56 protein-coding genes (2 of these 56 cut by a window edge) are annotated in these 57,671 nt (G+C 53.9%); 11 read left to right on the top strand and 45 right to left on the bottom strand.

From position 1 onward, the window contains the following. The 7 genes from menC to ACLJRE_RS17380 all read right to left on the bottom strand — a co-directional run. Positions 1-113, bottom strand: partial view of an o-succinylbenzoate synthase gene (gene menC, locus ACLJRE_RS17410; protein WP_001255563.1) — the 5' end (the start) only. It extends 850 nt beyond the left edge of the window; the window shows 113 of its 963 coding nt (coding positions 1-113); it begins with the start codon at positions 111-113; its stop codon lies off the left edge, out of view. Then, on the bottom strand, positions 113-970 hold the full coding sequence (menB, locus tag ACLJRE_RS17405) for a 1,4-dihydroxy-2-naphthoyl-CoA synthase (protein ID WP_000640013.1): 858 nt from the start codon (positions 968-970) through the stop codon (positions 113-115). Before menB ends, menC begins: the two co-directional genes overlap by 1 nt. Positions 971-984: 14 nt before the next feature. Further along, complete coding sequence (gene menH, locus ACLJRE_RS17400; protein WP_000979145.1) at positions 985-1,743, bottom strand: 2-succinyl-6-hydroxy-2,4-cyclohexadiene-1-carboxylate synthase; 759 nt, start codon at positions 1,741-1,743, stop codon at positions 985-987. Continuing rightward, positions 1,740-3,410 (bottom strand): 2-succinyl-5-enolpyruvyl-6-hydroxy-3-cyclohexene-1-carboxylic-acid synthase, encoded by a 1,671-nt coding sequence (menD, locus tag ACLJRE_RS17395; RefSeq protein WP_001656745.1) that lies wholly within the window; start codon positions 3,408-3,410, stop codon positions 1,740-1,742. Before menD ends, menH begins: the two co-directional genes overlap by 4 nt. Positions 3,411-3,495: 85 nt before the next feature. Continuing rightward, positions 3,496-4,791, bottom strand: coding sequence for an isochorismate synthase MenF (menF, locus tag ACLJRE_RS17390; protein WP_023136803.1), 1,296 nt, complete (start codon positions 4,789-4,791; stop codon positions 3,496-3,498). 101 nt (positions 4,792-4,892) lie between these two features. After that, entirely contained in the window at positions 4,893-5,198 is a 306-nt protein-coding gene (gene elaB, locus ACLJRE_RS17385; RefSeq protein ID WP_001522308.1) for a stress response protein ElaB, read from the bottom strand. A 54-nt stretch (positions 5,199-5,252) separates the two neighbouring features. After that, entirely contained in the window at positions 5,253-5,714 is a 462-nt protein-coding gene (locus ACLJRE_RS17380) for a GNAT family N-acetyltransferase (RefSeq protein WP_000568159.1), read from the bottom strand. Positions 5,715-5,774: 60 nt separating this feature from the next. Between ACLJRE_RS17380 and rbn the strand changes: the two genes are divergently transcribed. Next, positions 5,775-6,692, top strand: coding sequence for a ribonuclease BN (gene rbn, locus ACLJRE_RS17375; protein ID WP_053296625.1), 918 nt, complete (start codon positions 5,775-5,777; stop codon positions 6,690-6,692). A 65-nt stretch (positions 6,693-6,757) separates the two neighbouring features. Further along, complete coding sequence (locus ACLJRE_RS17370; protein ID WP_000368564.1) at positions 6,758-7,762, top strand: chemotaxis protein; 1,005 nt, start codon at positions 6,758-6,760, stop codon at positions 7,760-7,762. 140 nt (positions 7,763-7,902) lie between these two features. Here the strand turns inward: ACLJRE_RS17370 and nuoN are convergent, their stop codons facing one another. From nuoN to lrhA, 15 genes are all read right to left on the bottom strand, one after another. Next, positions 7,903-9,360, bottom strand: a complete 1,458-nt coding sequence (nuoN, locus tag ACLJRE_RS17365) for an NADH-quinone oxidoreductase subunit NuoN (protein ID WP_000156669.1) — start codon at positions 9,358-9,360, stop codon at positions 7,903-7,905. Positions 9,361-9,366: 6 nt separating this feature from the next. After that, on the bottom strand, positions 9,367-10,896 hold the full coding sequence (nuoM, locus tag ACLJRE_RS17360; RefSeq protein ID WP_000926430.1) for an NADH-quinone oxidoreductase subunit M: 1,530 nt from the start codon (positions 10,894-10,896) through the stop codon (positions 9,367-9,369). A 76-nt stretch (positions 10,897-10,972) separates the two neighbouring features. Further along, positions 10,973-12,814 (bottom strand): NADH-quinone oxidoreductase subunit L, encoded by a 1,842-nt coding sequence (nuoL, locus tag ACLJRE_RS17355; RefSeq protein ID WP_001056581.1) that lies wholly within the window; start codon positions 12,812-12,814, stop codon positions 10,973-10,975. Then, positions 12,811-13,113: an NADH-quinone oxidoreductase subunit NuoK gene (gene nuoK / locus ACLJRE_RS17350; protein ID WP_000612687.1), complete on the bottom strand. Its 303-nt coding sequence runs from the start codon at positions 13,111-13,113 to the stop codon at positions 12,811-12,813. Before nuoK ends, nuoL begins: the two co-directional genes overlap by 4 nt. Next, the gene (gene nuoJ / locus ACLJRE_RS17345) at positions 13,110-13,664 is read right to left on the bottom strand and encodes an NADH-quinone oxidoreductase subunit J (RefSeq protein WP_000393523.1); all 555 of its coding nucleotides are present in this window, start codon (positions 13,662-13,664) and stop codon (positions 13,110-13,112) included. The genes nuoK and nuoJ overlap by 4 nt, the downstream gene beginning before the upstream one ends. A gap of 10 nt (positions 13,665-13,674) precedes the next feature. Then, entirely contained in the window at positions 13,675-14,217 is a 543-nt protein-coding gene (gene nuoI, locus ACLJRE_RS17340; RefSeq protein ID WP_000172747.1) for an NADH-quinone oxidoreductase subunit NuoI, read from the bottom strand. A 14-nt stretch (positions 14,218-14,231) separates the two neighbouring features. Beyond that, positions 14,232-15,209, bottom strand: coding sequence for an NADH-quinone oxidoreductase subunit NuoH (nuoH, locus tag ACLJRE_RS17335; RefSeq protein WP_000118515.1), 978 nt, complete (start codon positions 15,207-15,209; stop codon positions 14,232-14,234). Beyond that, entirely contained in the window at positions 15,206-17,932 is a 2,727-nt protein-coding gene (gene nuoG, locus ACLJRE_RS17330) for an NADH-quinone oxidoreductase subunit NuoG (protein WP_001528469.1), read from the bottom strand. The genes nuoH and nuoG overlap by 4 nt, the downstream gene beginning before the upstream one ends. Positions 17,933-17,962: 30 nt before the next feature. After that, positions 17,963-19,300, bottom strand: a complete 1,338-nt coding sequence (gene nuoF, locus ACLJRE_RS17325) for an NADH-quinone oxidoreductase subunit NuoF (RefSeq protein WP_000800048.1) — start codon at positions 19,298-19,300, stop codon at positions 17,963-17,965. After that, positions 19,297-19,797 (bottom strand): NADH-quinone oxidoreductase subunit NuoE, encoded by a 501-nt coding sequence (gene nuoE, locus ACLJRE_RS17320; protein ID WP_000545038.1) that lies wholly within the window; start codon positions 19,795-19,797, stop codon positions 19,297-19,299. The genes nuoF and nuoE overlap by 4 nt, the downstream gene beginning before the upstream one ends. A gap of 2 nt (positions 19,798-19,799) precedes the next feature. Further along, complete coding sequence (gene nuoC, locus ACLJRE_RS17315) at positions 19,800-21,602, bottom strand: NADH-quinone oxidoreductase subunit C/D (protein ID WP_000247855.1); 1,803 nt, start codon at positions 21,600-21,602, stop codon at positions 19,800-19,802. 86 nt (positions 21,603-21,688) lie between these two features. Then, a complete protein-coding gene (gene nuoB / locus ACLJRE_RS17310; RefSeq protein WP_000386728.1) occupies positions 21,689-22,351 on the bottom strand; it encodes an NADH-quinone oxidoreductase subunit NuoB in 663 nt (220 codons plus the stop codon). Positions 22,352-22,366: 15 nt separating this feature from the next. Further along, positions 22,367-22,810: an NADH-quinone oxidoreductase subunit NuoA gene (gene nuoA / locus ACLJRE_RS17305; protein WP_000062993.1), complete on the bottom strand. Its 444-nt coding sequence runs from the start codon at positions 22,808-22,810 to the stop codon at positions 22,367-22,369. Positions 22,811-23,204: 394 nt separating this feature from the next. After that, a complete protein-coding gene (locus tag ACLJRE_RS17300; RefSeq protein ID WP_001121022.1) occupies positions 23,205-23,357 on the bottom strand; it encodes a hypothetical protein in 153 nt (50 codons plus the stop codon). Between the two features lie 79 nt (positions 23,358-23,436). Next, a complete protein-coding gene (gene lrhA / locus ACLJRE_RS17295; protein ID WP_000606288.1) occupies positions 23,437-24,375 on the bottom strand; it encodes a transcriptional regulator LrhA in 939 nt (312 codons plus the stop codon). 932 nt (positions 24,376-25,307) lie between these two features. Here lrhA and alaA point away from each other — a divergent pair. Continuing rightward, positions 25,308-26,522, top strand: a complete 1,215-nt coding sequence (alaA, locus tag ACLJRE_RS17290; protein ID WP_000074540.1) for an alanine transaminase AlaA — start codon at positions 25,308-25,310, stop codon at positions 26,520-26,522. Positions 26,523-26,615: 93 nt separating this feature from the next. After that, on the top strand, positions 26,616-27,215 hold the full coding sequence (gene yfbR, locus ACLJRE_RS17285; RefSeq protein ID WP_000813882.1) for a 5'-deoxynucleotidase: 600 nt from the start codon (positions 26,616-26,618) through the stop codon (positions 27,213-27,215). A gap of 91 nt (positions 27,216-27,306) precedes the next feature. On the opposite strand, the gene ACLJRE_RS17280 is transcribed toward yfbR, so the two are convergent. The 4 genes from ACLJRE_RS17280 to yfbV all read right to left on the bottom strand — a co-directional run bounded on the left by ACLJRE_RS17280 (position 27,307) and on the right by yfbV (position 30,912). After that, positions 27,307-29,133: an SLC13 family permease gene (locus tag ACLJRE_RS17280; RefSeq protein WP_001012861.1), complete on the bottom strand. Its 1,827-nt coding sequence runs from the start codon at positions 29,131-29,133 to the stop codon at positions 27,307-27,309. Between the two features lie 76 nt (positions 29,134-29,209). Continuing rightward, positions 29,210-29,887, bottom strand: a complete 678-nt coding sequence (locus tag ACLJRE_RS17275) for a sugar phosphatase (protein ID WP_001555201.1) — start codon at positions 29,885-29,887, stop codon at positions 29,210-29,212. Beyond that, positions 29,880-30,374, bottom strand: a complete 495-nt coding sequence (locus ACLJRE_RS17270) for a YfbU family protein (protein WP_000426135.1) — start codon at positions 30,372-30,374, stop codon at positions 29,880-29,882. Before ACLJRE_RS17270 ends, ACLJRE_RS17275 begins: the two co-directional genes overlap by 8 nt. Before the next feature lie 82 nt (positions 30,375-30,456). Then, positions 30,457-30,912 (bottom strand): terminus macrodomain insulation protein YfbV, encoded by a 456-nt coding sequence (gene yfbV, locus ACLJRE_RS17265; RefSeq protein WP_000106617.1) that lies wholly within the window; start codon positions 30,910-30,912, stop codon positions 30,457-30,459. A gap of 339 nt (positions 30,913-31,251) precedes the next feature. Between yfbV and ackA the strand changes: the two genes are divergently transcribed. The 3 genes from ackA (at position 31,252) to yfcC (ending at position 36,413) form a co-directional block, all read left to right on the top strand. Beyond that, positions 31,252-32,454 carry an acetate kinase gene (gene ackA / locus ACLJRE_RS17260; protein ID WP_000095689.1) on the top strand — a complete coding sequence of 401 codons (1,203 nt, stop codon included), beginning with the start codon at positions 31,252-31,254 and terminating at the stop codon, positions 32,452-32,454. A gap of 76 nt (positions 32,455-32,530) precedes the next feature. Further along, entirely contained in the window at positions 32,531-34,675 is a 2,145-nt protein-coding gene (gene pta / locus ACLJRE_RS17255) for a phosphate acetyltransferase (RefSeq protein WP_000086690.1), read from the top strand. A 217-nt stretch (positions 34,676-34,892) separates the two neighbouring features. Further along, entirely contained in the window at positions 34,893-36,413 is a 1,521-nt protein-coding gene (gene yfcC / locus ACLJRE_RS17250) for a putative basic amino acid antiporter YfcC (protein WP_000117932.1), read from the top strand. A 48-nt stretch (positions 36,414-36,461) separates the two neighbouring features. Here the strand turns inward: yfcC and ACLJRE_RS17245 are convergent, their stop codons facing one another. The 5 genes from ACLJRE_RS17245 to ACLJRE_RS17225 all read right to left on the bottom strand — a co-directional run bounded on the left by ACLJRE_RS17245 (position 36,462) and on the right by ACLJRE_RS17225 (position 40,443). Beyond that, positions 36,462-37,415, bottom strand: a complete 954-nt coding sequence (locus ACLJRE_RS17245; protein WP_000593025.1) for a transketolase family protein — start codon at positions 37,413-37,415, stop codon at positions 36,462-36,464. After that, positions 37,408-38,238: a transketolase gene (locus ACLJRE_RS17240; protein WP_001103271.1), complete on the bottom strand. Its 831-nt coding sequence runs from the start codon at positions 38,236-38,238 to the stop codon at positions 37,408-37,410. The genes ACLJRE_RS17245 and ACLJRE_RS17240 overlap by 8 nt, the downstream gene beginning before the upstream one ends. Beyond that, positions 38,235-39,626, bottom strand: coding sequence for a PTS ascorbate transporter subunit IIC (locus ACLJRE_RS17235; RefSeq protein WP_001522266.1), 1,392 nt, complete (start codon positions 39,624-39,626; stop codon positions 38,235-38,237). The genes ACLJRE_RS17240 and ACLJRE_RS17235 overlap by 4 nt, the downstream gene beginning before the upstream one ends. Before the next feature lie 20 nt (positions 39,627-39,646). After that, positions 39,647-39,919, bottom strand: a complete 273-nt coding sequence (locus ACLJRE_RS17230; RefSeq protein ID WP_000699818.1) for a PTS sugar transporter subunit IIB — start codon at positions 39,917-39,919, stop codon at positions 39,647-39,649. Between the two features lie 80 nt (positions 39,920-39,999). Beyond that, positions 40,000-40,443: a PTS sugar transporter subunit IIA gene (locus ACLJRE_RS17225; protein ID WP_000901810.1), complete on the bottom strand. Its 444-nt coding sequence runs from the start codon at positions 40,441-40,443 to the stop codon at positions 40,000-40,002. 252 nt (positions 40,444-40,695) lie between these two features. On the opposite strand from ACLJRE_RS17225, the gene ACLJRE_RS17220 reads away from it, so the two are divergent. Further along, on the top strand, positions 40,696-41,715 hold the full coding sequence (locus tag ACLJRE_RS17220; protein WP_000026949.1) for a LacI family DNA-binding transcriptional regulator: 1,020 nt from the start codon (positions 40,696-40,698) through the stop codon (positions 41,713-41,715). A gap of 5 nt (positions 41,716-41,720) precedes the next feature. Here the strand turns inward: ACLJRE_RS17220 and yfcD are convergent, their stop codons facing one another. The 3 genes from yfcD to yfcF are packed head-to-tail and all read right to left on the bottom strand — an operon-like array spanning position 41,721 to position 43,583. Continuing rightward, on the bottom strand, positions 41,721-42,275 hold the full coding sequence (gene yfcD / locus ACLJRE_RS17215; RefSeq protein WP_031610635.1) for an NUDIX hydrolase YfcD: 555 nt from the start codon (positions 42,273-42,275) through the stop codon (positions 41,721-41,723). A gap of 56 nt (positions 42,276-42,331) precedes the next feature. Continuing rightward, positions 42,332-42,883 (bottom strand): phosphodiesterase, encoded by a 552-nt coding sequence (gene yfcE, locus ACLJRE_RS17210; RefSeq protein ID WP_000772458.1) that lies wholly within the window; start codon positions 42,881-42,883, stop codon positions 42,332-42,334. A 55-nt stretch (positions 42,884-42,938) separates the two neighbouring features. Further along, positions 42,939-43,583 carry a glutathione transferase gene (gene yfcF, locus ACLJRE_RS17205; RefSeq protein WP_000043010.1) on the bottom strand — a complete coding sequence of 215 codons (645 nt, stop codon included), beginning with the start codon at positions 43,581-43,583 and terminating at the stop codon, positions 42,939-42,941. A 142-nt stretch (positions 43,584-43,725) separates the two neighbouring features. Between yfcF and yfcG the strand changes: the two genes are divergently transcribed. Then, positions 43,726-44,373, top strand: coding sequence for a GSH-dependent disulfide bond oxidoreductase (yfcG, locus tag ACLJRE_RS17200; RefSeq protein ID WP_000566563.1), 648 nt, complete (start codon positions 43,726-43,728; stop codon positions 44,371-44,373). 125 nt (positions 44,374-44,498) lie between these two features. Next, positions 44,499-45,392 (top strand): TIGR01777 family oxidoreductase, encoded by an 894-nt coding sequence (locus ACLJRE_RS17195; RefSeq protein WP_001166272.1) that lies wholly within the window; start codon positions 44,499-44,501, stop codon positions 45,390-45,392. Between the two features lie 51 nt (positions 45,393-45,443). On the opposite strand, the gene hisP is transcribed toward ACLJRE_RS17195, so the two are convergent. From hisP to ACLJRE_RS17145, 10 genes are all read right to left on the bottom strand, one after another. After that, positions 45,444-46,217 (bottom strand): histidine ABC transporter ATP-binding protein HisP, encoded by a 774-nt coding sequence (gene hisP, locus ACLJRE_RS17190; protein ID WP_023212349.1) that lies wholly within the window; start codon positions 46,215-46,217, stop codon positions 45,444-45,446. 13 nt (positions 46,218-46,230) lie between these two features. Next, entirely contained in the window at positions 46,231-46,938 is a 708-nt protein-coding gene (hisM, locus tag ACLJRE_RS17185) for a histidine ABC transporter permease HisM (RefSeq protein ID WP_000569757.1), read from the bottom strand. Then, on the bottom strand, positions 46,935-47,621 hold the full coding sequence (locus ACLJRE_RS17180; RefSeq protein ID WP_000965498.1) for a histidine ABC transporter permease HisQ: 687 nt from the start codon (positions 47,619-47,621) through the stop codon (positions 46,935-46,937). The genes hisM and ACLJRE_RS17180 overlap by 4 nt, the downstream gene beginning before the upstream one ends. A 182-nt stretch (positions 47,622-47,803) precedes the next feature. Further along, positions 47,804-48,586 carry a histidine ABC transporter substrate-binding protein HisJ gene (gene hisJ / locus ACLJRE_RS17175; protein WP_000731868.1) on the bottom strand — a complete coding sequence of 261 codons (783 nt, stop codon included), beginning with the start codon at positions 48,584-48,586 and terminating at the stop codon, positions 47,804-47,806. Positions 48,587-48,823: 237 nt separating this feature from the next. Next, positions 48,824-49,606 (bottom strand): lysine/arginine/ornithine ABC transporter substrate-binding protein ArgT, encoded by a 783-nt coding sequence (gene argT / locus ACLJRE_RS17170; RefSeq protein ID WP_000754418.1) that lies wholly within the window; start codon positions 49,604-49,606, stop codon positions 48,824-48,826. Positions 49,607-49,894: 288 nt separating this feature from the next. Beyond that, a complete protein-coding gene (locus ACLJRE_RS17165) occupies positions 49,895-50,464 on the bottom strand; it encodes a UbiX family flavin prenyltransferase (protein ID WP_000825682.1) in 570 nt (189 codons plus the stop codon). Between the two features lie 26 nt (positions 50,465-50,490). Beyond that, complete coding sequence (locus ACLJRE_RS17160) at positions 50,491-51,897, bottom strand: amino acid permease (protein ID WP_000380353.1); 1,407 nt, start codon at positions 51,895-51,897, stop codon at positions 50,491-50,493. Between the two features lie 63 nt (positions 51,898-51,960). Beyond that, complete coding sequence (locus ACLJRE_RS17155; protein WP_015406425.1) at positions 51,961-53,064, bottom strand: alanine/ornithine racemase family PLP-dependent enzyme; 1,104 nt, start codon at positions 53,062-53,064, stop codon at positions 51,961-51,963. A gap of 1 nt (position 53,065) precedes the next feature. Beyond that, positions 53,066-54,487, bottom strand: a complete 1,422-nt coding sequence (locus ACLJRE_RS17150; protein WP_000072512.1) for an APC family permease — start codon at positions 54,485-54,487, stop codon at positions 53,066-53,068. A 90-nt stretch (positions 54,488-54,577) separates the two neighbouring features. Next, positions 54,578-55,975 (bottom strand): diaminopimelate decarboxylase family protein, encoded by a 1,398-nt coding sequence (locus ACLJRE_RS17145; protein WP_000132306.1) that lies wholly within the window; start codon positions 55,973-55,975, stop codon positions 54,578-54,580. Positions 55,976-56,185: 210 nt separating this feature from the next. Between ACLJRE_RS17145 and ACLJRE_RS17140 the strand changes: the two genes are divergently transcribed. Continuing rightward, positions 56,186-57,613, top strand: coding sequence for a sigma-54 interaction domain-containing protein (locus tag ACLJRE_RS17140; protein ID WP_000168925.1), 1,428 nt, complete (start codon positions 56,186-56,188; stop codon positions 57,611-57,613). Between the two features lie 35 nt (positions 57,614-57,648). Here ACLJRE_RS17140 and purF read toward each other — a convergent pair whose 3' ends face one another. Further along, positions 57,649-57,671: the end of an amidophosphoribosyltransferase gene (gene purF, locus ACLJRE_RS17135; RefSeq protein WP_000334205.1), read on the bottom strand. It continues 1,495 nt past the right edge of the window; the window shows 23 of its 1,518 coding nt (coding positions 1,496-1,518); its start codon lies beyond the right edge, outside the window; the stop codon is at positions 57,649-57,651.

The following is a 57,671-nucleotide window of genomic DNA, read 5'->3' as shown; positions in this document are numbered from 1 at the left end:
TCGCCGTCACGCAGACAAACATACAGCCCGTCGCGAGTTTTTAACCGCCTGTCGCGCAGAACCACCCCCGCGTCCATGGGGATCTGCCAGCGGTATACCTGCGCGCTACGCATTATGGGTTCCGTTTGAATTTGCTGAAGTCAGGCTGACGCTTCTGGTTAAAGGCGTTACGGCCTTCCTGCCCTTCTTCGGTCATGTAGAACAGCATGGTAGCGTTGCCCGCCAGCTCCTGTAGACCCGCCTGACCGTCACAATCGGCATTCAGCGCCGCTTTCAGGCAACGCAGCGCCATCGGACTGTTTTGCAACATTTCGCGGCACCAGCGCACGGTTTCTTTTTCCAGATCCGCCAGCGGAACGACAGTGTTAACCAGCCCCATGTCCAGCGCCTGTTGCGCATCGTACTGGCGGCACAGGAACCAGATTTCACGCGCTTTCTTCTGACCAACGATACGCGCCATATACGAAGCGCCCCAGCCGCCGTCAAAGGAGCCAACTTTCGGACCGGTCTGGCCGAAGATGGCGTTTTCCGCCGCGATGGTCAGGTCACACATCATATGCAGCACATGTCCACCGCCGATGGAATATCCCGCGACCATCGCGACAACCGGTTTTGGACAGGTGCGAATCTGGCGCTGGAAATCCAGCACGTTCAGGTGATGCACGCCGGAGTCATCCTGATAACCGCCGTAATCGCCGCGCACCTTCTGGTCGCCGCCCGCGCAAAACGCTTTATCGCCTTCGCCGGTCAGAATAATCACGCCCACGTTGTCGTCGTAACGGGCATCCGCCAGCGCCTGAATCATCTCTTTGACGGTCAACGGACGAAATGCATTGCGCACCTGCGGACGATTAATGGTGATTTTTGCAATACCGTCGGTGGATTTTTCATAACGAATGTCGGTGTAACCCTCCGAGCAGTCGTGCCATTCTACCGGTGCGTAAAGCATTGTTTCATCAGGATAGATCATAGTGTGTCCTTTAGTCAGAGACGCAGAATCTGAGCCAGACTGTCTACCACGCCAGCGGGGTTTTCCCGATGCGCGTTGTGTCCGGCGTTACGAATAACATGGCATGTCGCCGCCACTTCCTGCGCCAGGGCGCGGAATTTGCTGTCGCGTTCGCCACATAAATAATAAAACGGAAATGCCAGCGCGTTGAGCGCCTCGCGTAAATCCGGCTGGGCGGCAAGCGATGTCGCCTCCAGCATCGCAGCCAGCGTTTCGCCGTTATTCTGGCTACGCAGCGCCGTCAGCGCCTGCCTTTGCTGCGCCGTCAGCGAGGCGAACACCGGCTGCTGATACCAGTCGTGAAAAACCTCAGTCAGGGGTTCACGACGAAAACGCTCTGCCCAGCGCCCGTCGGACAACCGTCTTTCAGCGCGCGCCTGTTCATTTTGCAGCCCCGGATGACCGCCTTCGACCACCAGGCCGCACAGGCCTGGTATTCCCTGGCAGGCTGCCATCATCGCCACCCGGCCGCCAAGAGAGTATCCCACCAACCAAAACTTTAGTATGTTGTAACTAATTAACGTAGCGCGCAGTAATCTGATGACATCGGCAAAGCCGCCGACCGGAATAGCCGTAGATCCGCCATGTCCCGGTAAGTCAATATAAAGCCGCGAACAGCCGTGAAACTGTTCACCAACCGACTGCCATTCGCGGCAATCGCCAGAAAAACCGTGCAGGAAAACCAGCGAGGGCGCCCCAGGCTGTCCGGGCATGTGCTGCGCGTGCAACATCATAGATGGCTTACCTGAGCCAAAAGTTGCTGCAACGTCTGCGCGCCATTCGTATCGTTTACCACCAGCTCAATCACCGTTGTCGCCGGGGTTCGCCACGCGCCAGCCAGCACAGACTCCAGTTCTTCCCAGTTTTCCGGGCGATGATAGCGCAGGTTAAACATGGCGGCCGCATGGTCAAAATGGACGTTTTGCGGCATCAAATAAAAGCGCTCACGTTTGCTTTGCGGCGTCGGCAGCAGGGAAAAGATCTGCCCGCCGTTATTGTTGACCACAATCAACACAAACGGCGCGGATACCTGACGTAGTAACGCCAGCGCGTTAAGATCGTACAGCGCGGATAAATCGCCGACGATAGCCAGCGTCGATTTGGCGCTGGCGCGCTGCACGCCCGCCGCTGTGGAAAGCAGGCCGTCAATGCCGCTCGCCCCGCGATTGCTGTATACCGGATAGCCAGCCGGCAACTGCGACAGCGCGTCGATCAGACGCACCACCAGACTATTGCCCACGAACAATTGCCCCTGCTCCGGCAGATAGTCACGGATACGGTGCGCCAGCTGCGCTTCGCCAAAGGTGTCTCGCTGCGCGACCACCCGTTGCCACGCCAGTTCCGCCAGACGCGGGATCTCTACACACCACGGTTTACGTTTTTCCGCCGGATGCATCTCCAGCCAGTCGGCGATTTTCGCTACCAGTCTGCGTCCACGATGGTGCGCCGGGTCCAGACGACCTTCAATATTGTCGATTACCCAGTACTCTTCCGGCTCGCAGGTTGCCTGCCATTGCAGTAAGCGTTTTCCGGTAAGGCTACTGCCAAGCTGGACGACAATCTGCGCCTGCTGCAGTTCGGTCACCGCTTTGGCGTTGCCGAGCCACAGGTCGGCGCACGGCAGCGGCTGCCCGGTTTGCGACAATACGTCGCCAATTAATGGCCATCCCAGAGTTTGCGCCCACTGCGCCACTTTTTTGCCTTCTTCCGCGCTCATACGCCCGGCGACGACGACGCCGCGTTTTTGTCGCCAGAAGAACCAGTCGCACTGTTTGTCGCTTTCCAGTCGACGCGCTTCGCGCAGCCAGGGTTTTTCATCCTGCCACCAGTCGCCGAGACGCTGCTGCCAGACCAGACCGGTATCATTCATATCGCCATACAGCGGTTCGGCAAAAGGACAGTTAATGTGCAGCGCGCCCGCATGAAGCATGGCGAGCGCATTGTCGATGGTCGACACCAGCCAGCGCGCCGGAATATCCTGCGTGGGACGCGGCAACGACAGAGTTTGGGAGGGGTGCGAGGCAAACATCCCCGCCTGACGGATCGCCTGGTTGGCGCCGCAGTCAATCAGCTCCGGCGGGCGATCGGCGGTAAGTAAAATGAGCTTCTCGCCCGTCAGACCCGCCTCAATCAACGCCGGATAGAGGTTCGCCACGGCAGTACCTGAAGTGACAATAACGGCAACCGGCTGTTGGCTGACTTTCGCCAGCCCTAACGCCAGATGACCAAGCCCACGCTCATCAAAGTGCGTATGGTGGATAAAAGCAGGATTCTCTGCCGCCGCCAACGTGAGCGGCGTGGAACGGGAACCAGGGGCGATACAAACATGCCTGACGCCATGACGGGTTAAGGCTTCCAGGATGACCGCCGCCCAGCGCCGGTTAAATGCACTTACTGACATGAGTTTGTCCGGTATCAATCATTGGGACTAAGTATAAAGAGCTGCAAAAATGGATTATTGATATGGGTCGGGAATATGTGACTCATTACACATCCATCTGCAATAAGGTACGTAACCCGGCCGCTTTATTATCTATTTCCTGCCATTCCTGTTCCGGATCGGAGCCGCGGACGATTCCCGCGCCGGCATACAATCGCACCACATTGGCCGTCACTTTGGCTGAACGTAACGTCACGCAAAACTCACTTTGCCGCGTGGAGAGATAGCCTGCCGACCCGGCATACCATTCACGTTCGAACGGCTCATGTTGTTCTATAAAACAACGCGCGGGTTCACGAGGGATCCCCGCGACCGCTGCGGTAGGCTGTAACTGGTGCAGGCAGAGCGTGTCGTCCGCCTGATTAAGCGCCGTCCAGATACAGCGGCGCAAATGCTGTACCTTGCGCAGTCTGAGCACCTGCGGCGGCAGCACATCCAGCGAGTGGGTGCAGTTTTGCAGTCGCTGGCAGATGTCTTCGACAACCAGCATATTTTCTCGCTGGTTTTTATCGTCTTTCATTAACCATTCGCCAAGCTGCCAGGCTTTATGGTTATCCGGATGGTTCGCCACCGTCCCGGCCAGCGCTTCGGTACGTAGCGCCGTTTCACGCCGCCGCCAGAGCCGCTCCGGCGATGATCCCAGAAAGGCGGTATCGGCGGAAAAGGCCATAAAAAAGTGGTAGCAGTTGAGATTTAAACGACGACTGGACGCCATCATCGCGGCGGCATTGACCGGACGGGAGAATTGTAAGTCGGTGGCCCGCGCCAGCACAACTTTATCAAACGCCTCTTGCGCAATGGTGTGGGTGGCCTGCTGAATCAGCTTCACCCAACCGTCTTTGTCCGGCCAGTGCTGTTCGCTCGTGAGCGAAAGGCGCAGCGCCGGAACAGGCTTAATACCGACCAGAGAAGCGAGAAACGCTTTCGCCTGGCGCGCATCATCGCGTAGCGAAACGTCACTGTGCAGATGTAAGCGTAAGGTCGCCGTACCACCGCTACGTCGCCACTCCAGCCGCGGCAGCAATAAGTAGCCCTCTTTCGGCTCGAACGCATTCAGCCCCCAAATACGCAGGTCAGGCTGCGCGTGCTGACGTAAAAACTGTTGCGCCAGATCGAGCGATGAAAAGACGGTGATTGCCCCGAGAACGGCAGCTTCTTCGTCGCCATTGCGCTGTTGCCAGTAGAATTGCGGAAAGGATGACTGGCTGGCCAGCCAGCTCAATGCATCGAAGGCATCGTTTAAAGGGAAAGGCGCATCGAAAACGCAAAGCCCTGGCGTCGCCGGTATCTCTTGCGATAGCTGACGCGTCAGATTTTCCAGCGCAGTAGTAATAGAATGCACGCGGACCCTCCCTGTTAAAAACCCCACATTATACGGGGTACTGCCCTAAAAAAGCAGTACCTCATTTAGGGAGGGTTGCAATTCTGTTCAGTGGGAGGGATTTAGCGCCGCGCCAGCAGCAGTCCAAGTACCAGTCCTACCGCCGCGCCTACGCCAATACCCTGCCAGGGTTTTTCATGAACGTAGTCATCCGCTTTATAAACGGCCTGCTTTGCCCGGTAATAATAGCTATCCGACGCGTGGCTTACGCGGTTTTTCACCTCTTCCAGCGCTTGTTCCGCGCGGGCTTTCAGCTCAATGTATTTTTGATCGGCGGGATCGCCTGAGGAACGTAAAACCTCTTCCAGCGTTTCGCTGAGCAAAGTCAGATCATCATCAACACGTGATTCACCAAATTGATATGACATTCTCATTCTCCGTTGTGTTAACACCTGCTCCTAACTATAGTCAACGGTTTCGGTTTATGCCTGATGAACCTCCCGCGCCATTCCCCGGTGCGGAATGCCATCTTCGTCATAAACATCGGTGACCGGAATAAAACCAAACCGCGCATAAAAAGGTTGCAGATGCGCCTGCGCCCCCAGATATAGCGGCTTATCCGGCCAGTGCCGCCCACAAGATTCCAGCGTTTTCGCCATTAATTGCTGGCCCAGTTTCGCCCCTCGCCAGGCATCGCTGACGATCACCCGGCCAATGACAACCGGGTCTGATTCGTTATCGCTTTTCAGAATCCTCGCATACGCCACCAGCTCATCCTGACGCCAGCCCAGAATATGCCGATTGTCGCCGACTAAATCATCGCCATCCACATCCAGGTAAGGACAGCGCTGTTCTACCACAAAGACCGCGCAGCGCAATTTGAGTAACGCGTAAAGTTGAGGAACGGTAAGTTCGCTATGGTGGAGATCCTGCCAGTCAATCATGATGCGCTCCTGTGTTGTGGTAATCTTGGGTTAAACGATAACCAAACGTGTATGGACAAGATGGAATTAATTTTTTTAGGTACGTCCGCAGGCGTTCCCACGCGCTCACGCAATGTAACGGCAATTTTATTACATCTGCAACATCCAACGCAGCCGGGAGTATGGCTTTTTGATTGCGGCGAAGGGACACAGCATCAAATGCTTGATACCGCGTTTCATCCCGGTAAGCTTGAGCGCATTTTTATCAGCCATCTTCACGGAGATCATCTGTTTGGCCTGCCGGGTCTGCTATGCAGCCGGTCGATGGCGGGGAATCCTCATCCGCTAACCGTATACGGGCCTCAAGGCGTGCGTGAGTTTATTGCAACCACACTGCGCCTTAGCGGTTCATGGACCGATTTTCCGTTGCAAATTGAAGAAATTAGCGCAGGCGATATTCTTGACGACGGTCTGCGAAAAGTGACCGCGTTCAGGCTGGAGCATCCACTGGAGTGCTACGGATATCGCGTTGTTGAACATGACAAGCCTGGCGCGCTGAATGCCAGGGCGTTAAAAGCCGCAGGCGTTACGCCCGGCCCGCTGTTTCAGGCGTTGAAGGCAGGAAAAACCGTCATGCTTGCCGATGGAAGGCAGATCAATGGCGCCGACTACCTTGCTCCCGCCGTGGCCGGGAAATCAGTGGCGATTTTCGGCGATACCGCGCCCTGCGAGGCCGCCCTCGCGCTGGCGCAAGGCGTGGATGTGATGGTACATGAAACCACGCTGGATGCGTCAATGGAGGAGAAAGCCAACGCTCGCGGACACAGCTCCACCCGTCAAACCGCGACGCTGGCGCGGGAAGCTGACGTCGGTCGGCTGATCATGACCCATATTAGCTCACGCTATGACGATAAAGGCTGTCAGCGCTTACTGGCGGAATGCCGCGCTATTTTCCCGGCGACGGAACTGGCTTACGATTTTTCTGTTTTCCCGGTTTAGCGCTCCATTTTTTGTCCTCATTGCCGATAACACTAAAAAAGGCAGGCTTTCATAATGAGGTGAGGATGGACAATTTTCAGAAAGATATTGATGACAGGGCGAATTTAACCCTGTCAAACCGTTTTGAGCTGCTGTTATTCCGTCTTGGTACATCGCTGCATGAACAGAAGTCAGAGCTGTTCGGCATCAATGTATTTAAGCTGCGCGAAATCGTACCGATGCCCGCCTTTACGCGCCCGGCAGGCATGAAAGCGCCGCTATTGGGCATGGTCAATATTCGGGATCAGGTCATTCCGGTGATTGATTTGCCAGCGGTAGCGGGCTGCAAGCCGGAAACCGGGCTGAACATTTTGCTGATCACCGAATATGCGCGCAGCGTACAGGCATTTGCCGTCGAGTCGGTGGAAAATATTATGCGTCTTGACTGGCAGCAGGTGCATACCGCCGAGAAAGCCGTCAACGGTCGCTACATCACCAGTATTGCCTGCCTGGATGACAACAAAGAAACCAACAACCTGGCGCTGGTGCTCGACGTTGAGCAGATCCTTTATGATATTGTCCCCTCCAGCCACGATCTGCGCGCCACCAATCTGAAGACCAATAAATTTTATATTACCCCAGGCGCGGTAGCCATTGTGGCGGAAGACTCCAAAGTCGCCCGCGCGATGCTGGAAAAAGGGCTGAACGCAATGGGAATTCCGCATCAGATGCATGTGACCGGCAAGGATGCATGGGAGAGAATCCAGCAACTGGCGCAGGAAGCGGAGGCCGAAGGTAAGCCAATTAGCGAGAAAATCGCGCTGGTCCTGACAGATCTTGAGATGCCGGAGATGGATGGCTTTACGTTAACGCGTAAAATTAAAACCGATGAACGGCTGAAAAAGATCCCGGTCGTTATTCACTCTTCCCTTTCCGGCAGCGCCAACGAAGATCATGTGCGTAAGGTGAAGGCCGACGGCTACGTCGCCAAATTTGAAATCAATGAACTCTCTTCAGTGATACAGGAAGTGATGGAGCGCGCGGCGCAAAACGTCAGCGGCCCGTTGGTAAGCCGGCAGTTGCTAAGTTAAATTCCGGTCGCTGAGACCTTACCTGCCGGATGGCGGCGCAAGCGCCTTATCCGGCCTACAATCCATAGTTATTTCAACGCATTACATCAGATAATAAAAAACCCGCTTCGTGAAGCGGGTTTTTCGTTTTTACTTATTGCTTACATCAACGGCGTCGCTAACTGCACAAGGCTAATCAGCGGCTGCGGCCAGACGCCCAGTACCAACACCAGCAACGCGGAGATCAGCACCACGATCCCGCCTGCGCTGTACTGCCAGTTTGTCGGCGCGTCGCGTCCCGGTTGCTGCGGCGCGTGCAGGTAGAGACTCACCGCAACGCGCAGGTAGTAGTACAAACCAATCGCGGAACCCACCACCACGGCGGCGACCAGCCACCACAGACTGGCCTGAACGCCGACCGCCAGCACGTAGAATTTGCCGATAAAGCCCAGCGTCATCGGGATACCTGCCAGCGACAGCATCATCACCGTCATCACTGCGGCAAGAACCGGACGGTGCCAGAACAGACCACGGTAAGAGTACAGAGAATCCGCATCCGGGCCGCGGAACGGGCTGGACATCAGGCTGACCACGCCAAACGCGCCGAGGCTGCTGAACAGATAACCGGCCAGGTAAACGCCAACCGCTTCCATCGACATCTCGCCGCTCTGCAGGGCAATCAGCGCCACCAGCAGATAGCCGAGGTGAGAGATAGAAGAGTAACCGAGCAGACGTTTGATGTTGGTCTGGCTCAGCGCCATCAGGTTACCGAAGATGATAGAGGCAAAGGCGATAATGCCCAGCACCACGCGTACCGCTTCGCTGTCGCCTACCGGCGCATAGAGGAACAGACGCATCACCACGCCGAAGATAGCGATTTTGCTCGCCGTCGCCAGGAAGGTGGAAACCGGCGCAGGCGCCCCCTGGTATACGTCTGGCGTCCACAGGTGGAACGGCACCAGAGAGAGTTTAAAGCCCAGACCGACAATCATCAGGCCAAAGCCCGCCAGCAGCAACGGCTCGTGCAGCATACCATCGCCGAGGCTCTTACCGAGCGCTTCGAAAGACAGGTTGCCGGACTGCGCATAGACCAGCGCCATCCCGAACAGCAGGAAAGACGAGGCGGCGGCGGAGAGGATGGTGTATTTGATACTGGCTTCCAGCGAGCGCTTCTGGCGGAAAGCATAACCAATCAGGCCGAACAGCGGCAGCGAGATCAGTTCAATACCAAGGAACAGCGCCGCCAGATGGTTAGCGTTCGCCAGTAGAATTCCCCCCAGGCTGGCGATTAACACCAGCAGGTAGAACTCTTCCTGGTTATCGTTATAGCCTTCCAGCCACGGGTAGGCAAAGGTACAGGTGGCGAGGCTCGCCAGCAGCACCAGCCCGGTGTAGAGCATCGCAAAGCCGTCAACGCGCATCAGCGGCGTGACGTCCATTGCCCCGGCCTGGCCGACAAACCAAAGCGAAACCAGAGCAGCGTTAAGCCCAATGACCGACAACGTGGCATTGAGGAAGTGATTGCGTCGCCACGCAATGGAGAGCATCACAACCACCACCGTCAAGCCGACGATCAGCAGCGGTAGCAGCGCAATCAGGTGTTGTGGAGTTATTGTCATGGCGATTTACGGCCTTGTAGTAGTAACGGAATTAACAAACCACTGCTGGATGTTGCTCATCGCAGAATGCGAGGTATCCAGAATCGGCTGCGGATAGAAGCCAAGCAGTACCAGAAGCACCACCAGCAACAGAATGATAAACAGCTCGCGCAGCGACATCCCTGGCAGTTCCTGGCTGGCAATCTGGCTCTTCGCTTTACCGAAGTAAGCGCGATGCAGCATCGCCAGCGAGTATACAGAGGCGAATACCAACCCAAAGGTGGAGATCACGGTAATCACCGGCACCACCTGGTAGCTGCCGAACAGAATCATAAATTCGCCGACAAAGTTACCGGTGCCCGGCATACCGAGCGTCGCCACCGCAAAGAACATGGACAGCGCAGGCAACCACTTCATCTTGCCCCACAGGCCGCCCATCATACGCATGTCACGCGTATGCAGACGTTCGTACAACTGGCCACACAGAATGAACAGACCGGCTGCGGACAAACCGTGCGCAATCATCTGAATCACCGCGCCCTGGTACGCCAGTTGGCTACCGGTGTAGATAGCGATCAGCACGAAGCCCATATGCGAAACGGAGGTATAGGCAATCAGGCGCTTGATGTCGTATTGGGTAAAGGCCATCCACGCGCCGTAGAAAATGCCGATAACGCCCAGCCACATGGCGATCGGCGCAAACTCCGCCGACGCGTTCGGGAACAATGGCAGGGAGAAACGCAGCAGACCGTAAGCGGCGGTTTTCAGCAAGATACCGGCCAGGTCGACGGAACCGGCGGTCGGCGCCTGGGAGTGCGCATCTGGCAGCCAGCCATGCAGCGGCACCACCGGCATTTTCACCGCGAAGGCGATGAAGAAGCCCAGCATCAGCAGATATTCCACACCGTGGGACATCGGCGTGTTCAGCAGCTCTTCATAGTTGAAGGTCCACACGCCGGTCGCGTTGTAGTGCACAAAGACCAGCGCCAGGATGGCAATCAACATCACCAGACCACTCGCCTGGGTATAAATGAAGAACTTGGTTGCCGCCGTGATACGCGTTTTCCCGTCAGAAGCTTTATGCCCCCACAGCGCTATCAGGAAGTACATCGGCACCAGCATCATTTCCCAGAAGAAGAAGAACAGGAACATGTCGATGGCCAGGAACACGCCGATAACGCCGCCTAAGATCCACATCAGGTTCAGGTGGAAGAAGCCCTGATATTTTTCGATTTCTCGCCAGGAGCAAAGCACCGCCAGAACGCCGAGCAGGCCGGTCAGCACCACCATTAGCAGCGACAGTCCGTCGAGCGCCAGATGGATAGAGATGCCAAAACGCGGGATCCACGGCAGGACAAATTCAGATTGCCACTGTGGAATACCGGCGGATTGCGTCAGTGAGTAGCCGCCCTGCAACCACAATTGCAGACCGAGCGCCAGCGTCAGCCCCATGGTAATCAGCGCTATCCAGCGCGGCACCTTCACGCCAAAGCGTTCGGTCTGCCAGCACAGAAAGCCGCCGATAAAGGGAATCAATATTAGCCAGGGTAGTAACATGGCGATTTTTATTCCTTTTTAAGGCCTCTGACAGAGGCCTGATTTTCAACGAATTTGGATAAAATTCACTTTACGATCAACGCAGTGCCATCAGCAGCGCCAGCACCACAACCGCGCCGATGCTCATGGATGCCACATACCAGCGCAAATAACCGTTCTCGCTCAGTACCAGGCCTTTGCCTGCAAAACGGGAAAGGATAGCCGGAATGTTCATCAACGCATTAAGCGGGTCGCGCTTCAGCAGCCAGGCGATACCGAGGAATGGCTTGACGAATACTTTGTCGTACAGCCAGTCAAAGCCCCAGGCGTTATACCACCAGGTCCCCAGCAGACGGCCCGGCGCGCTGTTGGCGATCGACGTCACCAGCGTGCGTTTACCCAGCCACAGCCATGCGGCAATCAGGATGCCGGCAATCGCCACTACGCCAGAGGTAATTTCCAGCGTCATGACGCGACCATGCGCCAGTTCAGTTGTCTGCGGCAGCACCCCCTGCAATGGCGGCACAATCAGCGCGCCAACAAAGGTAGACAGAATCATCAGGACAATCAGCGGCAGATGGTGGGTAATCCCCTTCCCTGCATGAGCGTGAATTTGTTCTTTACCGTGGAAGACGATGAAAATCATCCGGAAGGTGTACAGGGAGGTCATGAACGCGCCGACCAGGCCCGCCACCATCAGATTGATATGACCGTTCGCCATCGCGCCAGCCAGGATCTCATCCTTACTGAAGAAGCCCGCAGTGACCAGCGGCAGCGCCGACAGCGCCGCGCCCCCCACCAGGAAGCAGGCATACACCAGTGGAATCGACTTACGCAGACCGCCCATCTTAAAGATGTTCTGTTCGTGATGGCAGGCCAGAATGACCGAGCCGGACGCCAGGAACAGCAGCGCTTTAAAGAAGGCGTGCGTCATCAGGTGGAAAATCGCCGCATCCCACGCCTGTACGCCGAGCGCCAGGAACATGTAGCCAATCTGGCTCATGGTGGAATAGGCCAGCACGCGTTTGATGTCGGTCTGCACCAGCGCGGCGAAACCCGCCATGACCAACGTAATCGCCCCGATAATGCCCACCAGATGCAGAATCTCCGGGGTCATCAGGAACAAACCATGGGTACGAGCGATCAGGTAGACACCGGCGGTCACCATGGTAGCGGCGTGGATCAGCGCGGAGACCGGCGTCGGGCCGGCCATCGCGTCGGCAAGCCAGGTCTGCAACGGAAGCTGCGCAGATTTACCGACCGCGCCGCCCAGCAGCATCAGCGTCGCCCACATCAGCATGTTGTTGCCGTCAGCAAAGTGCGCTGGCGCCAGCTCGACCATTTCGCGGAAGTTCAGCGTGCCCAGTTCGTTGTAGAGGATGAACAGCGCGAAGGCGAGGAATACGTCACCGACACGGGTCACCACGAAGGCTTTCATTGCCGCTGCGCCATTCTTCGGATCGCTGTAATAGAAGCCGATCAACAGATAAGAGCACAGGCCCACGCCTTCCCAGCCGAGGTACATCAACAGCAGGTTATCGGACAGCACCAGAACAACCATGCTGGCGATAAACAGGTTGGTATAAGCGAAGAAGCGGGAGTAACCCTCTTCTCCACGCATGTACCAGGACGCGAACATGTGGATCAGGAAGCCGACGCCGGTGACCACAGAGAGCATGGTCAGCGACAGGCCGTCCAGCACCAGGTTAAAACCGATGTTGAAGTTACCGACCGACATCCACGTCCACAGCGGCTGGCTGAACGCCTGTTTGCCGTTGGCGAAGAAATCCATCCCGACAAACGCTGTCACCAACGCCGCCAGACCAACGGAGCCCACGCCAATGGTCGCGGAGAGATTTTCCGACCAGCGTCCGCGAGAGAACGCCAGCAGTACAAAGCCAATCAATGGCAGAATAATGGTTAAGGCAAGCATGTTCATCCACGCATCTCACTTACTGAATCGATGTTCAGGTTCTGGCGACGGCGATGGAGTTGCAGCAACAGCGCAAGTCCAATACTCGCTTCCGCAGCCGCAAGGCTGATGGCGAGAATGTACATCACCTGACCATCGGTCTGGCCCCAGTAGCTCCCGGCGACCACAAAAGCCAGCGCGGAGGCGTTAATCATGATTTCCAGCCCAATCAGCATAAACAGCAGATTGCGGCGGATAACCAGACCGGTTAAACCCAGGACGAATAAAATCGCAGCGAGGATCAGTCCATGTGTTAAGGGGATCATGCGCGCTCCTCCGTTTTTCTTTTCACGCGGTCATCGGCGCGGTTGCTTAGCACTTCGCCCGCACGCTCTTCACGACCGACGTGGAACGCCACCACCAGGCCTGCCAGCAGCAGCATAGATGCCAGTTCGACCGCCAGAACATAAGGCCCGAACAGCGTAATGCCCACCGCTTTCGCGCTAATCGGCGTGCCGTCGATGCCCTGGTCGTTAACGCCCAGAATGGCGTACACAATGACCGCCAGCATAATGGCCGACAAAACCGCCGGACCAATCCACACCTGCGGCTTCAGCCACTGGCGTTCCTGTTCAATTTCGCTGCCGCCGAGGTTGAGCATCATCACCACGAACACAAACAGCACCATGATGGCGCCTGCGTAGACGATAATTTCCAGCGCACCGGCAAAATAAGCGCCCAGCGAAAAGAACACCCCGGAAATCGCCAGTAGCGATATCACCAGATACAACAGCGCGTGTACCGGATTGGTATGGGTGATCACTCGCAGGGTCGCGAGGATGGCTATCAGGCCACAGATATAAAAAGCGAATTCCATTGCCCTCTCCTTACGGTAACAGGCTCTTGACGTCGATAGGCTTGGCTTCGTTCTCTGCTTCGCCTTTATCTTTGCCGTCGATTGCCATACCCGCCATCCGGTAGAAGTTATATTCCGGGTATTTGCCCGGACCGGAAATCAGCAGATCCTCTTTTTCGTACACCAGATCCTGACGTTTGTATTCGCCCAGTTCGAAGTCCGGGGTCAACTGAATCGCCGTGGTCGGGCACGCTTCTTCGCACAGGCCGCAGAAGATGCAGCGTGAGAAGTTAATGCGGAAAAATTCCGGATACCAGCGGCCATCTTTGGTCTCCGCTTTTTGCAGAGAGATACAGCCTACCGGACAGGCTACCGCACACAGGTTACAGGCAACGCAGCGCTCTTCACCGTCCGGGTCGCGCGTGAGCACGATACGGCCACGGTAACGGGGCGGTAAATAGACCGGCTCTTCCGGATACATCCGCGTTTCGCGTTTGGCGAACGCATGCAGGCCGATCATCCAGATACTACGTACCTGAGTGCCGAAACCTACTAATAATTCTTTTAAGGTCATGGTCTTTGTGTCCCTTATTGCGCCTGCCACAGAATGACAGCCGCCGTTACCAGCAAGTTGATGAGCGTCAGCGGCAGGCAAACTTTCCAGCCGAAGGACATTACCTGGTCATAACGCGGACGCGGTAACGACGCACGAATCAAAATGAACATCATCATGAAGAACGCGGTTTTCAGCGCGAACCAGACGAATGGCGGTAAGAACGGGCCATGCCAGCCACCGAAGAACAACGTTACCATCAGCGCGGAAACGGTGACGATGCCGATGTACTCCCCCACAAAGAACAGACCGAATTTCATACCGGAATATTCGATGTGGTAACCGTCCGCCAGTTCCTGCTCGGCTTCCGGCTGGTCAAACGGGTGACGGTGACAGACCGCTACGCCCGCGATGGCGAAAGTAACAAACCCAAAGAATTGCGGAATCACGTTCCACAGATGCGCCTGGTTATTGACGATATCGGTCATATTAAATGAACCGGCCTGCGCCACCACGCCCATCAGGGAAAGACCAAGAAACACTTCGTAGCTCACCGTCTGGGCAGACGCACGCATCGCGCCCAGCAGCGAGTATTTGTTGTTGCTCGACCAACCGGCGAACAGCACCGCGTAAACCGCCAGACCGGCCATCATCAGGAAGAACAGAATCCCGATGTTTAAATCGGCCACCACCCAATTAGGGCTAACCGGCACAATGGCGAAGGAGAGCAGCAGCGAAGTAAACGCGATCATCGGCGCCAGGGTAAAGATGACGCGATCCGAGAATTTCGGGATCCAGTCTTCTTTAAAGAACATCTTGATCATGTCCGCGACCAGCTGGAGCGAGCCGCCCCAGCCAACGCGGTTTGGTCCATAACGGTTCTGGAACAGACCCAGCAGACGACGTTCGCCAAAGCTCATGAAGGCCCCGCAGGTGACGACCACCAGCAGAATCACCACCGCTTTGAGAATGCTCAGCAGGATCTCAATCAGATCCGGTGTAATCCAACTCATTGTTGCGCCTCCCGCAGATCCTCAAGACGCGCGCCAGCCAGAACCGGCGCGATGCCAGGCATACCCATCGGCAGCCCTACCTGCCCTGCCGCTAACCCTTCAGAGATTTCAACCGGCAGCGTCACCGTATTGCCATCGTAGCTAAAGGAGACGCGCGTCCCGGCATTGACACCCAACTTCGCGGCATCCGCCGGGTTAAGTTTGATATACGGCTGCGGCATACGGCTCTGGAAGACCGGAGAACGCTGAGACAATTCGTCGCTGCCAAACAGGTGGTAATACGGCGCAATACGCCACTGACCGTCCTGCGCCTGGAAGCTTGCCGGCACGGTAGTGAAATAATCCAGACCGCCCTCAGTCGCTTCAATCAAACGCACGCCCGGATCGCCGTGACGCAGTTTGCCGCCCACTTCATCCTGGAATTTGTTCCACGCCTGCGGGGAGTTCCAGCCCGGTGCCCAGGCGAACGGAATTTCAGATCGCGGGGCAGTCGGTTGGTTATTCCCTTCCATTGAGAAGGCGAACATGGTGTCTTTATCCTGCGGCTGACGTGGTTCATGCACGCTGATATTGGCGCGCATCGCCGTACGGCCACTGTAACGATGCGGTTCGCGCGCCAGCTTCTGCCCACGAATGCGGAAGGTCGCATCCGGCGCGGCGTCTTTAATGCCGGCAAATTGCGGCATGGCGGCAATGACCGCGTCGATCACATGGTCAAGCTGTGTCCAGTCCACTTCGCGGTTTTCGACGGTGCTGTGCAGCGAATGCAGCCAGCGCCAGCTTTCCAGCATAATCGTCTTGTTATCGTAGTAGGCCGGGTCATAAACCTGGAAGAAGCGCTGCGCGCGGCCTTCGTTGTTGATGACCGTACCATCGCTTTCGGCGAAGCTTGCCGCGGAAAGCACCAGATGCGCGTTTTCCATAATCGCCGTGCGCTGATGGTCAACCACCATCACCAGCGGCGCTTTGGCGAGCGCAGCGTTCACGCGCGTAGCGCTTGCATGACGGTGGAGATCGTTTTCCAGCACCACCACCGCGTCCGCACTGCCGGTTTCCAGCTCGCCCAACGCATCATCAAGCGAACCGCCGCCCATCATACCCAGCCCCATGCTGTTCACGGAACGAGCAATCATAGTAATACCGACGTCGGCGCCACGGCCTTTCAGCGCTTTCGCCACGTTGGCGGCCGCCTGAATCACCTCACTGCTACCGGCGTTAGTGCCGGAGATAATCAGCGGTTTTTTCGCGCCGGCCAACGCCTGCACAATGACATCAATTTTGTTTTGTAAGTCGCTGTCGATACCGTCAACCGCAGGCGCTGTATTGTCCAGCGCATGAGCAATCGCAAAGCCCAGGCGCGCCTGATCTTCCACCGGCGCGCGATAGGTCCAGGCGGCGATATCATCCAGACGGGTGCCGTCCACGTTGGTCACGAACAGCGGATGTTTGGCACGCTGGCCGATGTTAAGGATGGCCGCAATCTGCCAGTCGGCTACTTTCTGCGCCGCCGCCATTTCACGCGCTTTACCTTTCACCGCCTGGCGTACCGCCAGCGCAACGCGCGCGCCGGTCTGGGTAACGTCTTCGCCCAATACCAGTACCGCGTCATAAGATTCGATTTCCCGCAGCGCCGGGGTGTAAATTCCGCCTTCACGCAACACTTTCAGCGCCAGTTGCAGACGTTCCTGCTCGCCGCGCGCGATACCGGTGTAGAAGTTTTCCGCACCAACCAGCTCACGCAGCGCAAAGTTGCTCTCAATGCTGGCGCGTGGCGAACCGATACCGATCACTTTCTTCGACTGGCGCAGAATATCCGCCGCGCCCTGCATCGCCTGCTCGGCGTTGAGAGTAATAAAGTCATCGCCACGGCGCTGAACCGGCTGACGCGGACGGTCTTTCAGGTTCACATAGCCATAGCCGAAACGACCGCGGTCGCAGAGGAAGTAGTGGTTAACGGTACCGTTGTAACGGTTTTCGATACGGCGTAATTCGCCATAGCGCTCGCCCGGGCTGATGTTACAGCCGATGGAACACTGCTGGCAGATGCTCGGCGCAAACTGCATGTCCCATTTACGGTTGTAACGCTCGGAGTGCGTTTTATCGGTGAAGACGCCGGTCGGGCAAATCTCGACCAGGTTACCGGAGAATTCGCTTTCCAGCGTACCGTCTTCCGGACGCCCGAAGTAGACGTTGTCATGCGCGCCATAGACGCCCAGATCGGTGCCGTCGGCATAATCTTTGTAGTAACGCACACAACGGTAGCAGGCGATGCAGCGGTTCATTTCGTGAGAGATGAACGGCCCCAGATCCTGGTTGCGGTGGGTACGTTTGGTGAAACGGTAGCGACGGAAACTGTGACCCGTCATCACGGTCATATCCTGAAGATGGCAGTTACCGCCCTCTTCACAAACCGGACAGTCGTGCGGGTGGTTAGTCATCAGCCACTCCACCACGCTTTCACGGAACTGTTTCGCTTCTTCGTCGTCAATAGAGATAAAGGTACCGTCGGTGGCTGGCGTCATACAGGACATCACCAGGCGACCACGCGTATCTTCCGCGTTTTGGTATTGCTTCACCGCACACTGGCGGCAAGCACCGACGCTTCCCAGCGCCGGGTGCCAGCAAAAATACGGAATATCAAGGCCCAGGGACAGACATGCCTGTAGCAGGTTGTCCGCGCCGTTGACCTCGTATTCTTTGCCGTCTACATGAATCGTAGCCATTAGCATGCTTCCAAATTAAAAATCGTTAACTCACCAGCGCTCTTTGAGCAGGTTCGGCTGAATACCATTGATTAAATGGGTATTGCTGAACGGCTGCTTGATGCCAGCTTCGAATTCTTCGCGGAAATACTTAATTGCGCTTTGCAGTGGCTCAACCGCGCCCGGCGCATGCGCGCAGAAGGTTTTACCCGGTCCGAGGAAACGACACAGTTGCTCAAGTGTCTCGATATCCCCCGGCTGGCCTTCGCCACGCTCCAGCGCGCGTAGAATTTTCACGCTCCACGGCAACCCGTCGCGGCATGGCGTACACCAGCCGCAGGATTCGCGGGCAAAGAACTCTTCCAGGTTACGCACCAGCGATACCATGCCGATTTCGTGGTCTACCGCCATCGCCAGCGCGGTGCCCAGACGGCTGCCTGCTTTACCGATGCTTTCGAACTCCATCGGCAGGTCAAGATGCGCCTCGGTCAGGAAGTCGGTTCCCGCCCCGCCCGGTTGCCAGGCTTTGAATTTCAGGCCATCGCGCATACCGCCCGCGTAGTCTTCGAGGATCTCGCGCGCGGTGGTGCCGAACGGTAATTCCCACAGGCCCGGATTCTTCACGCGGCCTGAGAAGCCCATCAGCTTGGTACCCGCATCTTTGCTTTTCGAAATGTTCTGGTACCACTCCACGCCGTTGGCGAGGATTGCCGGGACGTTGCACAACGTTTCGACGTTATTCACACAGGTCGGTTTGCCCCATACGCCGGAGGTCGCAGGGAAGGGCGGCTTGGAGCGTGGGTTCGCGCGGCGGCCTTCGAGGGAGTTAATCAGCGCCGTTTCTTCACCACAGATGTAACGCCCTGCCCCGGTGTGGACAAACAGTTCAAAGTCGAACCCGGTGCCCATGATATTTTTGCCAAGCAGCCCGGCCTCGGTTGCTTCAGCAATCGCACGGCGCAGATGTACAGCCGCTTCGATATATTCGCCGCGCAGGAAGATGTAACCACGATACGCTTTCAGCGCGAACGCGGAGATCAGCATACCTTCCACCAGCAGGTGCGGCAGCTGTTCCATCAGCAGACGGTCTTTATAGGTGCCCGGCTCCATTTCATCGGCGTTACACAGCAGGTAACGGATGTTCATGGATTCATCTTTCGGCATCAGGCTCCACTTCAGACCGGTGGAAAAGCCCGCGCCGCCGCGCCCTTTCAGACCGGCGTCTTTTACCTGGCTGACGATTTCATCCGGAGACAGGCCGGTCAGCGCCTTACGCGCGCCTTCGTAGCCGTTTTTGCTACGATATTCATCCAGCCAGACCGGCTGTTTGTCATCGCGCAGACGCCAGGTCAGCGGGTGGGTTTCGGGAGTACGGATAACGTTTTTCATTTATACCGCTCCAGTAGTTCAGGAATGGCTTCCGGGGTCAGATGGCTGTGAGTATCCTCATCAATCATCATGTTCGGCCCTTTATCGCAATTCCCCAGGCAGCAGGTCGGCAGCAGCGTAAAGCGACCATCAAAGGTCGTCTGCCCCGGTTTGATGTTGAGATTTTTTTCCAGCGCGGCCTGAATCCCCTGATAGCCGGTGATATGGCACACCACGCTGTCGCAGTAGCGAATCACGTGGCGACCGACCGGCTGACGGAAGATCTGGCTGTAGAATGTGGCGACGCCTTCGACGTCGCTCGCCGGAATACCCAGCACATCGGCAATAGCGTAGATCGCGCCGTCCGGCACCCAGCCACGCTGCTTCTGAACGATTTTCAGCGCTTCAATGGACGCCGCACGCGGGTCTTCGTAGTGGTGCTTCTCGTGCTCTATCGCTTCACGCTCTGCCGCACTCAGCTCAAAAGCCTCGGTTTGTGGTTGTTGATTCTCGTGCATAATTAGCGGTCCACATCTGACATAACAAAATCGATACTACCCAGATAGACAATCAGGTCGGAAACCAGGCTACCGCGGATCGCCGAGGGAATCTGCTGCAGGTGCGCAAAGCTCGGCGTGCGCACGCGGGTACGGTAGCTCATAGTGCTGCCGTCGCTGGTCAGGTAGTAACTGTTAATCCCCTTCGTCGCTTCCACCATCTGGAAGGACTCCTGCGCCGGCATCACCGGGCCCCAGGAGACCTGCAGGAAGTGGGTGATCAGGGTTTCGATATGTTGCAGCGTGCGCTCTTTCGGCGGCGGCGTGGTCAGCGGGTGATCCGCTTTGAACGGGCCTTCCGGCATGTTATCGAGGCACTGCTGAAGAATGCGCAGACTCTGGCGCAGCTCTTCCACTTTCAACATCACGCGGGTATAGCAGTCGGAAACACCGCCGCCCACCGGCACTTCAAAGTCAAAGTTTTCGTAGCCAGAGTATGGACGCCATTTACGCACGTCGAAGTCGATCCCGGTCGCGCGCAGCCCTGCGCCGGTGGTGCCCCACTCCAGCGCCTCTTTCGCGCCGTAAGCGGCAACGCCCTGCGAACGCCCTTTCAGAATGGTGTTACGCAGCGCGGCTTTCTCGTAAGAGTCCAGACGCTTCGGCATCCACTCAAGGAACTCTCGCAGCAGGCGATCCCAACCGCGCGGCAAGTCGTGCGCGACGCCGCCGATACGGAACCAGGCCGGGTGCATACGGAAACCGGTAATGGCTTCCACCAGGTCATAAATTTTCTGCCGGTCGGTAAAGGCAAAGAAGACCGGCGTCATCGCGCCGACGTCCTGAATAAAGGTCGAGATGTACAGCAGATGACTGTTAATGCGGAACAGTTCGGAGAGCATCACGCGGATGACGTTCACACGATCCGGGACGGTGATCCCTGCCAACTTTTCTACCGCCAACACGTACGGCATTTCATTGACGCAACCACCGAGGTATTCGATACGGTCGGTATAGGGAATGTAGCTATGCCAGGACTGGCGCTCGCCCATTTTTTCGGCGCCGCGATGGTGATAGCCGATATCCGGCACGCAATCGACGATTTCTTCGCCGTCAAGTTGCAAGATAATACGAAACGCACCGTGCGCAGACGGGTGGTTCGGGCCGAGGTTGAGGAACATAAAGTCCTCGTTGTCAGTCCCGCGCTTCATCCCCCAGTCTTCCGGCTTAAAGGTCAGCGCTTCCATCTCCAGATCCTGCTTGGCTTTGGTCAGCTCAAACGGGTCGAATTCGGTCGCGCGCGCCGGATAATCTTTACGCAACGGATGGCCTTCCCAGGTTTGCGGCATCATGATGCGCGTCAGGTGCGGGTGGCCTTCGATATCAATACCAAACATCTCCCAGGTCTCACGCTCGTACCAGTTGGCGTTAGGGAAAAGTTTAGTGAAGGTCGGCACGCGCAGGTCGTTTTCAGACAACGCCACCTTGAGCATGATATCGCGATTACGCTCAATGGAAATCAGGTGGTAGAAAACGGAAAAATCCGCGGCGGGTAACCCGTCACGGTGCGTACGCAGGCGTTCATCCATGCCGTGTAAGTCAAACAGCATGACGTAAGGTTTCGGCAGTTTCTTTAAGAAATCGCCAACCTCCAGTAGTTGTTCACGCTTGACCCAAACAACGGGGATACCGGTGCGGGTCGCCTGAACGGTAAAGGCATCCGGCCCAAAACGGTTGCGCAGTTCGCCGATAACCGGATCATCAAGATGATCGCGGGTACTCCATGCAGCGTCTTGCGCGGTTAAGTCGGTCATATTGTTCACCATTGCAAATGGTCCGTGGTGGTCGGCAGTGCTTCGCGCTATTAAAATAGTGGTTAGCGAAGTGAAGTGCTGCTGCCGACAGGCGCAAATTAAATCTCGTCCGGGGTACGCAGGTTCGTGACGGCAATACGCTCGCCGCGTTTACGTTCGCGTTCTGGCTGCATATTGGCGCGATACACGCCCTGATCGCCCACCACCCATGAGAGCGGACGGCGCTCTTTGCCAATCGATTCTTGCAGCAGCATCAACGCCTGCATATACGCTTCCGGACGCGGCGGACAGCCAGGGATATACACATCCACCGGGATAAACTTATCAACGCCCTGCACTACCGAATAAATATCGTACATGCCGCCGGAGTTGGCGCAGGCGCCCATAGAAATGACCCATTTTGGCTCCAGCATTTGGTCATACAGACGCTGAATAACCGGGGCCATTTTGGTAAAGCAGGTACCGGCCACCACCATCAGGTCAGCCTGACGTGGCGACGCACGCAGCACTTCCGCGCCGAAACGGGCGACGTCATGCACTGCGGTAAAAGAGGTCACCATCTCTACATAGCAGCAAGAAAGGCCGAAGTTGTAGGGCCAAATTGAGTTTTTACGGCCCCAGTTAACCATGTCATGCAGTTTGCCCATGAACACGTTTTTGTTAACTTCCTGCTCCAGGGGGTCAGTTACGATCTCCTGTTTTTGCAGGGGGTAACGGTCATTCTCACCGTTAGGATCTATGCGGGTGAGCGTATAATCCATCTTAATGCCTCGCGGTTAGCGTTGACGATTAGCGATACTGTTCGTTTCCGGGTTCATACGCTCGCGGCGTGAACGCGCGGGCGTCCAGTCCAACGCGCCAATACGCGCCAGATAAACCAGACCAGCCAGTAACACAAAAATAAAAATTGCAGCTTCCACAAAGCCAACCCAGCCGCTTTCGCGGATAGAAGTCGACCATGCGAACAGATACAGCGCTTCAACGTCGAAGATAACGAAGAACATGGCTACCAGGTAAAACTTGGCAGACAAGCGTAAGCGGGCGGTGCCGACCGAGTCGATACCTGATTCAAACGGAACGTTCTTGTGCCTCGCGCGTGCGCGACCGCCCAAAAACCAACCGCCTACCAGCATCAGGCAGCACAGGCCAATGGCAACGATAAGAAAGATAGCGAATGCCCAGTGATGAGCGATGACTTCAGTGGATGTTGACATACTCATTGCTTACTCATCAAAAGTAGCGCCAGTTTCTCTGCTCTTTACGGCAGATGGGCGCCACATCGATTCATGGGGAGGAATAAAAAAAACCCTACAATTACTGTAGAAAATGATAAAAACAGCTAATTGATGTGGTTTTTTACTCCTTTCTATAACCTTTTGTCAACTTTAACAAAAGTTCCTTCACATTAATTTACATCAATTCATCATCATTAACATTAAGTGCCATCCTGGAGAAAATGACTCTTCGACCAGGGGGGATTTTATGTTGTTGAATCGTGTCCGTTGTGAAGCAAAAGAAATAACACACACCTATTTTGACAGGAATTTGTGAAGATGCCTCCCCCTAAATGGGAGTATTTTCTTGATCTGTGACACGCTTTTGTTAATTCACCCCCTAAAACAGCAACAATTTCTCTAGTTTTTTAACATGCAAATTCATAAAATGAATGTTCTGGTTATTTTTTACCCACATTGAACTGCGAATCGCTACTGGCTGATTTACCGCAACTTTTACAATTTGTGCGGTTAAGCGCGTACAGATGGGCACAAAAAAAGAGCCACTGAGCGTTTTTTCATCGCCAGCGGCTCTTTTTTACATTTACGACTTAGCGCCTTTTGCCTGCGAGCTACTCAAAACCCCCTTCCACCATCAGCGGATCATCTCCGCCCTCTGCAGAAAACTGGTTGTAATGCCATGGGTTTTGATAGCTTTCCATCGCATGGAAAATCACCATCGCCAGCTCGTTCTGGCTATTGGGATCGCGGCACAACAGATATTCCGTATCCGGCAAAGGCGGTAATCCGTCTGCGGCGCCCAGCACGCGAAGGTCGGGACTCATCATTTCGACAGGTCGAGCCGTTACGCCAAGACCGGCTTTAACGGCCGCGCGTACCGCCGGTAATGTAGACGCCACATAGGCCAGCCGCCAGGGAATACCCGCTGCATTTAGCGTCTCCAGCACCATATCGCGGAATGGGCTGGGATCGTCCAGCAGGACTAATGGTACGGGCTCTCCCCTTTGCAAAACATACTCAGCCGCACAATACCAATGGGTGGGCGAGGTCCGCAAATTCAGACAGTCCAGCGAATGAGGTTGGTTAGTCGTCACCACCAAATCTACTTCCTGCGATTTAACCATGTCCACCATATAGGCGTTGCGTTTTACCCGTACATCAAGCGCGAGTTTCGGATAAACCGAGCTGATTCGGCTAAGCAAAAAAGGCAGGATAGTATCAGCTGATTCATCAGAAGCGCCGATTGTTAACACTCCCTGAAGATTACTGAACATTAATGATGAACACGCCTCATCATTAAAACGCAGGATTTTTCTGGCGTACCCCAGAAGCTGGATACCGTGTTCGGTCAAAAGTTTGTTACGACCATGGCGGGCGAACAATTCCTTTCCCACGAGTTGCTCAAGACGCTGCATTTGCTGACTGACCGCAGACTGAGTACGACATACCGCCGCCGCCGCCGCGGCGAAGGTGTTCAGATCGGCAACGGCCACGAACGTTCTCAGCAGATCGAGATCGAGGTTAATTATCGGACGATTTGCATTTATCATAATTTTTCACTTACTGGCGGGTCATATCGGGCTGACCTGGTTAATGCTGTGCATTCAGAAACAAGCAATTCCATTTGTAATGTGCATCCTTCGCAGTACCGCCTGGTTACCCAGGTAAATGTTAGAATGTAATTGAAAATACGACCAAAACACTTCTCTTACTTACTGATATAATACCAAATGCAACTGATCGGGATATATCAAAGAGAATGTGTCATACCTTTAGGCGTCTACAGATTTCTGCTAATGATGGACGTGTAAATCTTGTAACAAGCGTCAAATAGTTTACCGAGACGCACAGATACAAAAACAATATATTGAACAATAGGTTATGTATGAAATCGCGTCATGAAAATTAGCAGACAACGCAGACTACGCCCCCGTTTCGGATCATTATCTTAACCTAAAACCGCTATATTTATAAGTATTATTACGAATAATCTTAACCTGGGATATGTTATACTAATCGGACCAGAAAGATATTATTACGACTTTAGTAAATGCTTTTTAAATATTAAATAATAATTAATTAAGATTTCTACCATTCATTAATTATACTTAACAATAGTTTCACACCCTCCGCCGCCGGAAAGGTCTAACCTTCTCATTTTACCTTTAATACTCAGTATTTCCGAAATAGCCAGCGCGACACTAATGATGAATGCTTATCTCTCATAAAACAGATAATTTCTAACAACATAAAAAACCACATTACGCGCAATCACATAGAATAAAACACTATACATACAGACAAAAATAGAAAATGCATCTAACCAAATGATTTTATGAAGTTTTAAACAGTACGAAAGCGCGTTAAAAATAAACAAAATCTTCTTCTGTTCACTCTTCAAAACTCACCGTCGTGGGAGTACATTGTTTCGTGCTGACTTCCACGGCAGGGAGTGGCAATAACAGCTAAAAGGTCAAGATTCATGTCCCCCATTGAAAAATCCAGCAAACTCGAAAATGTCTGTTATGACATTCGTGGCCCCGTTCTGAAAGAAGCGAAACGCCTTGAGGAAGAAGGTAATAAAGTTCTTAAACTGAATATCGGCAACCCCGCCCCCTTCGGATTCGAAGCGCCGGACGAAATTCTGGTCGATGTCATTCGTAATTTGCCGACGGCGCAAGGATATTGCGACTCGAAAGGGCTTTATTCCGCCCGTAAAGCAATTATGCAGCATTATCAGGCCCGTGGAATGCGCGATGTAACCGTGGAAGATATCTATATCGGTAACGGCGTTTCCGAGCTGATCGTTCAGGCGATGCAGGCATTGCTTAACAGTGGCGATGAAATGCTGGTTCCCGCGCCCGATTATCCGTTATGGACAGCGGCGGTATCGCTCTCCAGCGGCAAGGCGGTACATTATCTTTGCGATGAATCTTCCGACTGGTTCCCGGACCTTGACGATATCCGCGCCAAAATCACCCCACGTACGCGTGGTATTGTCATTATTAATCCAAACAACCCTACTGGCGCCGTCTATTCTAAAGAATTGTTGATGGAAATTGTCAACATTGCGCGCGAGCATAATCTCATCATCTTCGCCGATGAAATTTATGACAAGATTCTCTATGACGATGCCGAGCATCACTCTATCGCCGCACTGGCGCCTGATCTGCTGACCATCACCTTTAATGGGTTGTCTAAAACCTATCGCGTCGCCGGCTTCCGCCAGGGCTGGATGGTGCTGAACGGGCCGAAAAAACATGCGAAGGGCTATATTGAAGGACTGGAGATGTTAGCCTCAATGCGCCTGTGCGCCAACGTCCCGGCGCAACATGCTATTCAGACCGCGCTCGGCGGCTATCAAAGCATTAGCGAATTTATTCTGCCGGGCGGCCGACTGTATGAACAGCGTAACCGCGCCTGGGAGTTGATTAACGATATCCCCGGCGTTTCCTGCGTAAAACCGCGCGGCGCGTTGTACATGTTCCCCAGGATCGACGCTAAACGTTTTAATATTCACGATGACCAGAAGATGGTGCTGGACTTCCTGCTACAGGAAAAGGTGCTGCTGGTGCAAGGTACCGCCTTTAACTGGCCGTGGCCGGATCACTTCCGCATTGTGACGCTACCGCGTGAAGATGACCTGGAGATGGCCATCAACCGTTTTGGGCGTTTCCTCTCAGGTTACCATCAATAATCTTAAATTCAGGCTACTTCGGTAGCCTGAATTGCATCTTCATCTCCCTCCCCGCACAATGAAGTCTGCCGCAGTGAAAACAAAAGGTAATCTATGAAGCAGAGCCATTTTTTCGCCCATCTCTCCCGCATGAAGTTGATTAACCGCTGGCCGCTGATGCGTAACGTGCGTACGGAAAACGTCTCCGAACATAGTCTGCAGGTGGCGATGGTCGCCCATGCGTTGGCGGCGATAAAAAACCGTAAATTTGGCGGTCAGCTCAATGCTGAACGCATCGCGCTTCTGGCGATGTATCATGATGCCTCGGAAGTACTGACCGGCGATCTGCCGACGCCGGTAAAATATTTTAATTCCCAGATAGCCCAGGAATATAAAGCGATCGAAAAAATCGCCCAGCAAAAGCTGGTTGATATGGCGCCGGATGAATTGCGCGATATTTTCGCACCGCTTATTGATGAGAATGCCTGGAGCGAAGAAGAACAGGCAATCGTAAAACAGGCCGATGCGCTTTGCGCCTACCTGAAATGCCTGGAGGAGCTATCGGCGGGAAACAATGAGTTTGGCCTGGCAAAAACGCGGCTGGAAAAAACGCTGGAATTACGTCGCAGCCAGGAGATGGACTATTTTATGGCGGTGTTCGTACCAAGTTTCCATCTTTCTCTTGACGAGATAAGCCAGGATTCACCGCTTTAGTTGCCGGATGGCGGCTAACGCCTTATCCGGCCTACCGTTCTTCCCGTAGGCCTGATAAGCGCAGCGCCATCAGGCCTTTTCCTGTCTGGGGTTAAAACGGAAACAACATCGGAATCATCACAATACAAACCGCCATCACAATAAGCGTGAACGGCACGCCAAGCTTCACAAAATCGCTAAAGCTATAGTTTCCCGGCCCCAGAACCAGAGTATTGACCGGCGATGAAACCGGCGTCATAAAGGCGGCGGAGGCCGCCATCGCCACCGCCATCGCAAACGGATAGGGCGACACCCCCATCGATTTCGCCGCCGCCAGCGCAATCGGCGCCATCAGCACCGCCGTTGCCGTGTTAGAAATGAACAGTCCTATGACGGCGCACAGCACGAACAGGCATCCCAGCATCATATACGGCCCATAGCCGCCGCCGATATCCATTAACCCTTGCACGACCAGAGAGACGCCGCCGGTTTTTTGCAACGCCAGCGCAAACGGCATCATACCCACAATCAAGATAATACTCGGCCAGTGGATCGCTTTATACGCGCTTTCAGCATCAATACAGCGAAATTTTCCCATCAGCAGGCAGGCGATAATCGCCGCGATCGGGTTGGGAATTTCATCGGTCAACATCAGCGCCACCATCAGTACCAGGCAGAAAATGGCGTGCGGCGCCTGGCTGTGCGCAGGAGAGGCTTCGCTGACCTCGACCGGCATATTCAGCACCACAAAGTCGCGGCCTTTTTGCCCCAGCAGGCTGATTAACTTCCAGTTCCCCACGACCAGAATGATATCGCCCATCAATAACGGCTCATCGGCCAGCGACCCTTCCAGCGCGACGCCGTCACGTTTCAGGCCGACCACATTCAGCCCGTAACGTGTACGGAAGGCGATTTCACGCACCGACTTGCCAATCAGTTCAGACTCCGGAATAAGCGAAATTTCCGCCATCCCGACATCCAACGCCTGATCGGAAAAATATTCTCCTCGCAATACCATCGGTTCCAGCAGTTGCTCGGCGCAGAACTCTCTGAGGTCAACCTCCGCCGCCGACATATCAATCAGCAGAACGTCGCGAGCGCGAAACTCCGATACGCCGTTCACATTGACGATAACCCGCCGAAAGCGCCGCCAGCGTTCAACGCCGATGACATTGGCGCCGTAACGTTCGCGCAGTTTAAGGTCGTCCAGTCGCTGTCCCACCATCGGCGAACCGGGGCGAATCGCCAGACGGCGAGCGCGCCCCGTCAGACGGTACTCGCGGATAAGATCGCGGAAAGTGCGCCGCTTACCGGCCTGTTGTCCGGGCGCATCGCCTTTTAGCATGAAGCGCATCACCAGCATATAAACAATGCCGAGCGCCAACACCACTACCCCCAGCGGCGTCACGCTAAAAAAGTTGAACCCGTGCAGGCCTTCACGCAGCAGTTCACTGTTAACCACCAGGTTCGGCGGCGTCGCCACCAGCGTCATCATTCCGCTGATAAGCCCGGCAAAACTCAGCGGCATCATCAGGCGCGAAGGCGAGGTCTGCATATGCATAGAAACGCTAAGAACAACGGGGATAAAAATCGCCACCACGCCGGTTGAACTCATGAAAGCGCCAAGTCCGGCGACAGTGATCATCAATAAAACCAGCATTTTGATTTCACTGCTGCCCGCCATTTTAACCAGCCAGGTACCGACCACCGTAGCAACGCCGGTGCGCACGAGGCCGTCGCCAATAATAAATAAGGCGGCGATAAGAATGACATTCGGATCGCTAAAGCCGGAGAAGGCTTCCGGAAGGGTCAAGGTACCGCTAAGGACAAAAGCAACAATGACGAATAAAGCCACCGCATCCATACGTACTTTGCCCGTCGCAAACAACACGACGGCAATCGCCAGTAAAGAGAGAACCCAAATCAATTCACCGTTCACAACATATCCTTGTCAGATGAGAAGATAACGAGATTCTGCCATAAATATGCCCCGCCAAAGCGGGGCGATATCATGATCAGGTCTTTCTTAACACCACCACATCGCCGTTTGGTTGTTTAGCGACCGATAATTGCGTCAGGCTATCCAACGCAAAATCAACATCCGCCAGACGCGGCGTGTCGGCCGGCGCATTGACCGCAATGACGTGGCAGCCCGCAGCCAGTCCGGACAGCACGCCAGCCGGGGCATCTTCTACTACGACGCACTCCTGAGGGGCCAGGCCAAGCAGTTGTGCGCCCAGCAAATACGCATCCGGCTCCGGTTTGCCGCGTTTGACTCGTTCGGCGGTGACAAACACCTCTGGCGCTGGAAGGCCCGCGACCTGATGGCGCGCACGCGCGACCGGCATTGAACCGGAGGTGACGATAGCCCACGGAATGCCCGCTTTATTCAGGTGATTGAGTAAATCGACTGCCCCCGGCAGCGCGGTGATCCCTGCGGTTTCAGTGGCTTCTATTTGCTCCAGGCGCGTAAACTCAGCGGCAATTTCCGCCTCCGATTTACCCGCCATAAAATGCCGCAACGAGGTGATCGCCTGTTTGCCATGAATAAAGCCCAGCACCTCATCATGAGCAAGGTTAAAACGATCGGCCCAGCTACACCACGCGCGTTCGACGGCAGGTAATGAGTCAACCAACGTTCCATCCAGATCAAACAGAAAACCTTTACACTGCACGCGAGCCTCCTCAGGCATTAATGATTTGATTGATTTCATTCGCGCTCAGGTGGTACTGACGCGGGCAGGCATGCCAGACATTCAACATCCGCTGGTATTTTTCCCACATCGGCGTCTGGGCATTAAAGCCGTGCGTCCCGGCGTCAAAGTGAGTGTAGCGTCCTTCTATATTCACCATAAAACGGACATAGCCGAGGTAACGCGCTTCCGTCGCGGCGTCAAACCCCAGGAAGGTGACGCGACGTTCGTCGATGGCTTGCGTATCTTTGAGGTTGGTCCAGGAGACGTGCAGCGCATGGTACATCTCCATAATATCGATGATGGTACGACAGGTCTCTTCCGTCAGCTCGCCAAACTCGCGATCCAGCTCGCGCATCTGCAGGCCGTAGCCGCGTTCAATAATTGTTTGTAAGCGACGGTAACGCTCGGCGTTGGTGGGATCGAGCATCGTCATCATTTTGTACTGGTTAGACAAAATCAGACGTTGCGCGTTGGTCATTTCCATTTTGAACTCCTGTATCACGCTATAGCGATGAAAAAAAGAAGGCATTGGTATGCCTTCTTTTATATGCGTAATCCGGGGTCAATTACAAATCATCCAGGAAAGTTTTATCCAGTTGTTTGAAGGCGCGCTTAAGCGTGTCAGCTAATGCCTGGTAATCCGGCTTTCCTTCTACCGGCGCCAGCGCTTGTCCAGCCTCCTGCAATTTACCGCGAACTTCGTAAAACCAGTTAAGGATTGAAGGCGGCAACGGCGTCACGGAACGTTTCCCTAACCACCATAATCCCTGCATAGGCAAGCTCAGGGCGAACAGGGCGGTCGCCACGGCCGGACCTAACTGACCGCCCAGCGCTATCTGCCAGCATAATGTAAAGACGGCGACAGGCGGCATAAATCGTATGGCATAGCGCGTCATACGAATGACGCGGTTTTCGACGAAAACGGGCGCCAGCCGTTTTTCCATCGGCCACGTCTTCGCGTAGTGTTGCCCCCGGCGAAATAAGCTAAAAAAATTTACGGAGCGATTATCCGGTGTCGACATGGCCTACCTCAACTTCACATATAAAATTTAAAAAATTTGTGCAAAACAACAACTGCGAGGGACAACGTTCAAAACATTTTGTCTTCGATACCCACTATCAGGTATCCTGTGTCGGCCTGTCAAAGGCCGGTAGTTTAAAATCATTGAGTCGTCAATATTACACATAGTATGCCATTGGCTGAAAAATACGCAAAATGGCATAGACTCAAAGGTATTTCTTCCATCATGCCCAAAAAAACTCCTGCGCATGATGTTAATCATAAATGTCAGGGCTATCATGCGCTACGCTCTATGGCTCACTGACGTTTTTTTAGCCACGTATCATAAATAGGTACTTCCATGTCGAGTAAGTTAGTACTGGTTCTGAACTGCGGTAGTTCTTCACTGAAATTTGCAATTATTGATGCAGTTAATGGTGATGAATACCTTTCTGGTTTAGCCGAATGTTTCCATCTGCCAGAAGCACGCATCAAATGGAAAATGGACGGCAGTAAACAAGAAGCGGCTTTAGGTGCAGGCGCCGCTCACAGTGAAGCGCTGAACTTTATCGTTAACACTATTCTGGCACAAAAACCAGAACTGTCTGCGCAGTTAACTGCAATTGGTCACCGTATCGTACACGGCGGCGAGAAGTATACCAGTTCCGTAGTCATTGATGAGTCCGTCATTCAGGGCATCAAAGATTCCGCCTCTTTCGCACCGCTGCATAACCCGGCTCACCTGATTGGTATCGCCGAAGCGCTGAAATCTTTCCCGCAGCTGAAAGATAAAAACGTTGCAGTATTCGACACCGCCTTCCATCAGACCATGCCGGAAGAATCTTACCTGTATGCCCTGCCGTACAGCCTGTATAAAGAACACGGCGTTCGTCGCTATGGCGCACACGGCACCAGCCACTTCTATGTAACTCAGGAAGCGGCAAAAATGCTGAACAAGCCGGTAGAAGAACTGAACATTATCACCTGCCACCTGGGCAACGGCGGTTCTGTTTCTGCTATCCGTAACGGTAAATGCGTGGATACCTCTATGGGTCTGACCCCGCTGGAAGGCCTGGTCATGGGTACCCGTTCCGGCGATATCGACCCTGCGATTATCTTCCACCTGCACGACACTCTGGGCATGAGCGTAGATCAGATCAACAAAATGCTGACCAAAGAGTCCGGTCTGCTGGGTCTGACTGAAGTGACCAGCGACTGCCGTTATGTTGAAGACAACTACGCCACCAAAGAAGACGCAAAACGTGCGATGGACGTTTACTGCCACCGCCTGGCGAAGTACATCGGTTCTTACACCGCTCTGATGGACGGTCGTCTGGATGCAGTCGTGTTCACCGGCGGTATCGGTGAAAACGCCGCGATGGTTCGCGAACTGTCTCTGGGTAAACTGGGCGTGCTGGGCTTTGAAGTCGACCACGAACGTAACCTGGCGGCCCGCTTCGGCAAATCTGGTTTCATCAACAAAGAAGGTACCCGTCCGGCGGTGGTGATCCCAACCAACGAAGAACTGGTTATCGCGCAGGACGCGAGCCGTCTGACTGCCTGATTTGACACCGCCAGCCTCGCTGGCGGTGCTGTTTTGTAACCCGTCTCCAAAAGACGGTAACGAAAGAGGATAAACCGTGTCCCGTATTATTATGCTGATCCCTACCGGAACCAGCGTCGGCCTGACCAGCGTCAGCCTCGGCGTCATCCGTGCTATGGAACGCAAAGGCGTTCGTCTGAGCGTCTTTAAGCCTATCGCCCAGCCTCGCGCTGGCGGCGATGCGCCTGACCAGACCACCACTATCGTTCGCGCGAACTCTACCCTGCCGGCGGCTGAACCGCTGAAGATGAGCCACGTTGAATCTCTGCTCTCCAGCAACCAGAAAGACGTGCTGATGGAAGAGATCATCGCGAACTACCATGCGAATACCAAAGACGCGGAAGTGGTGCTGGTTGAAGGTCTGGTTCCGACCCGTAAACATCAGTTCGCTCAGTCTCTGAACTATGAAATCGCGAAAACGCTGAATGCGGAAATCGTTTTTGTCATGTCTCAGGGGACCGACACGCCAGAACAGCTGAACGAGCGTATCGAATTGACGCGCAGCAGCTTCGGCGGCGCGAAAAATACCAACATCACCGGCGTTATCATCAACAAACTGAATGCGCCGGTTGATGAACAAGGCCGTACTCGCCCGGATCTGTCGGAGATCTTTGACGACTCTTCCAAAGCACAGGTGATCAAAATCGATCCTGCTAAACTGCAGGAATCCAGCCCGCTGCCGGTTCTGGGCGCGGTGCCGTGGAGTTTCGACCTGATTGCGACCCGCGCTATCGATATGGCGCGTCACCTGAACGCCACCATCATTAACGAAGGCGATATCAAAACCCGCCGCGTTAAATCCGTCACGTTCTGCGCGCGTAGTATTCCGCATATGCTGGAACATTTCCGCGCAGGATCGTTGTTAGTGACCTCCGCTGACCGTCCGGACGTACTGGTCGCAGCTTGCCTGGCCGCGATGAACGGCGTAGAAATCGGCGCCCTGCTGCTGACCGGCGGCTATGAAATGGACGCGCGCATTTCTAAACTGTGCGAACGCGCATTCGCCACCGGTCTGCCGGTCTTTATGGTGAACACCAACACCTGGCAGACTTCACTGAGCCTGCAAAGCTTCAATCTGGAAGTCCCGGTTGATGACCATGAGCGCATTGAGAAAGTTCAGGAATACGTCGCGAACTACGTTAACGCTGACTGGATCGAGTCGCTGACCGCCACTTCCGAGCGTAGCCGTCGTCTCTCTCCGCCGGCGTTCCGCTACCAACTGACTGAGCTGGCGCGTAAAGCCGGTAAACGCGTAGTGCTGCCGGAAGGCGACGAACCGCGTACCGTCAAAGCGGCGGCAATCTGCGCTGAACGCGGCATCGCCACTTGCGTACTGCTGGGCAACCCGGATGAAATCAACCGTGTCGCGGCATCTCAGGGCGTTGAGCTGGGCGCAGGTATTGAAATCGTCGATCCGGAAGTGGTGCGTGAAAGCTATGTCGCTCGCCTGGTTGAGCTGCGTAAGAGCAAAGGCATGACCGAACCGGTTGCCCGCGAACAGCTGGAAGACAACGTGGTGCTCGGCACGCTGATGCTGGAGCAAGACGAAGTCGACGGCCTGGTTTCCGGCGCGGTTCATACCACCGCCAACACCATCCGTCCGCCGCTGCAGCTTATTAAAACGGCGCCGGGTAGCTCCCTGGTCTCTTCTGTGTTCTTTATGCTACTGCCGGAACAGGTTTACGTTTACGGCGACTGCGCAATCAACCCAGACCCGACTGCAGAGCAGCTGGCAGAAATCGCGATTCAGTCTGCGGATTCCGCCATTGCCTTCGGCATCGAACCGCGTGTGGCAATGCTCTCCTACTCCACCGGCACCTCTGGCGCAGGCAGCGACGTAGAGAAAGTACGTGAAGCGACGCGTCTGGCGCAGGAAAAACGTCCTGACCTGATGATCGACGGTCCGTTGCAGTACGACGCCGCGGTCATGGCTGACGTCGCGAAATCCAAAGCGCCGAACTCGCCGGTTGCGGGTCGCGCTACCGTGTTCATTTTCCCGGATCTGAACACCGGTAACACCACCTACAAAGCGGTGCAACGTTCTGCCGACCTGATCTCCATCGGGCCGATGCTGCAGGGTATGCGCAAGCCGGTGAACGACCTGTCCCGTGGCGCGCTGGTTGACGATATCGTCTACACCATCGCCCTGACGGCGATCCAGGCTTCTCAACAGCAGCAGTAACAGTAAAAGCCAATGCCGGATGGCGGCGTGAACGCCTTGTCCGGCCTACAGGGGAAATACCGTTGTAGGCCGGATAAGACGCGTTAGCATCGCCATCCGGCATTCTGCTATTTACCCTGCAAAGCGGAATTTTTTGCTTAACTGCGCTGCATCAATGAATAACTATTCCCTTCTTCTCATACTTAGCCTCTTTGCTTTGCAACAGGGATAGTCTGTCATGTCTGTCGTTACAGAATCAAAAACAGCCAGAAAATGGGCAATGCCCGATACGCTGGTCATCATCTTTTTTGTCGCCATTTTAACCAGTATCGCCACCTGGGTCGTCCCCGTTGGGATGTTTGATAGCCAGGAAGTGCAGTATCAGGTCGATGGCCAGACAAAAACCCGCAAAGTCGTCGACCCGCACTCTTTTCGCATTGTGACCAATGAGGCCGGGGAAGCGCAGTATCATCGCGTACAATTTTTCACTACCGGCGATGAAAGACCAGGGCTGATGAATTTTCCGTTTGAAGGGTTAACATCCGGATCGAAATTCGGCACTGCCGTCGGCATTATTATGTTTATGTTGGTGATTGGCGGCGCATTCGGCATCGTGATGCGTACCGGCACCGTGGATAACGGCATTCTGGCGCTTATTCGCCACACGCGGGGCAACGAAGTCCTGTTTATTCCGGTGCTATTTGTCCTCTTTTCGTTAGGGGGCGCCGTATTTGGCATGGGCGAAGAGGCGGTCGCCTTTGCAATTATCATAGCCCCGCTGATGGTCAGGCTGGGCTATGACAGCATTACCACCGTCCTGGTGACCTATATCGCCACCCAAATTGGCTTTGCCAGTTCGTGGATGAACCCTTTCTGCGTAGTCGTCGCCCAGGGGATTGCCGGCGTGCCGGTACTTTCCGGCTCCGGGCTGCGTATTGTGGTCTGGATTGTCGCCACGCTGATTGGGCTGGTTTTTACGCTGGTCTACGCCTCACGCGTGAAAAAGAATCCGCTGCTTTCCCGCGTCCACGAATCCGATCGCTATTTCCGCGAACAGCAGGATGAAGTCGTCCAGCGCCCTTTCACCTTCGGTGACTGGCTGGTACTGCTGGTCCTGACCGGCGTAATGATTTGGGTCGTCTGGGGTGTGATTGTCCACGCCTGGTTTATTCCGGAGATCGCCAGCCAGTTTTTCACCATGGGCGTGGTGATCGGCCTCATCGGCGTTATCTTCCGCCTCAACGGTATGACGGTCAACGTGATGGCGTCCTCATTCACCGAAGGGGCGAGGATGATGATCGCGCCCGCCTTGCTGGTGGGTTTTGCCAAAGGCATTCTGCTGCTGGTCGGCAACGGCGAAGCCGGGGAACCCAGCGTGCTCAATACGCTGCTTAACAGTATCGCGCATGGCATCAGCGGGCTTAATAATGCTATCGCCGCCTGGTTTATGCTGCTCTTCCAGGCGGTATTTAATTTCTTTGTCACGTCCGGTTCGGGTCAGGCGGCATTAACCATGCCATTACTGGCGCCGCTCGGCGATCTGGTCGGTGTTAACCGTCAGGTGACTGTTCTGGCCTTCCAGTTTGGCGATGGCTTCAGCCATATTATCTATCCGACATCAGCTTCGCTGATGGCCACGCTGGGCGTGTGCCGGGTCGATTTTCGCAACTGGCTGAAAGTGGGAGCGTCGCTGCTGGGACTACTGTTTATTATGTCCAGCGTGGTCGTCATTGGCGCGCAGATGATGGGATATCATTGATCCAAAATGCCGGATGAGCATCAGCGCCATCCGGCAATATCTCCATGATTAAAGCAGTGATTTCGCGGCTTCTACAATCGCTGCGGCGGTGAGTCCGTACTCTTGTTGTAAGAAATCCTGCGTTCCTACCTGCCCATAACGCTCTTTGACGCCAACACGGCGCATCGGCACCGGGCAGTTTTCCACCAGCACTTCCGCCACCGCTGATCCCAGTCCATTATGGATGCTGTGGTTTTCACACGTGACGATACGCCGCGTTTTTTCCGCGTAGTTTTTCACCAACATGCGATCGATAGGCTTTAAGGTGAACATATCAATGACTGCGGCGCTCACGCCTTCCTGCTCCAGTTGGCGCGCCGCCTCCAGCGCCTCCGCCACCATAATGCCGTTGGCGATAAGCGTAATATCATCGCCCTCGCGCAGTACGTTGCCCTTGCCAATGGTAAAGGTAGAGCCTGGCGCATAGATACTCCGCGCCTGCTTACGGATGGTACGTAGCCAGTAAAAACCGTCCAGGTCCATTAGCTGGCGTAAAATATCCGCGAACATCACCGCATCCGTCACCTCCAGTACTACGGAGTGCGCCAGCCCGCGAACAATCCCCATATCTTCAAAAGACATATGGGTGCCGCCGTTATGGCACGCTGTCACTCCGGCATCGGAGGCGATCACTTTGACGTTGTTACGCTGATAATCCAGCGCCATAAAAAGCTGATCAAAACAGCGGCGGCTGGCAAAAGCGGTAAAAGTATGCACAAACGGTTTACGACCGGTCAGCGCCAGCCCCGCCGCAGTGCCAATCACATTCGCCTCCATAATACCGCAGTTAATGACATGCTGCGGGTAGTCACGCGCCACGCTGTCCATCGCCATTGAGCTCATTAAATCAGCCTCAAGCGCAATAATTGGGCTTCCGGCCTCAATCTGCCCGGCGACAAAACCGGCGTAAACTTTGCGCATTTCGATATCGTCTTTAAGCCCTGCGGGCGCAAGCTTAATCATGCATGACCTCCAGTTGATGAATGGCCTCATTGAGCGTCTGCTTCATGCCATCCGTCAGGCGTAAGTGGTGAGAATTCGTTAACTGCTCCAGGCATGGCACCCCCTGCCCTTTAATGCTGTCAAGGATCACAACCCGTGGCTGGGCATCGGCGGGTGGCACAGGCTGAACCACCGCCAGTAGTCCGGCGATATCATCGCCTTTGACTGTGACGACATCGAAACCAAACGCGCGGAATTTCCCTTCCAGATCGAATGGATTGATAATCTCCTCCAGCTCGCCGTCAAGCTGCTGTTTGTTCCAGTCAATGAAAACGGTCAGATTATTCAGGCGGTGGTGGGCAATAAACTGAAACGCCTCCCAGCACTGCCCTTCATTGAGCTCGCCATCGCCGACAATGCAAAATACCCGGTTGGATCGCCGCGCCAGTTTATGCGACAGCGCCATACCGCCCGCAATAGAGATGCCCTGTCCCAGTGAGCCGGTCGTGGCGTCCACGCCGCGCGTTTTTAGCCGATCCGGATGGCTGGGAAGACGGGTGCCGTTCTGGTTAAGCGTATTCAGCTCTTCGCGCGGGAAATAGCCTTTAATCGCCAGGGTACTGTACAACGCGGGGCCCGCATGGCCTTTCGACAGTACGAAGTAATCGCGCTCCGGCCAGTCCGGGTCGGCAGGGTCGATTTTCATCACCGCGCCGTACAGAACCGCCAGAGTTTCCACTACCGACATGCTGCCGCCATAGTGACCAAAGCCAAGATGGTTTAAGGATTTGAGCGTGGCGACGCGAATGTCGCGCGCCAGTTGGGTGATTTCGGTTACGTTCATTCTTTCGCTCCGCTATTTTCCTGCACTTCGGCAGTCGCTTTTTTGTTTTTGGCCAACACGTTGTACGCCACCAGTAGCGCGAATAGCGCCACCACCAGCCCCGTGATAGCCATCGGCGACAGATAACGCGCCAGGTTACCCAGCAAAATACCGATTACGCCAAAGTCAGCATCCGAGAACGTGGTATTGGCGAAGCCGATCGCGCCGAGAACCGGCAGTAACAGCACTGGCAGGAAAGTGATTAATAGACCATTAGCAAATGCGCCGATCATCGCCCCGCGGCGACCGCCGGTGGCATTGCCAAAGACGCCTGCGGTCGCGCCGGTAAAGAAGTGCGGCACAACGCCTGGCAGGATCAACACAAGCTTCATCTGTCCAAGCAGGAACAACCCCACCAGCCCACCGAGAAAACTGAACAGGAAGCCAATCAGTACCGCGTTAGGGGCATAGGGATACACCACCGGGCAGTCCAGCGCCGGACGCGCGTTTGGCACCAGTTTTTCTGAAAATCCGGTAAAGGCCGGAACAATTTCCGCCAGAATCAGACGGACGCCTTGCAGAATGATGAATACGCCGGCGGCGAAGGTGATTGCCATGATGATGGCGTACACCAGATAGTTTTGCCCGCCGCTAAACGTCGCTTCGACATACTCACGCCCTGCGCTGACTGCCATGATCAGATAGATAATCATCATGGTCAGCGAAATCGAGATAGAACTGTCGCGTAAAAAACTGAGGTTTTTCGGCAGGTTCATCTCTTCCGTGGAGCGGGAACCTTTACCACACAGGCTGCCAATCCAGCCGGAAAGCACATATCCCAGGGTACCGAAGTGACCAAACGCAATGTCATCGGTACCGGTAATCCGCCTCATATAACGTTGGGCCAACGCCGGGAAGAAGGCCATCACCAGCCCCAGGATCAGCGATCCGGTGAAGACCAGCCCTACACCCTCAAACCCCGCCACGGTCAGGATTACGCCAATCATACAGGCCATGTAAAAGGTGTGATGCCCGGTCAAAAAGATATATTTAAGACGCGTAAAGCGCGCCACGACAATATTGGCCACCATACCAAATGCCATAATTAACGCCGTGGACGCGCCATATTTTTCCAGCGCGATTGAAACTATCGCTTCATTATTAGGAATAATGCCCTGAATATTAAAAGCGTGTTCAAACATACCCCCTAGCGGGTTTAATGAACCCACCAGTACGGTTGCGCCACCGCCAAGCACAATAAAACCTAAAATAGTTTTAATCGTGCCTTTTACCACATCGGAAAACGCTTTTTTCTGCGCCACCAGACCAATCAGCGCAATTAACCCTACAAGCACCGATGGCACTTTTAAAATATCAACAACAAAATTCAGCGTTTCAAGGATAAACATATCCACCTCGCCAGCAATAATTATTGTTTAGCGAACCATGCGCGCAGCTGCGTTTCCAGTTCGTTGATGTCGATGATGTTATTGATCACCACCAGTTGGCTTTCCGGTACGCTAGCGCTGGCCGCAATATCTTTGGCCATTACAAAAAGATCGGCGGCCCCGGGCGTGGCCGATGAGAGATCGGAGTGTTCCACTTCAGCGTCAATATTGAGTTTCTTTAATACTTTTTTAATGTTCATTTCTACCATAAAACTACTACCCAGGCCGGAACCGCAAATTGCCATGATTTTCATTATTGTCACCTTTTAAAAGTAGAGTTGGTCTGCATCACGCACGGGCGTAATGTTATTTACCGCAAGAAAATGGAATAAAATCAGAAACGGTCAATAATCGTTTTAATGTCCTCCAGGTTTTTTGCCTGATGTAATTTTTCCATATCTACATCACTGGAAAATAATTCCGCCAGCGCCGATATCATTTCGATATGACTGTGCTTATCAGGCGCCGCCAGCATAATAATGATGTCAACCGGATCGAATTCGTCTGCGCCAAATGAAACGCCGCGCTGTAGTTTCAGTAACGATAAACCTAACCCTTTCGCCCCCTCTTCCGGCCTCGCATGCGGCATCGCTAACCCTGGCGCTAATACATAATACGGCCCAAGCTTTTGGTGCTGCTGAACAATCGCCGTAATGTATTCCGGTGCGATAACACCTGCGTCCAGCAGGGGTTTGCCGCAAATTTCCAGCGCCTGCGGCCACGTTTCCACGCTCTCCTGTAGCGTGATGGTTGCGTCAGATAACCAGGTTCCCAGCATGTTATTCGCCCCCACGGTGTATGAAATTATGAACAAACTTTATTCAAGCCATTCGATATTAGCTGCGATCGTTATCACAAAGATAGCGCTACCAGCGACTATTACTCAGAATTGTGATAGCGCTATCAAATTAAAATCATGGTGTGAAATCACAGCAAAAAAGCGGATTTAAGGCGTATACTGCCAATTATGCGAAGCAAAGAACGACAATAAAAAAGCATCTCAACATGTTGTAATGACGCAGGAATTTGTATGTCGATACCCCGTAAACGGCGCAGTACCGGTAAAGTGACTATCGCCGATGTAGCCCAACTTGCCGGTGTAGGCACGATGACCGTATCACGAGCCTTACGCACGCCGGAACAGGTCTCTGATAAACTCCGGGAAAAAATCGAAGCGGCAGTGCATGAGCTGGGCTATATGCCTAATCTCGCCGCCAGCGCGCTGGCGTCTGCCTCCTCGCACACCATCGCGATGGTCGTACCGAACCTTGCGGAAGCGGGGTGTTCTGAAATGTTCGCCGGGCTGCAACAAATTTTACAGCCCGCTGGCTACCAGATTATGCTGGCGGAATCGCAGCATCGCGTGGAACAAGAGGAGAAGCTGCTCGAAACGCTGCTGGCCTCCAACATTGCCGCGGCGATTCTGCTTAGCGTCGAACATAGCACTACCGTGCGCCAGTGGCTGAAAAATGCCTCTATCCCGGTGATGGAGATGGGCGCGATTCGCAGCGATCCTATTGATATGAATATCGGTATTGATAACGTTGCGGCAATGTATGAGCTGACGGAAATGCTGATTCAGCGCGGTTATCAGAATATCGGGCTGCTATGCGCCAATCAGGAGCAGTGGATTTTTCAGCAACATCTGCACGGCTGGTACAAAGCGATGCTTCGCCACCATATGTCGCCAAACCGGGTGATTAATGCCGCCTTGCCGCCCAATTTTTCTACCGGCGCGTCGCAACTGCCGGAGTTTTTACTGGCGTGGCCGGAGCTGGACGCGCTGGTATGCGTATCGGATGAGCTGGCCTGCGGCGCGTTATACGAGTGCCAACGACGGCGGATCAAAGTTCCGGACGATTTAGCGGTGGTCGGGTTTGGCGATAGCGATGTCAGCCGGGTCTGCCAGCCGCCGTTAACCACCATGGCCGTACCGCACCGTAAGATTGGCAGTGAAGCCGGACGGGCGCTGTTGGAAAGGTTAAATCAGGGAAACTGGAGCGATCGAAAATCCATCGCCTCCAGTTTATGTATGCGGGAAAGCTGCTAAAACGCTTATTCCGTCTCTTCCGGTTTCTCCTGGAGCGCGGCTTCGTTTTTGGCGTTGCGGGTCATCCACAGCGCCAGCGCTTTGAGCGAGTCCGGCGTAAACTCATCACAGCGCGCGGTGATCTCCTCCGGAGTCAGCCAACACACTTCGCTGACTTCATCTTCCTGAAGCGCGAAAGGCCCGTGGGAAACGCAGCTAAACAGAGCGCCCCAAACCCGGCAATGTGGGTCTTCAAAGTAAAACAGACCGTGTTCGGCAAACGGCACGCCTGCAATACCCAACTCTTCTTCCGCTTCGCGGCGGGCAGATTCCAGTAGCTGCTCATCAGCCTGGACCACGCCGCCTGCGGTAGCATCTAACATACCGGGCAAAAAATCTTTTGTTTCGGTACGACGCTGCACCAGAATTTTACCCATACCATCATGAACGACGATATACGTCGCACGATGCCGTAAGCATTGCGCACGCATCTGTTCCCGGCTGGACTGTGCAATGACTTCATTGTCTTCATTCACAATATCCACCCATTCCGTACTTGCCAAACGACGCTGTTCCACCATCAGGAAACCTTCTTATTTCTGGCGCTCTTACGGCGCATTTACGTTTGTGAGGTAAATTACGAGTTAATTGCAACCTGCGCAATGATACTTTGATCATTGAGTGCGATTACGCTCAACACATTATCATCCAGAATACCGTAGCTTGCCGCATACCCGCCTTTCGGGATGCTCACTGACCCAGGATTAAAGTGATACAGTCCTTCCTGCTGTTGCGCCACCGGCAGATGCGTATGACCATAGACCAACACATCGCCAGTATGCAGAGCGGGCAGATTCGTCGGCCCGAAGAGGTGCCCATGCGTTAAAAATAGCCGCCTCTCTTGCGTCAATATTTGCTGCCACGGCGCTGTTATCGGGAAATGCAGCAGCATCTGATCCACTTCGCTATCGCAGTTGCCGCGCACGGCAATGATTTGCGTCGCCACCGCGTTCAGGCGTTCGGCGACCTGGGCGGGCGCATAGCCTTCAGGCAGCGCATTGCGCGGCCCGTGGTTAAGGACATCGCCTAATATCACCAGCCAACGCGCGCCGCTTTGCGCGAACCGCTCAAGCACGCGTTCCGTGGCGGGTAAAGAACCATGAATGTCCGATGCGAACATCAGTTTCATCGCTCACTCCTCGTTGTGAAAAACGGCGTTATGATACTGGAATATGAATAGATTTTCAGCCTGAACGCTTCGAGGAAAGCGCAATAAAACGCTGTACGGAAGCACGCTGCCACTGGAATGTCGCATACGCCGCCAGCGACGCCGGCACGTCATCGCCATGCAGCGCCAGACGATTGATCATCAATGCCAGATCGGTATCGGCAATGCACCATTCACCAAATAAATTTTGCGTTCCCTGCCCCAATAGCGCTTCAGCCGTCGCAAACAGTTTTGCCGCACTGGCTTTTCCAGCCTCGCTTAGCGGCGCTTTTTTCGCCCCGGCAAACACCACGTCGGTAGGCCGTTCTTCGCGAAGCGGCAGTAAATCGCTGCGTAGCCACGCCTGAATCTGTCGCGCGCGGGCGCGTTTTTGTAAATCGTGCGGGTAGATACGCTCCCACTGCGGCGGCGCGAAACGCTCCTCCAGGTATTCCGCAATAGCGGACGACTCGCTCAGCTCAAAATTGTCGGCCTCAAGCACCGGTACGCGCTGCGTCAGCGCATATCCCCGCCAGCCAGGTTGCAGATGTTCTCCCTGGTCCAGATCGCGAGTTTTCAGAGTAAAGGAAAGCCCTTTTTCTTGTAATGCCACCCAGGCGGACAAGACGTAGGGAGAGAAAAAGTTCGCATCCGACCACAGCACAATAACAGGCTTACTCATAATGTCCTCTTGAGGGCGTATTAGGTTTCTTCCCAAAATATAGCGTCTTTCGCCTGCTGTCACCTGATGAAAACTCACACACATCAGGAGGCTTTCTATACTTAATTCAGCCCAGACTCTTTACGCATATGCAGGAGCCAAAATGATTGACCTTTACTACGCCCCCACGCCCAACGGGCATAAAATAACGCTGTTTCTGGAAGAGGCGGAGCTGGCGTATCGTTTGCTAAAAGTAGATATCAGCAAGGGCAATCAGTTTCGCCCTGATTTTTTGGCTATCTCTCCCAATAATAAAATTCCTGCCATCGTCGATCACGCCCCGGCAGACGGCGGTCAACCGCTTAGTCTTTTTGAATCCGGCGAAATTCTTCTCTACCTGGCGGAAAAAAGCGGCAAACTGCTTAGCGGGGAGCTGCGTGAACGCCATACCACGCTGCAATGGCTGTTCTGGCAGGTCGGCGGGTTAGGGCCGATGCTGGGCCAGAATCATCACTTTAACCACTTTGCGCCGCAGGCCATCCCCTATGCGATTGAACGCTATCAGGTTGAAACGCAACGCTTATACAACGTCCTGAATAAACGCCTGGAAACCTCCCCGTGGCTGGGCGGCGACCACTACAGTATTGCGGATATCGCCAGTTGGCCGTGGGTTAACGCACATCAGCGTCAGCGAATCGATCTTGATACCTACCCGGCGGTGTATAACTGGTTTGAACGCATTCGCACGCGTCCTGCGACAGCGCGCGCACTGTTACAAGCGCAACTGCACTGTAACAGTACGAAAGCGTAACGCGGTAGCATACATCATGTATGATGTAGAGGTGTATACACGGAAAAAACCTGCGTCCGGCACCCTTATTCGTATTAAAAACCTGACATTAGGGAAGAGGAAATCCTCCCTACTCTGGAGGTCATATGCAGATTCTGATTACCGGCGGTACGGGCCTGATAGGGCGTCATCTCATTCCCCGGCTGTTAACACTGGGGCATCAGGTGACGGTCGTTACGCGCAATCCCGATAACGCGCGTCAGATTCTCGATTCCAGAGTGACATTATGGAAAGGGCTGGCGGAACGTGAGCACCTCAATGAGATTGATGCCATCATCAATCTGGCGGGCGAACCGATTGCCGACAAGCGCTGGACGTCGCAACAAAAAGAACGGTTGTGCCAAAGCCGCTGGGCTATCACGCAAAAGTTGGTGGATTTAATTCATGCCAGCGCAACGCCGCCCTCGGTGTTGATATCCGGCTCCGCCACGGGCTATTACGGCGATCTGGGCGACGCTGTCGTCACTGAAGATGAGCCGCCGCACAACGAATTTACGCATAAACTTTGCGCCCGCTGGGAACAGATTGCCTGTCGTGCGCAGAGCGACCAGACCCGCGTCTGCCTGCTGCGTACCGGCGTTGTCCTGGCGCCGCAAGGCGGGATTCTGGGGAAAATGGTTCCGCCGTTTCGCCTCGGGCTCGGCGGTCCGGTGGGTAATGGTCGACAATATCTGGCCTGGATTCACATCGACGATATGGTCAACGGCATTCTGTGGCTGCTGGATAACGATCTTCGCGGTCCCTTCAATATGGTCTCGCCGTATCCCGTCCATAATGAGCATTTTGCTCATGCGCTGGGTCGCGCGCTGCGCCGTCCGGCGATTATTCGCATTCCGGCGACGGCAATTCGCTTATTGATGGGAGAGTCGTCAGTGCTGGTATTGGGCGGACAGCGGGCGCTGCCAAAACGGCTTGAAGCCGCCGGATTCGCATTTCGCTGGTATGATTTAGAAGAGGCGCTGGCGGATGTGATTCGCTAGTTCCTAAAGCGCCGTATCCTGCCCGGTAAGCGATGCGCCGCCGGGCTTCTTTTATTTCAGCGAGCCTTTCAGGAATTGCTGTAAACGCGGGCTTTGCGGGTTGCCGAACACCTGCTCCGGATCGCCCTCTTCTTCAATTTTCCCCTGATGCAGAAAAATAACGTGCGAAGAGACATGGCGAGCGAAGCCCATTTCATGCGTGACCACCACCATCGTTTTGCCTTCTTCCGCCAGTTGTTGCATGATGCGCAACACTTCGCCGACCAGTTCAGGATCGAGCGCCGATGTGGGTTCATCGAACAGTAAAACGTCAGGTTCCATCGCCAGCGCACGCGCAATAGAAACGCGCTGCTGTTGGCCGCCGGAGAGATGGACGGGATATTTGCCCTGAGCGCGCTCATCAATCCCCACCTTCGCCAGATATTTCAACGCCCGCTCGTGCGCGTCGTGCTTGCTTAATCCCAGTACCTGAATCGGCGCTTCCATCACATTTTCCAGCACCGTCATGTGGCTCCAGAGGTTGAAGTGCTGAAACACCATCGTCAGGCGGGTACGCAACAAGCGTAGCTGATTTTTATCCGCCACTTTGAGCTGCCCGTCTTTATCGCGGACCAGATTAATGTTCTGACCGTTCACGATAATCGCGCCTTCGCTCGGTTTTTCGAGGAAGTTAATACAGCGCAAAAAAGTACTTTTACCGGAGCCGGACGAGCCGATAATGCTAATCACATCTCCGGCGCGGGCCTGCAGCGATACCCCTTTCAGCACTTCATGACCGCCGTAGCGTTTGTGCAAATCGATAACGTGTAATTTATTTTCTGACATCATGTTACTCGAATTATTTAGAGGACACGTGCTGCAACCAGCGTCTTTCCGCCCGACGGAACAGGCTTATCAGGACATACGAAATGAGTAAATACAACACGGCGGCAATGCCAAACGCGGTAAACGGCTGGTAAGTCGCTGAGTTAATATCGCGGGCGATTTTCAACAAATCCGGCACCGTCGCGGTAAACGCCAGCGCCGTAGAGTGCAGCATTAAAATCACTTCGTTGCTGTAGGCAGGCAAGGCGATGCGTAATGCCGACGGCAAAATAATGCAGCGATACATTTTAAATGACGAGAAGCCATAGGCCCGTGCCGCTTCAATTTCACCGTGCGGCACCGAGCGAATCGCCCCGGCGAAAATTTCCGTGGTGTACGCGCAGGTATTCAGCGTCAGCGCCAGTACGGTACAGTTCAGTCCGCTGCGGAAAAACGCGTTAAGAAGATCGGTGCCTTTGACTATCTCCAGCGTATACATCCCCGAATAGAACACCAGTAGCTGTACGTACAGCGGCGTGCCGCGAAAAATATACGTAAACAGCCAGATGGGAAAACGGATGAATTTATTACTGGAAACGCGACCTACCGCCAGAACCACCGCCAGAAGACCGCCCATCACCACCGATGAAATTAACAACCACAGCGTAATCGCCACGCCGGTAAAACGATAGCCATCCGTCCACAGCAGGGATTTCCAGTACTCCTCAATGATCTCAATCACAAATCGGCCCTCTTCACGCCCACGGAATAGCGACGCTCAAGTAAGAGCAGCACACCATTGGAAACGGTGGTAAATACCAGGTAGATAAGTCCACAGACCACGGCAAAATAGAAAGGCTCCCAGGTGCTTTTACCAGCAAGCTGCGTGGCTTTGACGACATCTTCCAGGCCCAGCAGCGACACCAGCGCCGTCGCTTTGAGTATCACCTGCCAGTTATTGCCGATCCCCGGCAGGGCGTAACGCATCATCGCCGGGAACATAATCCGCCGGAAGGTTTGCCCGTGGGTAAAACCAAAAGCCGTCGCCGCCTCGATATGGCCTTTCGGCACCGCCATAAACGCGCCGCGAAAGGTTTCGGTAAAATAGGCGCCGTAGATGAAACCAAGGGTGATAATACCGGCCACCATCGGATCAATATCTATCTGGTCGATACCCAGCGAATCGGTCACCACGTTAAGCGCGATTTGCAATCCGTAAAATATCAGCAGCATTAAGACCAGATCCGGCACCCCGCGAATCAGGGTGGTGTACCCTTCAAAAATAAGCCCCGTTACCCGGTTTTGCGAAAGCTTCGCCCCCGCGCCGACGAGACCAATAAGCACGGCCAGCACAACGGAACTGAGCGCCAGTTCCAGCGTGACGATCGCGCCCTGTAAAATTACGCCTGAAAACCCGTACAACATGCAGCCTGTCCTGTTGTGTGTGGTGAAGTAAGAAGCCTCTTTTGCATTTTTGCCTCACATCACGCCGGATGGCGGCTGTGCCTTGCCCGGCCTACGATGCTCCCCGTAGGCCTGACACGCACAGCGCCATCAGGCAATGCAGACAGTCAACATTCTTTGGGCTTTATCTGCACCGACGGTGATTAACCGCCATAAACATCAAAATCAAAGTACTTTTTCGCCAGCTTTTCGTAAGTACCGTCAGCACGCATTTCAGCAAAGGCTTTGTTCAGCGCTTCGCGCAGCTCGTTATCCTCTTTGCGCAGCCCCATACCGGTTCCTACGCCGAATAACTTCTCATCTTTCACCGCCGGGCCGCCGAATTTATAGTCTTTTCCGACGGGCTGTTTAAGGAAACCTTCGCTGGCCGCGACCTCGTCCTGGAACGCTGCATCAATACGACCCGCCGTCAGATCGGAATAAATGTTGTCCTGCCCCTGGTAAGAGACGATCTCAATCCCTTTCGGCGCCCAGTGCTCATTGCCGAAGGTCTCCTGCGTCGTCCCCTGTAGCACGCCGACGCGCTTGCCTTTCAGCGACGCGACGGTCGGCTGAATATCAGAGTTCTTCGCCACCACCAGACGGGAATCAGCGGCGTAAAGCTTGTCGGTAAACGCGATTTCCTGCTGGCGCTTTTCAGTGATGGACAGCGAGGACATGATGGCATCAATTTTCTTCGCTTTTAAAGACGGAATCAGCGCATCCAGCGGGTTTTCCACGAACGTACACTGTGTGTTGATACGTTTGCACAGCTCTTTGGCCAGATCGATATCAAAGCCGACCAATTCACCTTGTGCATTTTTGGATTCAAACGGTGCGTAAGTTGGATCGGTACCGATACGAATCTTTTGTGGAATAGCGGCAAATGCTGCGGTAGCGCTGGAAAATGCCAGCACCAGAGAAAGGGATAACGCCAGTTTTTTCATAACTATCCTCAACAGACTGTCTTTCCAGGAGATCTTTACAGATCCGATGCGACTATCGTGCCATTAATCAGGCCGACAAGGCAAAGCATTCTACCTTGTCAGCCGGTTTATTTTGCATAAAAATCGATTAAGTATGCATTTATGTGCCTGTTCCGCAACGGCTTATGCACCAAAAAGGTGCAAAACATCTATTTTGCACCGTGATAGTTCCCCATCGCGGCGCGTTATCCCCTTCCCTCAATCGCCGTAGACATTAAAATCGAAGTACTTTTTGGCCATTTTGTCGTAAGTTCCGTCCTGGCGCAGTTCGGTCAGCGCTTTATCAAACGCGGCTTTTAGCTCGGTATCGTCTTTGCGCAGCCCAACCCCCGTCCCGTCGCCAAAATATTTTTTATCCTTCACGGAAGGACCGGCAAACGCATACTCTTTGCCCGCTGGCTGCTTCAGGAATCCTTCGCTGGCGGCGACTTCATCCTGCAATGCGGCATCCAGACGACCGGCGGTTAAATCGGAATAGATAAGATCCTGGTTGGCATAAGCCACCACATCCACACCTTTAGTGCGCCAGTTATCATTGGCGTAAGCCTCTTGCGTGGACCCTTGCAGCACGCCGACATGCTTGCCTTTCAGCGATTCCAGCGTCGGCTGAATGGGAGACCCTTTTGCCGCAATCAGGCGTGAATCCGCCGCGTAAAGTTTGTCGGAAAACGCAATTTCTTGCTGGCGTTTATCGGTGATAGAGAGCGATGAAATAATGGCATCAATTTTTTTCGCTTTTAGTGAGGGAATAAGCGCATCAAAGTCGCTGGCGACCCAGGTACATTTCACCTGCATACGCTTACACATTTCATTACCGAGATCGATATCAAAGCCAATAAAGTCGCCTTTGGCATCTTTCGATGAGAAAGGCGCGTAGGTGGTATCTGTTCCAATACGAACCGTTTGCGGAAGCGCGGCGTAACTGGCCGCCGTCGCGCCCAGACCTATCAGCAAAGACAAAGCGAGAACGGTCTTCTTCATACATACCCCTCAAGTAGCGTTATTTTCTTATGTTTTACGTGGTGTTGTGTGTTTGCAGACTTTTTCATGCAGGTCTTATGCCATTTTCACGTCAGCAAAACGATTCGACGTTAAATTTGTTAATAAAACGTTGCAATATTGTCCTGATGTTGAAGATAGCAGGTATGACGGTTGAACCGCAGCGTTTCGGCGGCTTTTAACGAATTAAATGTTGAGGATATGATCGCGGTTACAAAATTGCCCTGAAACAGGGCAACAGGGACAATAATGCACGCTAAACAGACAACGCTATGCGCCCTGCCAGCGAACAAAAAGATCGTGCGGAAGGGGGATATCAAACTGATCCAAAACTCGGTTAACCGTTTGATTTATAACATCATCTAACGTCTGAGGAAGATGATAAAAAGCCGGAACCGGCGGCATAATCACCGCGCCTATCTCAGCGGCCTGGGTCATTAAACGCAAATGCCCGATATGCAGCGGCGTTTCGCGCACACACAGCACCAGAGGTCGCCGCTCTTTTAATATCACATCCGCCGCGCGGGTAAGCAGTCCGTCAGTATAACTGTGGACAATCCCAGACAGCGTTTTAATCGAACAGGGCAAGATAACCATTCCCGCCGTCGGGTAAGAGCCCGAGGAAATGCTGGCGGCAATGTCGCGCGCATCGTGCGTCACATCGGCCAGCGCCTGCACCTCGCGCAGCGAAAAATGGGTCTCCAGCGCCAGCGTTTGCCGGGCCGCCTGGCTCATCACCAGATGCGTTTCCACGCTATCGACATCGCGCAAAATTTGTAATAAGCGCACGCCATAAATCGCTCCGCTGGCGCCGCTAATTCCTACAATGAGTCGTTTCATGTTCTCTTACCGTTTACGAGCGCCGTTCATCCCACTGTGTTACGTAATCGGCTCAAAGTGGGTCTGAAGAGATACCATGACAAAAGAATCCCTATCATAAAAGCCAGCTCAACCAACATTATCACTACCCCTTGCTCACTAAACCAGGTGCCGACCATAATGGCAAAATTGGTGATAATGACAAATCGGGCCGTCCAGGGGAAAAGCGGCGATCGATAGCGTAGCAAATCGCTGGCGTACGTTCCATTACGCACCGATTGTCGGAAGCGATACTGGCACCATCCGATGGTTATCCATGCCAGGCAACCCACCTGCCCGGTACTGGCGATCAGATATAAATAAAATTGCTGTGCGGGAATATAGCGGGTCAGCAACGACACCAACGCCAGCAAGGCCGTGATTAAAATAGCATACACCGGCACGCCGCCGCCGTTCGTTTTACCAAAGCAGGCTGGCGCAAAGCGATCGCCCGCCATAGACCACAGCATACGCGAACTGGCGTAAATGGCCGAGTTAGCGGCAGAAACCGCGGCGGAAAAGATCACCAGCGTCATCAGCGTATCCGCCCCCGGAATGCCCGCGTGGGAGAATACCCATACAAAGGGACTTTGTCCATTTGGCGTCAGTTCATGCGGATAGACCAGCGCCAGCACCGCAATCGCCAGGCCGTAAAACAAAATGATTCTGAGACCGATCCCCAGGATCACTTTCGGTAAAATAATGTGCGGCGATTCGGTCTCCCCTGCCGCATTTCCTACCAGTTCCACCCCCTGGAAGGAGTAAATCACGATCGTCATACAGACCACAATTTGCTCCCAACCGTGGGGAAACCACATTCCGTCTATTTTTAACGTCGGGTGCCAGTCACTATGGCCCATTAGCGAGTAGATCATGACCCCGCCCGCGCAGATAAACAGCACGATCGCGAAGACCTTAATGGCCGAAAGCCAGTATTCGCATTCGCCAAAACTTTTTGCGGAGGTGAGATTGATAGCCGTCAGGATGAGCAGAATCGCCAGGCAGAACATATATACCGGAACCGCGGGGAAAAACTGGTGAGCAATAAACCCTGCGGCAGTGAGGTCGGCTGCCAGGGAAAAGACCCAGCTAAACCAGTAAAGCCAGCCAATGGTATAGCTCCAGCAAGGTGACGGCATAAACATCAGCGCGTAATGTTGAAATGAACCGGAGTGAGGAAAGGCGCATGATAATTCGCCAAGACACATCATCGTTGCCAGCATAATGGTTCCGGCAAACAGATAGGCCAGTAAGGTTCCCGCCGGCCCGACGCTGCTTAACGGTTCGGCAATGCCGATAAATAAGCCGGTGCCAATCGTGCCGCCCAGCGACATCATCAGCAGATGCCGTTTCTTCAGGTTACGCCGCAGACCGCCTTCAGGCTCTGCTGGCGGTGATTGTTGCAGGGTATCCATCGTTACTCCCTGTCTTTCGTGAGGTCAAAGATGCCGCCGCGACATAGCCGCGGCGGTTATGCGTTAACGCGTAAACCTCCAGGCGACGCCTTTGGTCTGGCAGGCCATTAACAGGCCCGTATAATCCAGCTCAAAGCGAACCACATCGCCTACTTTTAGCGACTGACGACAATCTTCAATATCCACCAGCGTATGATCGCTGGTTTGCCCTAAGATAGTGATAGCGTCGTCGCATGGCACACAGTTATCCGACGGCACATCCTGGCGCCCAAACGCCAGCAATGCGCGTCGGCGTATGCCACGATCGACAAAGGTTTTACTTTGCAAAAAGGCATCGACGCCCAGCACCCCGACCGGGACGGTCGGTTTACTGTTCAGTTCGATGATTTCCGCTTCCAGGATATACATATCGGAACAGGCTTTATCGACCGGTTTTGCGGAGTGGTGAAATTCATTCAGGTATTTCATGTCCACATATTCAATGCCGAATTCATGCAGTCCGCCGATGCGCAGATGATTCAGCCCCTGCGGCCAGATACCTTTATCCAGCAGGTGATAGCTGGTGCAATTTCCCGCAGAAAGCCGCCGGACAGGAATACCGCTGTCGGCTTCCAGCCGGGCGGCCAGCGCCAGAAAATCCTCGCCATTTTTTACCGTTGGCAACACGGTGCCGTAACAATTAAAGTTGGTGCCCAGTCCATATAATTCCAGACCGGGCAGACCAGTAATCAGAGTCACGGTCTCAAGAATGCGTTGATATTCACCAAACCAGATACCCTCGCGTAAATCGCCCATATCCACCATCAGTAATACCTGATGCGTTTTCCCCTGGCGTTGGGCTTCCTGCGATAATGCCCGTAATACCACCGGCTCGCTATTTAAACTAATATCCGCGTAGCGCACCACATCTTCGATTTCACTCAGACACGGGCTGCGTAACAGGCAGGTCGTACATCCTGTCTCGCGTATTTTTTTCAAATTATAGGTTCGTGATTCAGCAATAACGGTAATTCCACCGTTGAATACCGCCTGCGCGGTTTCCACGCAGCCGTCAAAAACTTTATTGACAGCCATCACGTCAATACCGCTGCTTGCCAGCAGAGCTTTTTCCGTGCGGGCGTTTTCTTCCAGCTTGCGTAGATTTATTTCCAGAACTGGCATATACATTTTATTTTCCTCCCGCCATGCTTAAACGGGCATTACGTTTCTGCGCCCGATGGTAAATGTACTCCGCGACGACAACCGCCAGCACGGCTCCGCCAATAATCTTCCCGGCGTACTGGAAATATCCGCCCATATCAATTTGAGAAGGCGGAATAAATAACAGCGCAACGGCAAAGGCGATAGAAAGAAAACCCAGCGCGGGTAAAATAGCTGGTAAAACCTTGCCCGGAATTTTAAAACTTCTTGGCGTATCCGGCTGAGTCTTACGTAAACGCCAGAACGCCGGGAACATCACCAGATAAGGAATAAAATAGGTGATGGTCGTTAGCGCCGTTAACATCCAGTAAGCCGCCGCAACGCTTGGCGAAATAAAAGTCGAAAAACACAGGACCGTGACAATAATCGCCTGTACAGTCAAGGCAAAGGCGGGCGTTTTCCACACCGGATGTAATTTGCCGATTCGGTCCCCCAGCAGATTATCTTCACGCGAGGCTTCCTGGAGCATATAAATCGGCCCCACCAGCCAGGAGTTAATCTGCCCGAGTGCGCCAAAAAACATACAGATGGCCATAACAGGAATTAACCACGGCATATGCAGCGTGTCCGCAGCAGCATGCATAGCCTGCATGACGCCTGCCACGATGTCGGTTTTCCCGGCGGGTAAAAGCGTGTTTAGCGCCCAGGTGCCGACCATATAGATCCCAACGATAACGGCGGCGGAGACGGCCATCGCTCGCGGAAAATCACGCTGTGGATTACGGGTACGCCCGGCAATCATCGGGGCGACCTCCAGTCCGGCAAACGCAAACATCATGCTGGATAAGAAAACGATCGTATCCCAGTGTCCGAGATCCGGAATCCAGTTTTTCGCTGTAGTGTAGTCCGTCTGCATCTGGTGTCCGGTACATAGCCATACCACCGCCAGTAAAATGAGGATGGCGGAGGGAATAAATACGCCGCACCAGGCGCTGATGCTATTAATAATTTTTGTCCATTCCATCCCGCGGATATTCATCAGCGTTAATAGCCAGAAAATTACCGCGGAACCAATACCGATAAATGCTTTATTTTCCGCCAGGCCGCCGCCGATCATATAGCCCAACGCGGTAAAGCCGAATTGCAGCATTAATGGGAAAAACAGTACGCAGGAAAAGAGAAAACAAACCACGACAATCCATGCAATACGTTTACCAAATGCCTCTTTAATCCAGACAAATATCCCGCCATCTTTCGGCCAGCCGGTTGACAGCTCGCCGCATACCATCGCTAAAGGAAAAAACAAGCAGAATGCGGCTATCACCCATAGCAACATGGCCGATGCCCCGTAAGGCGCCACGTTAGGGATTTGCCGCAAACTCAGAATAGCGATGACATTCATAAAGACAATGTCTTTGATGCCAAGTAAGCCAGAATTCGTGTTACTCATGGCCATCTCCTGTTATGCATTCAGGCATCACTGCCCTCTTCTTATCATCTGACGACGGGCTTCAGCATGAAACTGAAGCCCAAAACAGTATTAATAAATGTCGTACTTGACCATGTCTTCGTAACTGTCTTCCCGACGAATCAGACGCGTTTCACCATTTTTATCGATCATCACCACGCCCGTGCGCGGACGGTTGTTATAAACGGTTTGACTTTCAATGGTGTATGCCCCGGCATCAAGAAACGCGACAATATCGCCAACATGAGTCTCCTTCGGCAGTAAAAACTCTTCGCCTTTCACTCCCATGTGGAAATAATCTCCGCCATCACACAGCGGCCCGGCTAATTTTATCCAGGCGTCGTGCGCTGCCGTCATGCGAGAGGCGTTATAGACATAAAAGAACCAGTCAAAATGCTGGCTGTCAGAGAGTACGCTGTAACCAGCGTCGACAAATTTCCATTCAACGTGGCATTCCACATTGCCGTTAAGATCGTAATTTGTTTTACGTTTTTCGCAGGAGACTTCCGTCAGTAAAACCGCCGCCGACCCGGTCACTTTACGTCCCGGTTCAATACATATTTCCACATCGGTACGCCATTTATGCACTTCGCGAATGACCGCATCGGCAAAATCCTGGGCGGTAATACCGGCATACATATTATCTTTTAACGGGTCGCCATTCTCGTCGTCATATTTATAGGGAACCGGAATTCCGCCGCCCACGTTGATCAAATCAAATTTAATACCGAGCACCTCTTCCAGGCGACGGGATTCATCCACCAGCACTTTAGTCGCTTTTGCGAAAGGCTCTGACTCCGGCACCTGATCGCCCACATGCATATGCAAGCCGCGCAAATGCACATAAGGCATCGCCAGAATGCGGCGGCAGGTTTCTTCCGCCTGTTCCAGGTCGAGACCTGACTTCGCATGGAAAGCGGTAACCAGTTCCGCATGCGTCGCCGAGGGAACATTCGGCTCTACACGGACGCAAACATTGGCGACTTTCTTCAGCTTGCGAGAGATGGCATCAATATGTTCCAGCTCATACAGGCTATCAACATTAATAAGATACAGATCGTTGGCGATGGCATATTCCAGATCGGCAGGCTTTTTCACCACGCCGTTGAAGACGATCTGATCGCCGCGAAAGCCTATCTCCAGGCACTTGCGAACCTCATATTGTGAGTTTGCCTCCGCGCAAATTCCGGCGTCACGAATGGCTTTCAACACCCCCATGACCGAGCAGGTTTTTGACGCAAAGAAGGTTTTGGTATTTTTATGCGCCGCAAATGCCTGCTGGATTTCATGAATGTTACGAATAATCTCCGGCTCAGAAAACACATAGAACGGCGTGGGGTACTGGCGCGCCAGTGCGTCCAGATCGACCCCTTCAAAACACAAATGACCGTCTTTGTGCTGGAAACGGCGATCGCCGTTGATTACCTGCTCACGTAGCTGGTTGTAATTCTGCATAATCGAGTCAGTCATAACGCCCTCTGCTTAATGTTTATGGTAAAAATCCGCATTCTTTACAGGGATAAAGCAAAAGGCATGCCACTATTTTTTATCAAAATAATCAACTACTTATAAAAATAAGCTTTTTCTCATTTTCGTCATTGAGTTTGCTATTCATCACAACGACGAAAATTCGTCAATTTTATAATGACAACATGAACAATAGATATGAGGAATGCGTGTATGGCATCCACCAATCAGGAACTGGCCTCGGCGCTCAGGATGTTTTCCCGCTTTTTCGATTTGATTCATCAGCCGTTGGCCGTCATTAATGAGCGTGGTGAATACGTTTACTACAATCAGGAAAGCGCGGATCTGGACGGCTACAGCATTGAACGGGCAATGGGAAAACATATGCTGGATGTCTATCCGGGCATGAAAGAGACCCAAAGTACGATGCTTTCATCGTTAAAAAAAGGCGTGGAATACATTGGCCATTATCAAATTTATTACAATGCGCGAGGCCAGGCCGTTGACTATCAGCACACCACCGCGCCGCTCTATGCAAGCGATGGCGGCATGGTCGGCGTTATCGAAATCGGCAGGAATATGTCTGGCGTCAGGCGGCTCCAGGAGCAGGTGGTAGAACTGAACCAACTGCTGTATGCCGATCACCATGAGAAGCACCATGCCATTATTACCGAAAACCCGGAAATGCTCAGTAATATCGCCAAAGCCAAACGGCTGGCCGCCAGTAATATTCCGGTGACGATTGTCGGGGAGACGGGAACGGGTAAGGAGCTATTTTCCCGCCTGATCCATCAATGCAGCAAGCGGGCGAATAAACCATTTATCGCCCTGAACTGCGGCGCTCTACCGCCTACGCTTATCGAAAGTACGCTTTTCGGCACCGTGCGCGGCGCCTATACCGGCGCGGAAAATAGCCAGGGCTATCTGGAACTGGCAAACGGGGGAACGCTCTTTCTTGATGAGCTGAACGCCATGCCGATAGAGATGCAAAGTAAGCTGCTGCGATTCTTGCAGGATAAAACCTTCTGGCGGCTCGGCGGACAACAGCAACTCCACTCTGATGTCAGGATCGTTGCCGCCATGAACGAAGCGCCCGTCAAATTAATTCAACAAGAACGTCTGCGGGCAGATCTTTTTTATCGGTTGAGCGTCGGAATGTTGACGTTACCGCCGCTGCGCGCCCGCCCGGAAGATATTCCCTTACTGGCGAATTATTTTATTGATAAATACCGTAATGACGTGCCGCAGGACATTCACGGATTAAGCGAGACGGCGCGTGCTGATCTGCTCAATCACGCCTGGCCGGGTAATGTCAGGATGCTGGAAAACGCGATTGTACGCAGCATGATCATGCAGGAAAAAGACGGGCTGCTGAAACACATCATTTTTGAACAGGACGAGTTAAATTTAGGCGTACCGGAAACCGCGCCGGAAAATCCCCTTCCCTCGTCACCCGATCCACAGTATGAAGGGTCGCTGGAGGTACGGGTTGCCAACTACGAAAGGCATTTAATAGAAACCGCGCTGGATACGCATCAGGGGAATATTGCCGCCGCGGCCCGCAGCCTTAACGTATCGCGCACCACGTTACAGTACAAAGTACAAAAATACGCTATTCGCTTCGGCGTGGTGCGTAATTGACATCGGCCAGCGGCATTGCGCCGCTGGCAAAGCCATTAGCCTTCGTTATGCATTTCCA

Origin of the sequence: Salmonella sp. SAL04157 (genome assembly GCF_046551635.1) — a bacterium.
Taxonomy (GTDB): domain Bacteria; phylum Pseudomonadota; class Gammaproteobacteria; order Enterobacterales; family Enterobacteriaceae; genus Salmonella; species Salmonella enterica.
This window is presented reverse-complemented; position numbering and strand designations above follow the sequence as displayed.

Coding starts and splice junctions, on each gene's coding strand:
- ACLJRE_RS17275 (WP_001555201.1), bottom strand. CDS start 29,887: ATGCCTGAGGAGGCTCGCGTGCAGTGTAAAGGTTTTCTGTTTGATCTG.
- nuoN (WP_000156669.1), bottom strand. CDS start 9,360: ATGACAATAACTCCACAACACCTGATTGCGCTGCTACCGCTGCTGATC.
- nuoG (WP_001528469.1), bottom strand. CDS start 17,932: ATGGCTACGATTCATGTAGACGGCAAAGAATACGAGGTCAACGGCGCG.
- ACLJRE_RS17220 (WP_000026949.1), top strand. CDS start 40,696: ATGTCGATACCCCGTAAACGGCGCAGTACCGGTAAAGTGACTATCGCC.
- nuoC (WP_000247855.1), bottom strand. CDS start 21,602: ATGGTGAACAATATGACCGACTTAACCGCGCAAGACGCTGCATGGAGT.
- ACLJRE_RS17240 (WP_001103271.1), bottom strand. CDS start 38,238: ATGAACGTAACCGAAATCACCCAACTGGCGCGCGACATTCGCGTCGCC.
- ACLJRE_RS17230 (WP_000699818.1), bottom strand. CDS start 39,919: ATGAAAATCATGGCAATTTGCGGTTCCGGCCTGGGTAGTAGTTTTATG.
- yfcE (WP_000772458.1), bottom strand. CDS start 42,883: ATGAAACTGATGTTCGCATCGGACATTCATGGTTCTTTACCCGCCACG.
- rbn (WP_053296625.1), top strand. CDS start 5,775: ATGGAATTAATTTTTTTAGGTACGTCCGCAGGCGTTCCCACGCGCTCA.
- ackA (WP_000095689.1), top strand. CDS start 31,252: ATGTCGAGTAAGTTAGTACTGGTTCTGAACTGCGGTAGTTCTTCACTG.
- ACLJRE_RS17160 (WP_000380353.1), bottom strand. CDS start 51,897: ATGGATACCCTGCAACAATCACCGCCAGCAGAGCCTGAAGGCGGTCTG.
- elaB (WP_001522308.1), bottom strand. CDS start 5,198: ATGTCATATCAATTTGGTGAATCACGTGTTGATGATGATCTGACTTTG.
- menB (WP_000640013.1), bottom strand. CDS start 970: ATGATCTATCCTGATGAAACAATGCTTTACGCACCGGTAGAATGGCAC.
- nuoA (WP_000062993.1), bottom strand. CDS start 22,810: ATGAGTATGTCAACATCCACTGAAGTCATCGCTCATCACTGGGCATTC.
- nuoJ (WP_000393523.1), bottom strand. CDS start 13,664: ATGGAATTCGCTTTTTATATCTGTGGCCTGATAGCCATCCTCGCGACC.
- nuoB (WP_000386728.1), bottom strand. CDS start 22,351: ATGGATTATACGCTCACCCGCATAGATCCTAACGGTGAGAATGACCGT.
- nuoK (WP_000612687.1), bottom strand. CDS start 13,113: ATGATCCCCTTAACACATGGACTGATCCTCGCTGCGATTTTATTCGTC.
- nuoE (WP_000545038.1), bottom strand. CDS start 19,797: ATGCACGAGAATCAACAACCACAAACCGAGGCTTTTGAGCTGAGTGCG.
- yfcG (WP_000566563.1), top strand. CDS start 43,726: ATGATTGACCTTTACTACGCCCCCACGCCCAACGGGCATAAAATAACG.
- yfcC (WP_000117932.1), top strand. CDS start 34,893: ATGTCTGTCGTTACAGAATCAAAAACAGCCAGAAAATGGGCAATGCCC.
- ACLJRE_RS17195 (WP_001166272.1), top strand. CDS start 44,499: ATGCAGATTCTGATTACCGGCGGTACGGGCCTGATAGGGCGTCATCTC.
- hisP (WP_023212349.1), bottom strand. CDS start 46,217: ATGTCAGAAAATAAATTACACGTTATCGATTTGCACAAACGCTACGGC.
- menD (WP_001656745.1), bottom strand. CDS start 3,410: ATGTCAGTAAGTGCATTTAACCGGCGCTGGGCGGCGGTCATCCTGGAA.
- ACLJRE_RS17150 (WP_000072512.1), bottom strand. CDS start 54,487: ATGAGTAACACGAATTCTGGCTTACTTGGCATCAAAGACATTGTCTTT.
- ACLJRE_RS17155 (WP_015406425.1), bottom strand. CDS start 53,064: ATGTATATGCCAGTTCTGGAAATAAATCTACGCAAGCTGGAAGAAAAC.
- yfcD (WP_031610635.1), bottom strand. CDS start 42,275: ATGGTGGAACAGCGTCGTTTGGCAAGTACGGAATGGGTGGATATTGTG.
- nuoF (WP_000800048.1), bottom strand. CDS start 19,300: ATGAAAAACGTTATCCGTACTCCCGAAACCCACCCGCTGACCTGGCGT.
- nuoM (WP_000926430.1), bottom strand. CDS start 10,896: ATGTTACTACCCTGGCTAATATTGATTCCCTTTATCGGCGGCTTTCTG.
- lrhA (WP_000606288.1), bottom strand. CDS start 24,375: ATGATAAATGCAAATCGTCCGATAATTAACCTCGATCTCGATCTGCTG.
- ACLJRE_RS17380 (WP_000568159.1), bottom strand. CDS start 5,714: ATGATTGACTGGCAGGATCTCCACCATAGCGAACTTACCGTTCCTCAA.
- menH (WP_000979145.1), bottom strand. CDS start 1,743: ATGATGTTGCACGCGCAGCACATGCCCGGACAGCCTGGGGCGCCCTCG.
- ACLJRE_RS17165 (WP_000825682.1), bottom strand. CDS start 50,464: ATGAAACGACTCATTGTAGGAATTAGCGGCGCCAGCGGAGCGATTTAT.
- ACLJRE_RS17235 (WP_001522266.1), bottom strand. CDS start 39,626: ATGTTTATCCTTGAAACGCTGAATTTTGTTGTTGATATTTTAAAAGTG.
- ACLJRE_RS17370 (WP_000368564.1), top strand. CDS start 6,758: ATGGACAATTTTCAGAAAGATATTGATGACAGGGCGAATTTAACCCTG.
- hisJ (WP_000731868.1), bottom strand. CDS start 48,586: ATGAAAAAACTGGCGTTATCCCTTTCTCTGGTGCTGGCATTTTCCAGC.
- yfcF (WP_000043010.1), bottom strand. CDS start 43,583: ATGAGTAAGCCTGTTATTGTGCTGTGGTCGGATGCGAACTTTTTCTCT.
- yfbV (WP_000106617.1), bottom strand. CDS start 30,912: ATGTCGACACCGGATAATCGCTCCGTAAATTTTTTTAGCTTATTTCGC.
- ACLJRE_RS17245 (WP_000593025.1), bottom strand. CDS start 37,415: ATGATTAAGCTTGCGCCCGCAGGGCTTAAAGACGATATCGAAATGCGC.
- ACLJRE_RS17225 (WP_000901810.1), bottom strand. CDS start 40,443: ATGCTGGGAACCTGGTTATCTGACGCAACCATCACGCTACAGGAGAGC.
- ACLJRE_RS17270 (WP_000426135.1), bottom strand. CDS start 30,374: ATGGAAATGACCAACGCGCAACGTCTGATTTTGTCTAACCAGTACAAA.
- argT (WP_000754418.1), bottom strand. CDS start 49,606: ATGAAGAAGACCGTTCTCGCTTTGTCTTTGCTGATAGGTCTGGGCGCG.
- yfbR (WP_000813882.1), top strand. CDS start 26,616: ATGAAGCAGAGCCATTTTTTCGCCCATCTCTCCCGCATGAAGTTGATT.
- ACLJRE_RS17145 (WP_000132306.1), bottom strand. CDS start 55,975: ATGACTGACTCGATTATGCAGAATTACAACCAGCTACGTGAGCAGGTA.
- ACLJRE_RS17180 (WP_000965498.1), bottom strand. CDS start 47,621: ATGTTGTACGGGTTTTCAGGCGTAATTTTACAGGGCGCGATCGTCACG.
- nuoL (WP_001056581.1), bottom strand. CDS start 12,814: ATGAACATGCTTGCCTTAACCATTATTCTGCCATTGATTGGCTTTGTA.
- ACLJRE_RS17140 (WP_000168925.1), top strand. CDS start 56,186: ATGGCATCCACCAATCAGGAACTGGCCTCGGCGCTCAGGATGTTTTCC.
- nuoI (WP_000172747.1), bottom strand. CDS start 14,217: ATGACCTTAAAAGAATTATTAGTAGGTTTCGGCACTCAGGTACGTAGT.
- alaA (WP_000074540.1), top strand. CDS start 25,308: ATGTCCCCCATTGAAAAATCCAGCAAACTCGAAAATGTCTGTTATGAC.
- nuoH (WP_000118515.1), bottom strand. CDS start 15,209: ATGAGTTGGATTACACCGGATCTGATTGAGATCCTGCTGAGCATTCTC.